Origin of the sequence: Rathayibacter sp. YIM 133350, assembly GCF_037404875.1 — a bacterium.
Lineage (GTDB): Bacteria > Actinomycetota > Actinomycetes > Actinomycetales > Microbacteriaceae > Orlajensenia.
This window is the reverse complement of record NZ_JBBELO010000034.1, coordinates 112618-169033: the sequence shown is the minus strand read 5'-3', so window position 1 is coordinate 169033 and position 56416 is coordinate 112618. Positions and strand designations below refer to the sequence as shown.

Below are 56416 nucleotides of genomic sequence, written 5' to 3'. Positions count from 1 at the left end.
CCGGATGCCGCGCGTGCTGACCGCCGCCGCAGTCGGAGCCGGCCTCGCCCTCTGCGGCGTGATCATGCAGGCGGTCACCCGCAACCCGCTCGCCGACCCGTACCTGCTCGGGCTCTCGTCGGGCGCATCCGTCGGCGCCGTGATCGTGGTGGTGCTCGGCTGGGCGATCGCGCTGCCCGTCGCCGCATTCGCCGGGGCGCTGCTCGCGCTCGTCGCGACGCTGGGGCTCGCCGGCTCGGGCGGACGCATCACCCCGACGCGCACCGTGCTCGCGGGACTCGCCGTCTCGAGCGTCTTCGGTGCCGTGACGAGCCTCATCATCTTCTGGAGCGCAACCGGCGACAGTTACCGCGAGATTCTCAACTGGCTGCTCGGGTCGCTCGCGGGCGCGCGCTGGTCGTCGGTGGCCGTCACCGTCGCCGCCCTCGTGGTCGTCGGCATCCCGCTGCTGGCGAGCGCTCGATCCCTCGACGCCTTCGCCTTCGGAGACACCACGGCGAGCGCTCTCGGCGTGCACGTGAACCGCACTCGCTGGCTGCTGCTCGGCGGAACGGCGGTGCTCACGGGTGTGCTCGTGTCGGTCTCGGGCGCGATCGGGTTCGTCGGGCTCATCCTTCCCCATGCCGTGCGGCTGCTGACGGGCCCGGGACACCGGGCGCTGCTGCCGCTCTCGGCGCTGGCCGGAGCGCTCTTCCTCGTGTGGGCAGACACGGCCGCTCGCACGCTCTTCGACCCTCGCGAGCTGCCCGTCGGCATCCTCACCGCCCTCGTCGGCGGCCCGGTCTTCTCGCTGCTGATGCTGCGCTCGCGGAGAATCTCGTGAGCCTGGACCTGCAGCGCGTTCGCTTCGGCCGCGACGGCCGGCTCATCATCGACAACATCGACTGCACGCTCCCGCGCGGCTCACTCGGGGCGCTCGTCGGGCCGAACGGCGCCGGCAAGTCCACGTTGCTGCACCTCATCGCCGCCGTCGAGGCTCCGGATGCCGGCTCGCTCGCCTTCGACGGACGCTCACTCACGGCGATGCGCCGTCGCGATCGCGCTCGGGTCGTCGCCCTCGCCGAGCAGCAGAGCGACACCGAACTCGACCTCTCGGTCTTCGATGTGGTGATGCTCGGCCGCACTCCGCACCTCGGTCGGTTCGCGAGCGCATCCGCCCACGACGAGGCCGTCGTAAGGCGCAGCCTCGAAGACGTGGGAGCGACCGCGCTGAGCGAGCGCCGTTTCCACACGCTCTCGGGCGGCGAGCGCCAGCGGGTGACGCTCGCCCGTGCACTCGCCCAGGAGCCGGCGCTGCTGCTGGCCGACGAGCCCACGAACCACCTCGACATCCGCGCGCAGCTCGCAGCGCTCGGCCTGCTCGCCGAGCTGGCCCGCGGCGGCATCACCGTGCTCACCGCACTCCACGACCTGACGCACGCCGCCGCGTACGCCGACCACGTGATCGTGCTCGCACAGGGTCGGGTCGTCGCCGCCGGGAATCCCGCCGAGGTGCTCACGCCGCAGCTCATCCGCGAGGTGTACGGCGTGGATGCCGCGGTGCTGCCGCATCCACTCACGGGGCGACCGCTGCTCGCCTTCGCCGAGGCGCGGCCCGCGGGATCGGACGCCGGTTCCTTGGCGGAGACGGCACTGAATCCCGCACCCCTGGACGCAACCTCGTGACGCCGCGCATCTCACCGTGGTATGCGCGCGCGCCTGGTGCACGGCACGGTCGCGCGCTGGCGACGCCGCTACGAACCCGATGAGGAGAACCACGCATGACGCAGAAGATCACGGTGCTCGCGGGCGGTGTGGGCGGGGCACGCTTCACGCGCGGCCTGCTGCGGGCGGTGCCAGAGGCATCCGTCACCGTCGTGGCGAACACGGGCGACGACATGTGGCTCACGGGCCTGCGGGTGTGTCCCGACCTCGACTCGCTCATGTACACGCTCGGCGGGGTGTCCGACGACGAGCGCGGCTGGGGACGCCGTGACGAGAGTGAGCGCGTGAGCGCGGAACTGACCGCGTACGGGGTCGGGTGGCCATGGTTCACCCTGGGCGACCTCGATCTCGGCACCCACATCGCGCGCACGTCGATGTTGCGCGACGGGCTGCCGTTGAGCACTGTGACCGAGCGGCTGAGCGCCCGTTACGACCTGGGGGTCACCCTGCTTCCCGCGACGGATGACGAGGTCGAGACGCGCGTTCGGCTCGCGGTGCAGGATGCTCAGCCGGGCGAGGGCCGCGAGGGTGCGGTCGCGCCTGTGCAGACCGAAGAGGTGCACTTCGAGGAATGGTGGGTGCGGTACCGCGCCGGCCGCGCTGCCCTCGGCTTCCGGCAGACGAACGTCGAAACGGCGCGTCCCGCGCCGGGCGTTCTCGAGGCGATCGCCCAGGCCGACGTCGTGCTGCTGGCTCCCTCGAACCCCGTCGTCTCCATCGGCACGATCCTCGGCATCCCGGGAATCGCCGACGCGGTGCGTGCGACCGCGGCACCGGTCGTGGGCGTCTCGCCGATCATCGGCGGCGCAGTCGTGCGCGGCATGGCGGATGCCTGCCTCAGCGCCATCGGAGTCGAGACCTCCGCCCTCGCGGTCGGACGCCACTACGGCGCACGCCGCAGCGGCGGCCTGATCGACGCCTGGCTGGTGGACTCCGTCGACGCGGAAGCCGCCGAGGCGCTCGCGGCCGACAGCATCCGCTCGCGGTCACGCCCGCTGTGGTTCACCTCGGTCGATGAGACCGCCGCGATCGCCCGTGACGCTCTGGCCCTCGCCGCCCCCTGACGCCCTCTCGACCCCCGACCGAAAAGCGAGGACATCCCGAAAAGCGAGGCGATCCTGCGCAACCCGCCGCCTGAGCGCGCCGTTTAAGCGGCGTGGCGCTCATAAAGACCTCGCTTTTCGGCTCGGGTCGCCCGCCCCCATGAGGAACCGGATGGCGCTCGACGCGACACGCGACGGCAACTCGTGCCCGCCGTCGAAGATGTCGACTGCGCAGAGCCCCGGCGCAAACGCCCCCACGACAGCTTCGACCCCGGCCAGCGGGAACAAGGGATCGTGTAGGCCCGCGGAAAGAAACATGGGCCGTTCGATGGCTCTCGCGAGAAGGGGCGTGTCGCCCGCGGCGGCGAGACCGGGCACGAACCACGCGGGGTTGTGGGCGATGTGGTGCTCCGCGAACGAGGCGAGGGTGCCCGCTCCGCAACTGACGACACCCGCCCTCAGCCGAGAGTCGGCAGCGAGGTTGAACAGGGCGACCTGCCCTCCGAGCGAGTGACCCATCACGCTGACACCGGCTGCGCCGGCAATCTCCGCCAGGAGCCACGTGGTCAGGGTCGCTATGTCGCGTGTGTGCTTGGACTGGAGGCTGTCCCCGGGCGCGACGCGGTGCAGCGCGTCGCGCTGTTCATCGTCAGTAGGCCGAGCCGACCACCGCCGCTGGCGCTCTTCGAAGCCCACCAGGTCGGGAATCAGTGCAACGACGCCATGCTGAGCAAGCCGAAGTCCGTACGCCATCGACGGGTCTCCGCGGATGCCTGCCACCTCGCTCTTACCCAAGGAGAAGTCGCCCGCGTGCTGATGGATCGCGATGACGCACGGGCCCGTGGCGTCGGAGGGAAGCAGGAGAAGACACGGAATCGTGTCGCCATCCCCTGACACGATCTCAACGCGATCCCAACCGATTCCACCCTGGCTCCGTAGCGGATCGCGTTGGACCCTTCTCGGCCGGTATGCCTCCAGGGCGCCAAGGGCGAGGAGTTCGTTGACGATGCGTCGGGACTCCGCGGGCGTGGTCACCTCGTGACGCTACCGCGGGTGGCCACTGAATACCCGGCGTCGAAGGCGACGGGCTGGCCGGGACAGCCCGTCTTCGATACGCGCGTTCCCGATCCCCGCACCGTGATACGGACTCAGGAGTCGTGCATCCGGGATCTGAGCACGTCGAATTCACAGCCGGGCGAGTCGGGATCGAAGCCGTGCTCGATGAGCCAGCGCGACGCCACCAGGCTCCGCAGCGACCACCATCCGCGGATCACGTCTCGATCCGCGTCGGGGCCGTAGCCGGCGTCTCCGACTCTAGGTCGTAGATTTGGCGAATGAGCGATAGTGCATCGACGAAGCTGGCTCTCGTCACCGGTGTCGGTCGGCGTCGTTCGATCGGGAGCGCTCTCGCGGTCGGGTTGGCACGGGATGGATGGAATCTCGCGCTCAACTACTGGCGCCCGTACGACGATCGCCTGGGATACGACCACGGCATCGCGGACCCCGAGGAGGTCGCCGAGGAGTGCCGCGCGTTGGGAGTCGCCGTTGAGCTGCTGCCCGCCGATCTGAGCGACCCGTCGGCGCCCGCACGACTGGTTCGCGCTGCCGCGGAACTCGGGCCAGTGACGGGCCTCGTCATGTCGCATTGCGAGTCGGTGGACAGTTCCATTCTCACGACCGATCTCGACAGCTGGGACCGCCACTTCGCAGTGAACGCACGAGCGGTGTGGCTTCTCATCAAAGCGTTCGCGGAGCAACTGCCGACCGACGTCGAACCCGGGGTTGTGGGAGGTCGCATCGTCGCGCTGACGAGTGACCACACCGCCCACAACCTTCCCTACGGCGCGAGCAAAGGTGCCCTCGACCGCATCGTCGTCGCGGCGGCCGCGGAGCTGGCGCCTCGCGGCGTCCGTGCGAACGTCGTGAACCCCGGTCCCATCGACACGGGCTGGATGACCGACGCTGTGCGCGACGCGGGCGTGGCCTCCACAGCCGCCGGCCGGTTGGGCACCGGCGAGGACGCCGCGAACCTGGTGCGATTCCTGTTCTCCGACTCAGGCGCCTGGCTGAACGGCCAGGTGCTGTACAGCAACGGCGGATTCCACCTCGGCTGAGGTTCGAACGGGGTATCGCCCGGCGAGCTCGAGCATCGGATGCTCAGTCCGCGCCGCCAGAACCACCTCGTGCCCCTGCTCCAGCACGTACGCAGCGAGGTCGCGGCCGAGCCCGCTGGAGGCACCCGTAATCAACCACGTGGGAGTGCTGCGCATGATCTTCTCCATCTTCGATTCAGCGAGCCGTACGACAGCCGACGCGACCCTCAGAGTCCGGCAGCGATCTTCGAGGCACCGGCCGCGAGCGGAGCTGCGACCATGACCGTGTAACTCGAGGCCTCGACCGTTCCGATGCTGGAGAAGTCGCGGCTACCGCGGGTGAGGGCGTGTGCGATCGCGCCGTACAGTGCTCCAGCCACGGCGCCGACGGCGAGTCCGGCGAGGATGGCGACGACCCAGACGAGCCCCGACGAGAAGAACGTCAGAAAAGCGCCGGCGAATGCACCGAACCATGCACCGCTGGCTGCGGCCTTTCCGGCCGCTTTCGCCACGGTCAGGCGCCCGGTGACCTGCTCGACGGAGTGGAGATCTTTGCCGACGATGCGCACTTGCGATACGTCGAACCGAGCGTCGGACAACCTGTCGACGAGCGTCTGCGCCGAGTTGTAGTCGGCGAATTGCGCCAGATCCGTGTACGCGAAAGCCTGATCCGTGTTTGACATTCTTGTCACCGAGTTTCTTCGAGGAGGAGTTCCGCCGGCGCCTGATGCCGCCGAAACGTTGCTCCACCCACCCTTCCCGGCACGGGCACTTACGAGCGCCAGTCACAGCCACTGGCCGTCCCCGGGGAATTGCACCGGCCACCGGCGTCATCGACGTGGACGTTCGTGGAGACGGCGCGCGTTCGCGCGTTCGCATCCGGCCCGTCGGAGCGTCAGGGGCGGACGCGAACCCTGTGTCCTTCGAAGGTGACGATGTCGCCGAGCTTCAGCTGGCGTCCTCGCCGACGATCGACCTCGCCATTCACGGCCACCTCGCCATTGACGATGGCCTCTTTCACCTCTCCACCGGAGTCGAGGAGCCCGGCGAACTTCAGGAACTGTCCCAGGCGAATCTCCCCGCCGCCGATCGAGACGTCGTCGATGGGATCCGGCTTGCTCATCCCCGAATGCTAGTCGAATGGTGCCAGCCCAGTGTCGGCCCCCCACGCGAGCGGCGAACGGACGCCTCTGGATGCCGAGGAGCGCGACCGAGCGGCCCGTACCGCCTCAGCACAGGTCCCGCGAACGCGGTCGACGACATCGGTGAGCGCGACGGGGTCATTCGCGACGGTCGCGAGGATCTGGTCGATCTCGCCGAGGCCCGCTCGCTCGAAGAGCCGCTTCTCGTTCGTTACCCAGACGCCTTCAGCCGCAAGCACGGCATGCGCCGAGCAGGTCGCAGCTCGCGCCAGGAGTCCGATGCACTGGGTCAACCGACCCGCGGTCGCGTGATAGCTGCGGGCATAGTGGAACTCCGCCTGCGCCTGCTCCCACCACACCTCGGGAGCGCGTTTGCGTAGGGCTGCCGGGTACACGACGTCGGGAAGCCGGCCGACCAGCACCCGGTTGGCTGCGAGTTCGGCCATCACCGCATACGACGGGAAGCCTGCCAGATGGAACCACAGCGGCTCCGTCGCGAAGCGGCCCTCACGTGCGGACGCGATCACGCGATCAACGACATCCAAGTCCCGATAATGCACGTCGCTCGCGCGACCCTCGATCTCCAGCCACGCCCCGCCGTTGAAGACCGTGTCTGGCACCGAGCTCCAGCTCCCGAGGTCGCCGACGGTCCCGGGCCAGCCGATGTCCCGCAGCGACTGAGGATCGAAGTGGCCCCGGTAGTAGATCGAGAAGTCCCAATCACTATCGGTCCGATGCGTGCCCTCGGCCCGGGACCCGCCGAGGGACACTGCCTCCACGCCCGGCAACGCTCCCAACCGGGCGCCGACATAGCGTACGAAGGCATCGTCATCCACAGCCCCACGCTAGTAGGAACCCGCCCGCGCTCCCCTTGCCATCCCAACCCGGCCCCGGTCTCCGTTGCGCCACTTCGCGGTCCCTTGCGCCAGATCATCTGACGCAAGGGGCAAGAAGGTGGCGCAACAGCGCAACAGGTGGCGACGGGAGTGAGCTACCTCTCCGCATCCGCGCCTGCCGAGGCGGGCACGGATGCCACGCCGAGTTCCGCGAGCCGGCGATCGACCGCAGGGGTGAAGGCGTCGGCCCAGATGCGGTAGCCGCGATCATTCGGATGGAAGAGGTCGCCCGCGAACTGCGTCGTCACTCCCCACAGCCCCTGCCGCTTGGTGCGTTCGTGCAGCGGCACCACTTCGAGGCCGAACTCGGCCGCAGCGGCGCGCAGGATGCGGTTGGCTTCAAGCACCTTCTTCTCGCCCGGCAGAAAGTAGAAGCTCGGCAGGTCGGCGACGATCGCGTGGCTCGGCACCGCGGCGAGGACTCGCCGGATCTCACGGCCGAAGCGGTCGGCATCCCAGGCCGCGATGTCGTTGGCACCGATGCAGACGGTGACGATGTCGGGGTTCAGTTTGGCCAGCCGCGGAAGCTCGGAGTCGATCGCGATGCGCACCGTGGCACCCGAGATGCCCAGGTTGGTCACGCGCAGCGGCTTCGAGATGCGCGAGCGGATGCGACGGGCGATGAACCCGACGTAGCTGTGCGCCGGACGGCTGGCCCCGATACCCTGAGCCGCCGAATCACCGATCGCCACGTAGAGCAGTTCACCGTGCTTCGCCGACTGGTCGCGCCAGTACTTCGAATTGACCGGGATGGACTCGGCGAGCGCCGCCTTCCAGTGGTGCTGACGGCGAGCCAGCCACCACGCCCAGCCGCCCACCCCTCCGGCAGCGGCGACAACGGATGCGCCCACGGCAGCGACAGTCTTGACCCCCATGGTCTTACTCGCCGCCGAACGCCGCCGCATCCTGAGGACGCAGCCGCAGGATGACGCGCTCGCGCTTCTCGGGCTTGCGGTTGAACAGGTTCTCCATGAAGAGCACGACCGGGAACTCGAGCCCGTACTTGCGGCGGAACAGCGGCACCGCATCCTCGTGGCTTCCCGGTGCTGCGCGCACGGTGGCGGCCATCGGAACCGGCTGGACGGCCTCGTTCACCTTGCCGAACCGGTTGCAGGGCCGCAGAGCGGCACGGCCGTTGTTGCGCACGCGCTTGACCTTGCCCGTTCCGGGGTCGGTGGTCACGAGCAGGTCGTCGCCCTCGCGGACGACCCACACCGGGGTCGCGACGCGGGTGCCGTCTTTGCGGTAGGTGGAGAGCTCCACGAAGCGGCTGTCGGCGAGTTCGGTGAAGGTAGGAGTCACGGTGGCGATCGTAGGCGAACCGAGAACGCAATCCCTGTGGGTGCGCGGGGGTTGACACCGTCCGAAACTGCGGGCTCGGCAATACGTACCCGACGCGAGGGCGGCGGAGGCGCTCAGCGCGCGAGCCCCGCCAGCGCCGCGGCGGTGCGCGGCCCCACGCCCAGGGCGACCGCCTCGTCGAGCGCCGCTGGAACGTCGACGTCGCGGCGCACGGATACTCCCGCTTCCAGCCGCCGATGCCCGAGCGCCTCGTGCGCCGCCGCAGACCCTTCGCCGAATCGGGGTTCGAGCGCCTCGCCGGCGACCGCCGTCAGGAGCGTCGTTCCCGTGCCCTCGGCATCCGGAACGAACGCCCGCTCGAGGCGCGCCGCCCCCGTGAGCGCCGTCCCCAACTCGTCGGGGCGCAGCGCGGGCAGGTCGCCGAGCAGAACGGCGACGCCGCTGTCGGATGCCGCGGCCTCGGCCTCGGCCGCGCGGATGCCGAGCCTGATCGCGGCGTTCAGCCCCCGCTTCTCCACCTCGGGCACCACCGTCACGCCCTCCGGCCAGTCACCGGATGCGGCGGTCACCACGAACACGCGATCCACGGCCGGGCACGCCAGGGCCGCGGCCACGGTGTCCTGCCCGAACGCGAGGCCGAGTTCTGCCCGCGCCGCGGACGAGAGCTCCGCACCCAGCCGACTCTTCGCCTGAAGAGTGCCCTTGACGGGAACGACGACGCTCCAGCCGCCGCTCACTTCTCGGGCAGCGCCCGCAGCCGCGGCGCCAGGTCGCGTTCGAACAGGCTCAGGAAGCGCCGCTGGTCCTCACCCGGTGCATGGAAGATGAGGTGGTTGAAGCCGGCGTCGACGTACTTCGCGATCTCGGCAACGGTCTCGTCGGGGTCGGTGCCGACGATCCAGCGCTGGGCGATCTGCTCGATCGGCAGCGCATCCGCCGCCTTCTCCATCTCGATGGGGTCGTGGATGCTGGACTTCTGCTCGGCGGACAGCGAGAGGGGCGACCAGAATCGGGTGTTCTCGAGCGCCGCCTCCTCCGTCTCCTCATAGGAGAGCTTGATCTCGATCATGCGATCGAGGTTCTCGTAGGAGCGACCGGCCGCCTCCACGCCCTCCTTCACGGCGGGAACCAGCTTCTCCGTGTAGAGGTCCCAGCCCTTGCCCGAGGTGCAGATGAAGCCGTCGCCGGCCCGACCGGCGTACTTGGCGACGGTGGGACCGCCGGCTGCGATGTAGACCGGCACGCCGCCCTCGGGCACGTCGTAGATGGAGGCGCGGTGCGTGGAGTAGTACTCGCCCTCGAAGTCGACACGGTCGCCCTTCCAGAGTTCGCGCATCAGCCGCACCGACTCGCGCAGCCGGGCGAAGCGCTCCTTGAAGTCGGGCCAGTCCTGCTCCCCTGCTCCGCGGAATCCCGTCGCGATTTCGTTGAGCGCCTCGCCTGTGCCGAAGCCGGCGATGACGCGCCCCGGGTACAGGCATCCGAGCGTGGCGAACGCCTGGGCGATCACGGCCGGGTTGTAGCGGAAGGTCGGGGTCATGACCGAGGTGCCCACGCGCAGTGTGGAGGTGCGCTCGCCGACGGCGGCCATCCAGGCGAGCGAGAAGGGGGCGTGGCCGCCCTCGTGACGCCACGGCTGGAAGTGATCGCTCGCGAACGCCGATTCGAACCCGTGCTTCTCGGCCTCGACGGCCAGTTCGACGAGCTCGCGAGGGCCGAACTGCTCGGCCGATGCCTTGTATCCGAGTGTGAGGGTCATCAGGCGCCTTTCGTGGGGATGGTCATGATCCGACGGCCTCCTGCTGGCCCTCGGCGAAGCCGTCGCGGTAGCCCTCGTCGTAGGCCTCGTCGCTGCCGGTGCGGAACATGTCCTGTTCCGCCGGTCGCACGATGCTCGCCGCCCCGGGCAGGTCGAGGTCGCCGACCAGCCGGCCGAGACCGCGCACGACGGCGACGGGGTTGCCGCTCGTCTTGCCCTTCACGAGGTCGCCCGCCGAGGCGAGCTCGTCGGCGACGCACGGCATCGTCACGGCGAGCGGCTTGCCGGCGTTGTCGAGGGTCCCCCGCAGGTCGTCGAACACGTGCACGCCGGCGGCGCCGATCGCGACATCCGTCTGGCCTTGCCGCCAGGCCCGGCCGAGCGTGTCGCTGATGATGACGCCGACGGACGCGCCGGTCAGCTCCCGCAGGCCCACGCACAGCGCGCGTGCAGAGCCGTCGGGGTCTATCGGCAACAGCAGCACGGTGCCGTCGGGAGTGTTCGAGGCATCCACCCCCGCTGCCGCCGCGATGATGCCCAGCCGGTTCTCGACGATTCGGGTCACGCCATTCGGGGTCACCCGGTGGGCGACGACGCGCACCGTCTCATCGGTGATGGCCTGCTCGCGGTCGGTCGCGGCGACGATGCGCCCCTCGGCCTTGGAGACGATCTTCGAGGTCACCACGAGGATGTCGCCGTCTTCGAGCTCGGCGCGCGACCCGATCAGGCCCACGAGGTCGTCACCGGCCGCGACCTCGGGAATGTCGTCGACAACACTCACAGAGAACATCGTCATCTCCTCACGGCTGGGAGCACATCGCGTCCGAAGACCTCGATCCACTCGCTCTGGTTGCGGCCCACGTTGTGCAGGTAGATGCGGTCGAAGCCGAGGTCCGCGTAGCGCTGGATGGCCGCGCGGTGCACGTCGGGATCGCTCGAGATCACCATGCGCCCCTCGAAGTCCTCCGCGCGCACGTGCCGGGCCATCTGCTCGAACTCGAAGGGGGAACGGATGTCGCCCTTCGGGAACTTCATGGCGCCGTTGGGCCAGAGGGTGAGCGCGTTGCGCATCGCCGCCTCATCCGTCGGCGCCCAGGAGAGATGCAGCTGCAGCACCTTGGGCATGCGCGAGGGATCTTTTCCGGCCTCGCGCGCGCCCAGGTCGAACTTGCCGAACAGGGCGTTGATCTTCTCGGCGGGCGCACCGACGGTGATGAGTCCGTCGGCGGTGCGGCCCGCGCGGCGGGCCGTGACCGGGCCACCGGCCGCGACGAGAATCTCGGGAGCCTGGGCCGGCATGGTCCACAGCCGGGTGGACTCGAGCTTGAAGTAGTGCCCGGCGTGCTTCACGTCGCGGCCGGCGAGCGAGGCCGAGAAGAGCTTCGAGATCAGCTCGATGGCCTCGAACATACGGTTGATGCGATCCGGCGCCTCGGGCCAGTAGCCGCCGACGACGTGCTCGTTCAGGGCCTCGCCCGATCCGATGCCGAGCCAATGCCGCCCCGGATACATCGCGGCGAGCGTCGCGGATGCCTGAGCCACCATCGCCGGATGCCACCGGAACGACGGCGCCGTCACCCCCGGTCCGATGTCGCCGCGTGTGCGCTCGGCAACGGCGGTGAGCACGTTCCAGACGAACGACGACTGGCCCTGCTGGGGAACCCACGGCTGGAACGTGTCGGTGGCCATGACGCCCGAGAAGCCGTGCTTCTCGGCGAGCGCCGCGGTCTCGACGGCCTCGGCGGGCGCGAACTGCTCGAGCATTGCCGCGTAGCCGAGCTGGAGGTCACCCACGCCTCCATCCTTGCACCGCCGGGCGCCTCGATCCCGCCGTCGTGCGCCGGCTCGCCTTCCAGGCTCTGCGTCTGGGCTCCCGTCAGAGCGCGCCGACCTCGAGCGGGAACATGAGCGGGGTGTGCAGCAGCACCGGATCTCGCTGCCCCGGCAGCGCACTCACGAACCGGTAGGTGAGCACCGTCTTCTCCCCCGGCCGCAGAGCCACCTGCAGGTTGTCGACGACGCCATCGCCGGCCGTCACCGACTGGTACGCCACGGCGGCACCGTCACGGTCCACTCCGCCGTCGAACGCTCCCAGCGGTGCATACAGTGCGAGGTTCGTGGCGATCTTGCCCGCGCGCACGCCGAAGATGCCGTTGCCCGTGACCGCAGCGGGAAGCGAGGCGGCCGCATCCGCCGGTGCAGTGTTGTGCAGCGTGACACGGATGCTGACGTCGGCCCGCCCGTCGACCCGCGTGATCGTGGCGCCAGCGGCGACGCCGATTTCGAGGTAGGGCGCCATCTTCCCGCCCGTCGCGTCGTTGAGGTAGAGCCCGTACGCCTGCGGGCCGGCGAGCCGTTGCGACGCGGCCAGGCCGCCGAGCGTTGTCGCGGCGATGCGCCGCTGTTCGGCATCATGCGCGCTCCAGAGCTGGATGCGGTTCTCCCCAGCGGCCTTCTCGAGCGAGGCGAGCAGGGCGGGCGGAGCAGCGCTTCCCGAGGTCACGGCGTCGAAGACGGCACGCGCCGCTTCGGCGAAGAACGCGTCCTGGTCGGCTCCGTCGGCGAAGCGCCGATAGCTCTGCACGAGGAGGGTGTCGACAGCGTTATCGGCGGTGAGGCTCGTGCCGTCCCCGACGGCGACGGGGCCGGTCGCCGCGAGAACGTACCCCAGCGCCACCGGGTCGAGCGCGATCACGCCGTCGAGCGTGCCGCCGAACCGCTGCTGCCAGAGACGCGCGGCCAGCGACGCGCTCTCGGCGAAGTCCGGCGTCATGGTGACGTCTTGGATGTAGTCGCCGGGCAGGCTGCCGTAGAGCGTCGTCTCCACCGCCGGAACCGCGAGGCCCGCCGGCGCGTCCAGCGGAAAGGCGCGCGAGTCCGCCTGCGCGAGAAGGCTCAGCACCCCGTCCTCGACGTGGATGAGCGCGAGCGCGCTCGGGATGCCGCCCCCACTGCGCACCTCCGCGTTGTTCTGGAACAGCAGCAGGTACGTGCGCGCGCCCTGGGCGCCGAGCATTCCTGGCGCGAGCGCGAGCGTTCCGTCGAGACCGTCGAGCACGCAGGCCGTCTTCGTGAGCGCGGTCTCGAACCGGTCGCATGCGCCCGAGATCGGGCCAACCAGCCCGGCGTGCGGCAAGATCCGTAGCCGATCGGATGCCCGCTCCACCGACTCGAGCGCTGCGTGCACGACCGGAGCGGCATCCGCGAGCGGCTGCAGGCGTATCCGCCCAGCCGCGGGAGTCAGCGCCGAGGGTCCGACCCGCCCGACGAGGTGGGCGAGCGGACCGATGGCGTCGCTCGCGACGGCGTGCAGCTGCTCGGCCAGCACGCGCACCGCGGCCAGGTTCGCCCCCACGGGCCCCAGCACCTCCGCCGCACGCCAGACGGGATCCGACGTCAGCGCGAGCGCCGCGGATGCGTGGCGCTGCAGTTGCGCGGCGGCCGCACTCGCGCCCGTCGCATCCGCCGAGGCGACGGCATGCTGCGCCTGCTGTCCCGCCACGACGGCCGCATCGAGTTCGCCCTTCGCCAGCCAGCCGCGCACTCCCAGCCACGCCGCAGCCGCGAGGACGACGATGCCGATGCCGACGAACGCGATCCCGACGACGGCACGCCGTCGTCGTCCCCGAGCAGGCACGCTACCGGGAGCGCGGACGGCGGCGCAGGGCGATGCCCACGCCGATGCCGATGCCGACGACGGCGACAGCCCCCGCCGGAAGCAGGAACGGATTGACCCCGGTCGATGAGAGGCCGCCTGCGGAGGGGATCGTGGTCGTCGACGAGGCCGCCACCATGGTCTTCGGCGGAGCCGACGCGCACGCGGGGGTCGCCGTGGGATAGCCGATCGGAACCGTCACCTCGGGGTTGACCGTGATGAGGGCGCTCGTCAGCGAGCGAGTCCAGCCGTAGTTCTCGTCGGTCTGCACCCAGCGCCCGCCCACCTGCTTCCATCCGGGCCAGCCGATCGCCGTGCCGTCGGCCGCGACGCTCGCGCCCGGCCAGATGATTCGTCCGGCGAGGTGCCCGTTCACGATCTCGCCGAGCAGCAGCTTGATGGACCGACCCCCCGCAGCCAGCGTGAGATAGGCGGTGTGGCTGGTCGCTTTGTCATCGGGGTCGACGAGCACCACGTCGTAGGTGATCCACGGCACGTCGCCATCGCACTCGCTCGCCACCACCGAACCGGCGAGCGACGGGTCGGCGGGTGGAGGACCCGGAACGTAGAGCTCGGCGTGGGCCGCGGCAGGGACGAGAACGAGGGCGCCTGCGAGCACGAGGGCAGCAGAAACGGCGCGGAGCAGCACAGTGGCCTCCGGGGTCGGATTCGGGTTCCGATGGGTCTCTTCGGGTGAAGACCGTCCGACGGTACCGAACCCGCGCCGACGTGGCCCACCCCAGAATGGGGGCAGCGGCGAACGCCGAGGGCCCGGTGAGCGAGGAAAACGGATGCCGCCCTACCGGCGGCCTTCGCCGTGACGGCTGCTGGTCGGCGCCCTGCTGATCGCACGACGCCGACGCAGCGTTCAGCCGCGCTAACGCATCACCGTCGCCAGTCCGCCCGCGGGCACCGTGATGCGGGTCGGGGCCGTGATGGATCGCGAGGAGAGCATCCGGCCGGCCGCGTCGTAGACCCGCACGGTGGAGGTCGCGCTCGTGCCCACCGTCACGGGCAGCGGCACCCGCTCGGCCGACTGGATGAGCTCGGTCGAACCGCCGGCGCCCCCCAGCTGCAGCCGGGAGATCACCGGGCGCACGAGCAGCGCATCCAATCGCACCGTCCCCGACAGCGCGTGCACCGTCAGGCGGCTCGATGAGCCCAGCAGCGGAAGCTGCAGGGTCGCGGGCAGCAGCACTCCCGATGCGGGGCTGATGCCCTGCGCCGGCCCCGTCGTCGAGAGCAGCCCGACCGGCAGCAGGCCCGCCGTCCAGAGCGACTGCACGCGCTGGCCCTCCGGCAGCCACTGAACAGGCTCGACCTCGCGGGCGATCGGCGAGGTGCCCATCGCGAAGGTGGCCTTCTCGCCGCGGTCGAGCACGAGCACATCGCCGCTGTAGAGAGACTCCTCCGTCCATGCCGACGCCGGCGTCTCGATCTTCCCCGTGGTCGACGCGGCCGACTCCGCCTCGATGACGGTGAGGCCGTTCCGCGACTGAACCGTGCTCACGCTCCGCGCGCGCTGCGCCAACTGGGGTCGGGCGTCGAGGGCGAGCATCGAGAGCAATCCGTGGATGGTGCTCTCGGCCCCCGAATTGCGGTTCACGGTGCCATCGGGAGCGAGCCCGTCGTACGTCACCCCTGTCGCGGGGTCGTACATCGTCGCGCCCGCCCGGTTGGCGCCGAAGTACCACGCGGCCTGGATGCCGGCGAGCTCGGTGAAGAGCGTCGATCCGGTCGCATCCGCCACGGCGAGCAGCGATTGCAGCCGGGCGTCGGCTCCGTAGGCGATCTGCGTGCGGTCGGCCGGAGTCGGGAACCAGCCGTTGTCGGGCCCATCCGCGATGAGCATCGTCGGGGTGAAGGCGGCGCCATCGCGCACGGCCGGCTTCAGGAGGCTCTCGTCGTCGAGCACTGCGGATGCGGTGGCCAGGGCGGCCGGCATCTGCGAGCCCCACGCATGCCACATCGACCGCGATGCGGCCCAGGGGAGGATCGCCCCGTACGGCCAGGAGCGCGTATCCGCGGTCCCCATGGCGGCGATTCCCTCCGCAAGGCGCTGCAGCGACTGCCGCGCCGCGGCATCCCCGGTTGCGTCGACGTAGGCGCTCAGCCCGAGAACGGCCTCCGCCGAGGCATCGGCGCCATCCACGATGAGCCAGGCCGGCACCCGGCGTCCGTCGGCGTTCTCGTACTCGCCATAGCGCGACAGCACCTGCCGGTCGACCGCCGCGCGCGAGAGGGCCAGACGGTCGGCCAGGAAGCCCGCGAACGCCGGATCCGTGCCGGCGAACGCGGCGTATCCCTCGCCGAACGCCCAGATCGTGCGGGCCAGCCAGTAGCTGGGCCCGGAATCGGAGGGGTCGGGGAGCTCGACAGGATCGGCGCTCGGGTTCAGGGTTCCGTCCGGCTGCATCCACAGCACGACGTTGCCCGCGTTCGGGCCGGAGGAGGTCTGCAGGTAGGCGAGCGAGCGCAGCAACTCGTAGGCGTGCTGGCGGCTGGATGCCGCGCCGGTCTGCGTCCAGTGCCGTAGGTAGACGACCGCCGCTCGCGCGACGTCGTCCGCGTTGAACGCGCCTTGGCCCCAGGTGTCGGTCGCGGTGTCGTGATCTCCGCCTCCGACGCGTTCGAACGTGCCGCCGTCTCGGGCGTCGGCATAGGTCCACGGCAGCAGCAGGTTCGGCTCAGCGGCGAGCCGGTAGGTGGTGTGGCCATCGACGGCCGGCGGAGAGGCGGTGTCGAGCAGCCAGTCGAGGTGGGCGAGATTGGCCAGCGGAGCGGGCTCCGCCTGCACGGCCGGCGCGGCGGGTGCCGCCTGGGCGGCCTGTGCCGGAGGGGCGATCTGCGCCCCCGTGATGCTGAAGACGGCGGCCGCGAGGAGCGCGAGCCCGCCACGGCCGACCTGGGTGAGAGTCATGATGTTCGGTCTTTCGTCGTACGAGGTGCGTGCGCACCGGAGATACAGCTGAGGAGGCCGCGCGGTCACGCAGCGGGGATGCGGTCGAGCCGCGCGACGCCGATCTGGGAGTCGGCCATGCCGTAGAAGACGTAGTGCACTCCGTCGATCTGCTCGATCGCCGTGGGGAAGACGACATTCGGCACGATTCCGGTTCTCTCCTCCGCGGTCTCCGCTTTCAGCAGCGGAGTGCTCGTGCGCGCCAGAACGCGGCTCGGGTCATCCGCGTCCAGCAGCATGGCGCCGGCGGCGTAGTTCACGTTCTGCTGCTGTTCGAAGGCGCTCTCGATCACGCCGGTGACGCCGTGATGCAGGAGGATCCAGCCCTCGGGCACACGGAGCGGAGGCGGTCCGCCGCCGATCTTGAGCTCCTCGAACGGGTACTCGGGGCCGGCCAGGAAACGATGATGACGCCAGAAGGTGAGCGCGCCGATGTCGGCGCGCACCGCATCCAGTGCCACGTAGCTGATCCAGATCGACTCGCGCGCGTCGGGCAGACCCGGCGGCACGCGCACCCCCTGTCCGGGCCGGGTCTCCTCCAGGTTCCACATCGGCCGGTGCAGCACGGCGAGGCTGGGCGCGCCGTCCGGTCCGGTGACCGGCTCGGGGAAGAAGGCCGCGTCTTTGTTGTGGAACAGGTTGAGGTCGGCGTCCAGGTCGTCGTCGTAGGCGAAGAGCACCGGCCCGAGCCGGCGCCAGGCGCGCAGGTCGTCAGAGACGGCGATCGCCGTGCGCGGACCCAAGGGACCGTAGGCGACGTAGGTCATGACGTGCACCCCGAGTTCGGCGATGAAGGTGACCCGGGCGTCTTCCACCCCCGCGTTCCCGATGCCGTACTCCCAACCGCGGTCGGGCTCCAGAACCACGCCCTCGCGCTGAACTCCCACCGGAACGCCGCCTTCGACGATCACGCGGGCCAGGCCGATCCTCGAGACGTTCCCCGCGGCCACGAGCCGCGGCAGCAGGTAGAGCTCGCCGTCGGCGCCCCGACCCGACCCGGGGTTGAGCACGCCCTCCGCCTCGAGGGGATCGTCGAGGTCGGGAACCATCACCACGCCGACGCGCGTGAGCCGGTAGGGGATCGCATCGCTCATCCCTTGACCCCCGATCCGATGTCGTTCGAGGTGAACTGGCGCTGGAAGATGAGCAACAGCACGATCACGGGTACCGCAAGCACGACCGCGCCGGCGAGCAGCGATCCGAACGGATTCGCCGTCGATGCGGCGATCGAGGAGATGTAGTTCGCGAGCGAGACCGCCAACGGCTGCATCGACGCCTGCTTGGTGATGAGGAAGGGCCAGAGGAACTCGTTCCACGGACCGATGAAGGTCAGCAGGATCACCGTCAGCAGTGCCGGACGCACCAGCGGCAGGGCGACGCTCCACAGGATGCGCAGCTCGCTCGCGCCGTCGATGCGCGCGGCGCTGAACAGGTCACGCGGCAACTGCAGGAAGTACTGCCGGAAGATGACGATCGCGGCCGAGCTGATGAAGAACGGCAGGATCATGCCGATGTAGTTGTCGGAGAGGCCGTAGTTGCGTGCGATGAGCACGTACAGCGGAATCATCAGCAACTGGAACGGCACCACCTGCACGAGCAGCACGAGCGCGAAGACGCCGCCCCGCCCCCGCCAATGCAGAATCGCGAGCGCATAGCCCGCGAGCAGGCCGAACACGATCGTGCCGAGCAGCACGCCGGCGGTGAAGATGCCGGAGTTGACCAGGCCCTGAACGAGGTTGATGCGGCTGTTGACGGCGGCGTAGTTGGCCAGTGTCAGGTTGCCGGGGTCGGGGAACGCTCCCGCCGGCGTCGGATCGGGATCGGTCTGCAATGATCCGACGATCATGTAATAGAACGGGAAGAGAAAGACGAGTGCTCCGAGGAACAGCAGCGCGTACCTCACGGCGAGGCGTGCGATTCTCATGACTCGTCACCGCCGACGAACCGCCGCTGGAGCAGCGCGATGATCAGCACGCCGATGATGAGGATGACGCCGATCGCCGATGCGACATCGGGATTGCCCTGTTCGATCCCCTTCTGGTACATCAGCAGCACCGGGCTTGCGGATGCCCCGTTCGGGCCGCCGCCGCCGGTCAGCAGGTACGGCTCGGTGAACAGGTTCGCTCCCGTGATGGTCGCGATGAGCACGACCAGCAGGGTCGCCGGTCGCACGCCGGGAACCGTGACGGAGAAGAAGCTGCGCGCGGCCCCCGCACCATCCGTCGACGCCGACTCGTAGAGCTCCTTCGGCACGTTCTGCAACGCCGCGAGGTAGAGCAGGATGTAGAAGCCCAACTGTTTCCAGGTGACGAACAGCGCGATCACCGGCATCGCCAGTACCGGGTTGATGAGCCAGGACGGATCGGGCGCCAGCGGGCCGAGGATCTGGTTGACGAGGCCGTTCCCGTTGAACAGGAACAGCCACACGCCCACCACGGCGACGGATGCGGTGACGTACGGCACGTAGTAGCTCACCCGCAGGAACGCCCGCGCGCGCACTGCGCGGTTCAGTGCGGTTGCGAGCGCGATCGACAGCACGACCGTCAAGGGAACATTGATGAGCAGGAAGACGCCGACGTTGGCGAAGGAGCGCCAGACGGCCGGATCCTGCAGAACGGTGACGTAGTTGTCGAACCCGACGAACGGCCGGTCCACCTCTGCCCCCGGGGCCGTGAAGAAGTAGTCCTGGAACGACATCCACACCGCGAAGATGACCGGATAGGCGAACACGACCACGACGAAGACGAGGTAGGGGGTCGTGAAGAGCAGGCCGAGGGGGTGCTCCCCGAGCAGCCGGTGGATGCCGCGCCTGCGGTGCGGCACCCCTTCCGACGGCTCATCCGACGCCTGCGCCTTGGGAGCGCGAGTGGGAGTAGACATGGCGGGCCGGCTACTTCGAACCCGCGAGCTTGTCGATGTCGGCAGCGGTGCTCTTCAGGAAGTCGGGGATGCTGCCCTCGCCGAAGATCACCGCCTTGGAGTAGTTGTTGCGGAATTTCTGCCAGATCTCCACGGAGTTCTGCACGTTCGGCACCTCGACCGTGCGCTCCGCCTGGGCGCCGAACTGCTGGTAGGCCGGGTTCGCCGTGAAGTAGTCGGGGTAGGCATCCGTGAGCCCCTGACGGATCGGCATCTGCCCCGTCATCTCGAGCAGCTTGCCGTCCTGGTCTTCACTCGTGGCGAACTTGAGCACATCCCACGCAGGCCTGGTTCTTGCAGGCCGAGTAGAGCCCGATGTTCTTCGCGTCGCTGAAGGTGTACGTGTCATCGGCCGAGATGCCATCCTTGGTCGGCACGGGCACGGCACCCCAGTTCACCTTGTCCTTGTAGACCGCGATGGCCCACGGGCCGACGATCGCCATGGCGGCCTCGCCGTCGGCGAAGGAGTCGCCCTGGTACTGCTCCTGGCCGGCGAGCTTCTGCTCGTACATCGACCGCCAGAACTCCGACACGTCCTTTCCCTCCTGGGAGTCGAAGGTGGCCTTGCCCTTCTCGACCAGCTGCGTACCGCCGGTCGCCGCCGCGTAGAGCGGGTAGAAGTCGAACCAGCTCTGGAAGAACTCGCTCGTCGGAGCCGGGTGGATGGCGTAGGTCGCCGCTCCCGAACTGACGATCGCCTTCGAGGCGGTGAGCATGTCGTCGTAGGTCGACAGCTGCGGGTTGTCGGGGTCGAGGCCGGCCTTGGCGAACATGTCCTTGTTGTAGAAGATCATGACCGGGTTGGACTTCCACGGCATCTGGTAGAAGTCGCCGTCGCTCGAGGCGTATTGCTTGGCGATGTCGCCACTGCGGCTCTCGATGTAGTCGGCGCCTCCCTTGAAGCTCGAGAGCGACACGAGGCCACCCTGCTTCTGGAAGCCGGGAACGGCGGCAGGCGACGTGTTGAAGATGAGGCAGGGCGCGTTGCCCGCCGTGATCGCGGCGCTGATCACCTCTTCGCTGCTGTCGCCCGCGGGGATCTCCTGGGCCTTGATCTTCTCGTCGGGGTGATCGTCGTTCCAGGCCTTGACCATCTGCTTGCCCCACGCGATCTCGGCCTCGTTGTTGGAGTACCAGATGGTGATCGGCCCCTTGCTCGAGGTGCCGCCACCGCCTCCGCCAGCGGAACAACCGCCCAGGGCGATGGCCGTCGCGGCCGCCGCGATGATGCTCAACGTCATGCTCCTGCGCATGATCTCTTCCTTTCCTCGGGGCGTCGTCGCCCACCTGTTGTGTCTGTGCGTTCAGTGCGAGGGTGGCGCCGTGGACTCGCGCACCACGAGACGGGTGGCGAGCGGCGCCGGTGATTCCGGCTCGCCGCCGGCGAGCGTCGCGAGCAGGGTGAGTGCCGCGACACGGCCCCACTCGACGACCTCGGTGGCGACCGAGGTGAGTGAGGGGAAGACGTGCTCGGCGAGGTCGGTGTTGTCGAACCCGGAGATCGAGAGCGCGCGCGGCACGCTGATGCCGGCGCGCTGGGCGACCGCCATTCCGGCGAGCGCCATCGGGTCGTTCGAGTACACGATCGCCGTCGGGCGCTCGGATGCCGGCCGCTCGAGCAGGTGCTGCGTCGCGGTCGCCCCCTGACGCGCCGAGAAGTCCGTCTCGACGACGTCGACGCGAAGCCCCGCGGCCGTCATCGCCTCTTCGAAGGCACGCCGCCGCCGACAGGCGTGCAGCAGAACCGACGGGCCCGCGACGTGCGCGATCCGACGATGCCCCTGGGCGAGCAGGTGCTCGAGAACGCTGGCGATGCCCGCCGCATCATCGCTCGAGACGTGCGGGAACGCATCCGGCACCGCAGGCTCACCGAGGGTGAGGGCGGGAAGGCCGAGTTCGCGCAGGAGCGGCAGCCGGGTGTCGTCGACCCGGAGGTCGGTGAGGAAGACGCCGTCGACGCGCTTGTCGAGGGCGAGTGCGCGATAGGTGTCGGCCTCGTGTCGTCCCGGCGTCGTCATGGCCAGCACGAGCGACTGGCCCTCTTCCGCCAGCACGGTCTCGACGCCCGCGATGAACGTGGGGAAGAACGGGTCGGCGGCCACGATCTCGGGATCGCGGGCGATGACGAGTCCGAGGGCGAAGGATCGGTCCACGCTGAGAGATCGGGCCCGCACGCTCGGCCGCCAGCCGAGCTGGGCCGCCGACGAGAGGATGCGGTCGCGGGTCTCGGACCCCACGCCGGGCCGGTCGTTGAGGGCGAACGAGACCAGGCCCTTGCTGACGCCCGCGTGGCGCGCCACGTCGGCGATCGTCACGGGGTGCTGGCCGCCCTGATCAGGCATGCGTCGCTCTCTTCATCGAGACCTGAGAAGTATTCACTAAACCGGTTTAGGGCGAGCATACTCCTCCCGCCGGATTTTGACCCTCGTTCGAGGCACGCGACCCATCCCGCTTGCTGTTGCGCCACTTCGCCGGCCGTTGCGCCAGTAGAACTGGCGCGAGCGCCGCGCAACTGGCGCAACGGAGGCCGGGCCGCCTTCGATAGCGTTGGGGCATGCGCATCGCCACGTGGAACGTCAACTCCATCCGCACCCGCGCGCAGCGGGTCATCGACTGGATGGTGCGCGAAGACGTCGACGTGCTGGCCATGCAGGAGATCAAGTGCCGCCCCGACCAGTTCCCCTCCGACGTCTTCGAGGAGGCCGGCTACGAGCTGGCCATCCACGGCCTGAACCAGTGGAACGGCGTGGCCATCGCGAGTCGGTCGCCCATCGAAGACGCCCAGACGGAGTTCCCCGGCATGCCCGGGTTCCTGAAGGGCGAGGAGGGTCCCGACCTGCCGAAGGAGGCACGGGCACTCGGCGCCCTCATCGACGGCATCCGTGTGTGGAGCCTCTACGCCCCCAACGGCCGTTCGCTCGAGGACCCCCACTACGACTACAAGCTCGACTGGTTCGCCAACCTCGCGGGCTACGTTCGCGAGAGCCTGTCCGCCGAGCCCGACCTGCCGCTCGCCCTCATGGGCGACTTCAACATCGCACCGCTCGATGAGGACAACGGCGATCCCGCCGTGCAGCCCGGCTTCTCGACGCACATCTCGGCGCCGGAGCGGGCGGCATTCGCCGAGCTCACCGCGGCCGGCCTGAGCGACGTCGTGCGCCCGATCGTTCCCGCGGGGTTCACCTACTGGGACTACAAGCAGCTGCGCTTTCCCCGCAACGAGGGCATGCGCATCGACTTCATCCTGGGATCGCAGGCCTTCGCCGACCTCGTGACGGATGCCTCGATCCACCGCAACGAGCGCAAGGGCACCACGCCCTCCGACCACGTACCGGTGCTCGTCGACCTGGCTCTCGACGGCGGCGACGACGACGACCGCCCCATGATCTTCTAGCGGGTCGCAGCCGGCAACTGCGCTCGTCGCTCAGCGAGGAAGGCCCGCTCGCCCGGCTCCGTCGAGAGCGCGATGGCGCGCGCGTACGCGGCGGCAGCGGCATCCGTTCGCCCGAGGTCCGCGAGCAGATGGGCGCGCGTCGCCCACGCAGGCTGGAAGCGGTCGACTCCGTCATCGTCGATGCGGTCCAGCGCCTCCAGCCCGATCGCCGAACCCTCGAGCTCCGCAACCGCAGAGGCCATGGCGACGCGGGCGCCGAGCGTCGGCGCCACGAGAACGAGTTTTCCGTAGAGGCGAACCACGGCATCCCAATCGGTTCTCCCCGTGACCGCCCCGGCGCAGTGGGCCGACTGGATCGCCGCCTCGAGCTGGAACCGTCCCGGCGGTCGACCGCTGCTCGCCGCTCGGGCGAGATGCCGCTCACCTCGACGCAGCAGCGCCCGGTTCCACTGCCGCACGTCTTGCTCGTGCACCGGAATGTAGCGGCCGGCATCGCCGATGCGCGCCTCCGCGCGCGATATCGAGAGGCAGATCAGCGCGGCGAGCCCGTGGGCCTCGGGCTCCTCTGCCAGCAGGTCGGCGAGGGTGACCGCGAGGTAGAGGGCCTCACCGGCGAGGCCATCGCGCAGGCGCAGACCCGAGACCCCGCGCCAGTCGATGGCATAGGCACCGTAGATCGCCTCGAGGACGGCCGGGAGGCGCCGCGGCATGTCGGCTCGTGTCGGCACGACGAAGGGGATGCGCGCAGAACGGATGCGGCGCTTGGCCCGCACGAGGCGCTGGGCCATGGCCGATGGAGGCACGGTGAATGCGGCCGCGATCTGGGCGGCGTCGAAGCCCAGCACGGCCTGGAGCATGAGCGGCGTGCGCACCGACGGGTCGATAGCCGGATGGGCGCACGTGAAGAGCAACTCCAGGCGCTTGTCGCCGATGGCATCCGGGTCGATCTGCTCGACGAGCGCCGCCTGCTCGTCGAGTTGCCCCGTCGTTCGGTGTGCCGCCGAACGGAAGGCGTCCCGTTGCCGGTTGCGTGCGACGGTGAGCAGCCAGCCCTCCGGGTTGTCGGGGATGCCGCTGCTCGGCCAGCCGGCGAGCGCCCGCTCGAAGGCGTCGGCGAGGCAGTCCTCCGCGAGCGCGATGTCGCCGGTCGGGACGGCGAGCACCGCGAGCAGCCGACCGTAGGAGGCGCGGGCGGCCTACTCGGCCCGCGCCGCCGCGGCCGCCTCTGCGCTCAGCCCTGGTACCACCCGCGCTCCGAGCTCCAGGTGAGAGCGGTCGGCCGAATCTCGATGCTTCCCCACTGGGCGGCCGGGCAGCGCTCCGCCCAGGCGATCGCCGCATCCAGGTCGGGCACGTCGATGACGAAGACCCCGCCGATGCGCTCCTTCGTGTCGATGAACGGCCCGTCCTGCACCTGCAGCGAGCCGCTGCGCAGCGTGAGGGTCGTCGACATGGCCACCGGCTGCAGAATCTGCACGCCGACCATCGCGCCAGCCTCGCCGAGCGCCGCCGCGTACTCGTCGAAGGCCCCCATCGCCTCGCGCATCGCCTCTTCGCTGATGTCGGCGTCCTGCGCCTCGAGGTAGTTGAGAAAAAGTGCGTACTGCATGATTCATCCTTTCACCGGGGGTCGCGGTGAGCGACCCTTCTGCAGAGATGACGGATGAGAGCGCGTCCGATCGACAGGCACGGCAGAATTGGCGCATGAAGCCGCCGGTGAAGGTGTGGGACCTGGTGAGCACCATCGTGCTGCTCGTGCTGCTGGTGCTCGTGGCCGGCGCGGCGTGCGTGCTCTCGTTCTTCCTCGCCTTCGCGTCGGATCCCTGCGGAGGCAGCGTGGTGTGCGATTACGACCGCATGGCTGCTGGATTCTGGATCGCGCTCATCGGACCGGTCGCGGCGGCAGTGCTCGCGCTCGCCGCCGCCATCGTGCTGCTCGTGCTGCGACGCATCGCCTTCTGGGTACCCCTCGGAGGCATCGTGCTCGTCGTCGCCGTGTTCAGCCTCGGCGCCTGGCTCGTGCTCTCGGGCGTTCCGCGCGCGACCTCCTGACGCGCCCGCCGTCGTTCAGCGACCGGTGAAGTGCTCCATCGACCGGTGCACGCCGAAGAACCGGCCGACGACCGCGTCGAATGCCCGCTGGGGAAGCACGCCGCGCATCACCCTCGACAGCGTGACCGAGCGCGGGAGCACGAGCATCGGCCGGCCGGCCAGCATCGCGCTCCACACGCGGTCCACGACGTATTCCGGCGTGAGCACAGGCGTGAGCAACGGGCCGCGGGCGCCCTCGAACATGCCCGTCGAGATGTAGCTGGGGCATACGGTGGTGACCTTCACGTTGGTGTGGTCCTGCTGTTCGAGCTCGAGCCGCAGCGAGTCGCTCCACCCGATCACGGCTGCCTTCGAGGCCGCATAGACACTCATCCGCGGGTTCGCGAGCATTCCCGCAGCCGAGGCGATGTTCACGATGCGCGAGGGACGATACGCGCGCGCGATCATGCCGGGCAGGAACTCCCGGGTGATGTACATCGGGGCGAGGGTGTTCACCTGGATGGTGCGACGGGTGTCATCCCCGTTGTTGGTCTCCCAGAAGAACTGGTTTCCCCGCACGATGCCGGCGTTGTTGATGAGCACGTCGGGATTGCCGATCTCCTTGCGCACCCGCTGCGCGGTCTTCGCGATCGCCCCGAGGTCGGAGATGTCGACGACGTAGGAGTAGATGCGCGTTCGCCCACGCGAGAGCTCGCCGAGGTGATCCACCGTCGAGGCGAGGCCCGCGGCATCCCGGTCCCAGAGCACGACGTGCTTGGCGCCCTCGGCGACAGCGCGCTCGGCGTAGAGCCGGCCCATGCCCATCGCCGCACCGGTGATGAGCACGGATGCGCCCCGCACGGATCTCTTCATCCCCCCATTCTGCCCCGTGGCAGGATGGCGTCATGGCACCCGTACAGGACCACGAACTCACGCTGCGACCCAAGTCGCAGGAGGAGATCGACGCCTGGCTCCCCGTCGCGATGCGGGAGTACGAGGAGTCCCGCATGGAGGCCGGCGACTCCGCCGAGCAGGCCGATGCGGCGAGCGCGCTCAGCCAGGCGCAGTTCTTCCCAGGCGGGCGGCTGGTCGAGGGGCACCTGCTCTTCACCATCGTCGTGAACGGAGAAGACGCCGGCTGGCTCTGGCTCGGCCCGTATCAGGACTCCTCCGCAGAGAACTGGTGGATCTGGGACATCCGCGTCTTCGACGAGTTCCAGCGCCGCGGCATCGCGCGGCTGGTACTCACCCGGGCCGACGGCATCGCCCGCGAGCACGGTGCCCGCTCCCTCGGCTTGAACGTGTTCGCGTACAACCTGCCGGCGATCACCCTCTACGAGAGCCTGGGGTACCTCACCACCTCGCTGCACATGGCGAAGGAGCTCTGAGCGGCCAGCCGACTGACGGCTACCGCCCCGGCCCGGGCACTCGGAGTGTTACGCCGTGGGTCGGTGACGTGTGTCGTCGCGGGGTGTCGTGATTAGCGTCGAGTACGTCCATCGACGCCTCACGAAAGTCCGCCATGCCCGCCGCATCAGCCGCACCTGCCGCGCCCGCTGCCGCACCCGTGCGGTTCGCCGGCGTCGCTCGGTCGTTCCCCGTGGCCAGGGAACGGGGCCGGACAGCTGAGGTGCGGCCCGTTCTCGCCGGCATCGATCTGGAGGTGGCCAGCGGCGAGATCGTCGCGATCATCGGGGCGAGCGGATGCGGCAAGTCCACGCTGCTGCGCATCGCCGGCGGTCTCGACGCGGCGAGCGCCGGAACGGTGAGCATCGACGGAACCGCCGTCACATCCTTCGACCCCAGAGCCGCCGTCGGGTTCCAGGAACCGCGCCTGCTGCCGTGGCGCAGCATCGCGGGCAACGTGGCCCTCGGCATCCCGCGCTCCACTCGGAAGCCAGCGGCGACCGAGGCCGTCAACCGGTTGCTGCAGCTGGTGGGACTCGAGAGCGCCGCCGGCCAGCGCCCCCGCGAGGTGTCGGGCGGCATGGCGCAACGCGCCTCGCTGGCACGCGCACTGGCCCGACGTCCGCAGGTGCTGCTTCTGGACGAACCGTTCGGCGCCCTCGACGCCCTCACCCGGCTGCGCATGCAGGACCTGCTTCTCGACGTGCACTCCGCCCAGCCGACGACCGTGCTGCTCGTCACGCACGACGTCGATGAGGCGCTGCAACTCGCCGACCGGGTCGTGCTCCTCGGCCGCACGAGCGACTCCGAGCCGGCCACGGTGCAGCGGATCGTCACCGTTCCGGGATCCCGCCCTCGGGACCGCGGATCCGCAGAGCTGGCCCAACTGCGAGCGGAGCTGCTCGAGGGGCTCGGCATCGATCCGCACGGCCGCGACCGGAGCGAACGCGAGAGCCGGAGCGGCATCCCCGTCTTCCCCTACTGAGGCCCCCACCCCACCGGTCGGTCTTTTCTCGGGCCGTCCATCCAGAGCACCGCTTCGAGCACCGCCCACAGCACCACTCCCCCACAGCACAGGAGAGAACATGAACCGCACGACAACCGCCGCCACCCTCGCGGCCGCGGCCGCATCCGTCGCACTGCTCCTCACCGGCTGCGTGGCCGGCGAGAGCTCGGCCGCGCCCGCGGCTCCCGCAACCAGCGCCGCCAAGGGCGTCGTGACCGAGGGCGGCACCCTCAACATCGACTTCGCCACCTACAACCCGCTCAGCCTCGTGATCAAAGACCAGGGCTGGCTCGAGGATGCGCTGAAAGACCAGGGCATCACGGTCAACTGGATTCAGTCGGCCGGCTCGAACAAGGCCAACGAGGCCCTGCGCGCCGGTGCCATCGACGTCGGCTCGACGGCGGGTTCGGCTGCGCTGCTCGCCCGGTCGAACGGCTCGCCCATTCAGGTGATCGACATCTTCTCGCAGCCGGAATGGTCGGCGATCGTGGTCGGCAAGGACTCGCCCATCACCTCCGTCAAGCAGCTGAAGGGCAAGCAGGTCGCGGCCACCAAGGGCACCGACCCGTACTTCTTCCTGCTGCAGGCACTCGAGGCCAACGGGCTCTCGGCCGACGACGTCACGGTGCAGAATCTGCAGCACGCCGATGGCTGGGCGGCCCTGCAGAACGGGGCCGTCGACGCGTGGTCGGGGCTCGACCCGATCATGGCCGGCGCAGAGCAGTCGGGTGCCAAGCTCATCTACCGCAACGTGGACTTCAACAGCTACGGCTTCTTGAACGCGACCGAGACGTTCCTGAAGACCAAGCCCGACGTCGCCCAGACCGTGGTGAACGCCTACGAGCACGCCCGGGCCTGGGCACTGAAGAACCCGGAGAAGACGGCTGACATCCTGGCAGGGGTCGCGAGCCTCGACCCCGCCGTCGCCTCGACCGTCATCAGCGAGCGCACCAACCTCGACGTCGACAACGTTCCCGGTTCCGCGCAGGTGAAGGTGCTGAAGAAGATCGGCCCCGTGTTCGTCGCGAACGGCGACGTCGCGAGCCAGCAGCAGGTGGATGACGCGCTCAAGACCATCGTCAACGACGAGTTCGCGAAGAAGGCCGACCCCAAGGCGATCGGCTGAGCGACTCGAGAGCACTGAGACTTCGAAGCACGGAGAGGAGAAGCACATGGTCTACCAGACGCAGGAGACGAACGCCGTCGCGAGCGCGGGCGGATTCTCGGTCGACCCCGATTCCCGCCGTGCCCGACCGCCGGTCGTCCCCGCTTCCGACCACCGCGTACCGCTGACGCGCCGACGCTGGTTCATTCTCGTCGGCGGCCTGCTGCTTCCGATTCTCGTGCTGGCGACCTGGCAGCTCGTGACGACGCTCGGGCTTGTGCCCGTATCGCAGCTGCCCTCGCCTGCCATGGTCTGGACGGCGTTCATCGATCTCATCCAGCGCGGCCAGCTCGGCCTCTACGTCGCCATCTCGACGCAGCGGGTGCTGCTGGGGTTCGCCATCGGCGGCGGAATCGGGCTGCTGGTCGGCGCCCTCGTCGGCCTGTCACGACTCGGCGACATCCTGCTGGCTCCGACGCTCGGCGCACTGCGTGCGGTGCCCTCGCTGGCCTGGCTTCCACTGCTGGTTCTCTGGCTGAAACTCGGCGAGGAGTCGAAGGTGACCCTCATCGCCATCGGCGCCTTCTTCCCGGTCTACACGACGGTCTCCCTCGCGCTCAGGCACGTGGACCGCCAGCTCGTCGAGGCCGGACGAACCTTCGGGCTGGGCGGAGTGCGCCTCTTCGGAGCGGTGCAGCTGCCGGCCGTCGTGCCCTCGGTCATCTCGGGGCTGCGGCTCGCGCTCGCTCAGGCCTGGCTCTTCCTCGTGGCCGCCGAGCTTCTAGGCTCCTCGATGGGCCTCGGGTTCCTGCTCGTGGACTCCACCAACAGCGGCCGCCTCGACCGCACCTTCCTCGCGATCATCCTGCTGGCTGTGCTCGGCAAGCTCACGGACTCGCTCGTCGGGCTCTTCGAGCGGTGGGCGGTGCGGCGGTGGGCCTGACAACGGAAGGCCTGACAACGGGGGGCCTGGCAACGGAAGGCGCCGCATCCGGTGGCTCGGCCTCCAGCGCGGAGCGGTCGGGCCCGACGATCCGAGCCCTGCTCGATGAGCAGCGGCGCTTTGCGGCACCCGCGGGGTTCGCGGCGACGGCCAACGTGGGCGCCGACGAGTACGCGCGCGCCGCCCTCGACCCGGTGGCATTCTGGGCCGAGCAGGCGCGCCGCCTCGCCTGGGCGCAGCCGTGGCACACGACGCACACGTGGGAACCTGCGACGCGCGATGCGCAGGGCGAACTGAGTATTCCGCGAGCGGAATGGTTCGCCGGGGGCCGTCTCAACGTCGCCGTCAACTGCGTGGACCGCCACGTCGCCGCGGGCGCGGGCGACAAGGTCGCCTTCCACTTCGAGGGCGAGCGTGGCGACCGCCGGTCGCTCACGTACGCGGAGCTTCAGAGTGAGGTGGCGAAAGCGGCCAACGCGCTCACCGCGCTCGGCATCGGCAAAGGCGACCGGGTCGTCGTCTACCTTCCGGTGCTGCTCGAGACGGTCATCATCACGCTCGCCATCGCCCGCATCGGCGCCGTGCACTCCCTCGTCTTCGGCGGCTTCTCGGCCGAGGCGCTGCGCTTCAGGGTGGAGGATACGGGGGCGAAGCTTCTCGTGACCTCCGACGGCCAATTCCGGCGGGGTGTCGCCGTGCCCGTGAAGGCCGCGGCCGATGCGGCCGTCGAGGGCGTCGCATCCGTGGAGCACGTGCTCGTCGTGCGTCGCACCGGCGACGAGGTGCCATGGACCGAGGGCCGCGACGTGTGGTGGCACGATGTCGTCGACGGCGCCTCCCCGGCGCATGAGCCCGAGTTCTTCGACGCCGAGACGCCCCTGTTCATCATCTACACCTCGGGCACTACCGGGCGTCCGAAGGGGCTCGTGCACACGAGCGGCGGCTACCTCACGCACACGTCGTGGACGCACCACGCCGTGTTCGACGCCAAGCCCGACGACGTCTACTGGTGCACGGCCGACCTCGCCTGGGTGACCGCGCACTCCTATGTGCTCTATGGGCCGCTCTCGAACGGCGTGACGAGCGTCATCTACGAGGGCACGCCCAACACCCCGCATGCCGGACGTCACTTCGAGATCATCGAGCGCTACGGGGTCAAGACGTACTACACGGCACCCACGCTCGTGCGTTCGCTCATGACGTGGTTCCCCGACGGCGTTCCGCGCTCGACGGATGCGGGCGAGCCCGGCTACGACCTCTCGAGCATCCGCCTGCTCGGCTCCGTGGGCGAGGCGATCAATCCCGAGGCCTGGGTGTGGTTCCGGGAGCAGATCGGCGCGGGCAGCGCACCGATCGTCGACACCTGGTGGCAGAGCGAGACGGGTGCGGCCGTGATGGCGCCGTTGCCCGGCGTCTCGACGCTGAAGCCCGGCTCCTCCCTTCGCGCCCTGCCCGGGCTGCGCACGCGGGTCGTCGACGACAGCGGAGCGGATGTTCCGCGCGGCTCGGGCGGCTATCTCGTCATCGACGGCACCTGGCCCGGCATGGCCCGCACGGTGTGGGGCGACCCGGAGCGCTACCGTGACTCCTACTGGGCCCGCTTCGCCGAGCGCGGCTACTTCTTCTCCGGCGACGGCGCGAAATACGACGATGACGGCGACATCTGGCTGCTCGGCCGGGTGGACGACGTGATCAACGTCTCGGGCCACCGGCTCTCCACCATCGAGGTCGAGTCCGCCCTCGTCGCGCACCCGGCCGTGGGCGAGGCCGGGGTCGTCGGAACGACGGATGCGACGACGGGTGAGGCGATCGCCGCGTTCGTGGTCGCATCCCGTGCCGTGCTCGACGCCCCGGCCCTGGCCGCCGAACTGCGCGCCCACGTCGCAACGGCCATCGGTCCGATCGCCAAGCCGCGGGACCTGCACTTCGTCCCCGAGCTGCCCAAGACCCGCTCCGGCAAGATCATGCGGCGCCTGCTCGTCGACATCGCGGAGGGCCGCCCGCTCGGCGACGTGACCTCGCTGCAGGACGAGTCGGTTCCCGAGCGCATCGCCACGATCGTGAACGCGCCGGCTGCGTAACCGGGGTCGCGCACGCACGGCGGGCGCGGCGCGGCCGCGGTGGCGGTTCGGCCCTCAGTGGATGAGGGCGAGCAGCAGTCCCACCGCGACGAACAGAACCCCGAAGACGCGGTTCATCACGCGCTGTCCGCGCTCGTTGCGGGTGAACCGGCGGAACGAGCCGGCGGTCGCAGCGAAGAAGAACCACATGACGAGCACGTCGATGACGACGACCGTCGCGGTGATCACGAGGTACTGCGGCACGAGCGGCTCGCCGGCCCGGATGAACTGGGGCAGGAACGCGAGAAAGAAGACGACGGCCTTCGGATTCAGCAGGTTGACCCAGAGCCCGCGACGGAACAGCGATGCGGCGGACTCGTCGCTGAGGGCGCTCTGCGCATCCGCGTCCACGGTCGGCTTCGCCAGGAACTGCCGAACGCCGAGGTAGACGAGATAGATGGCACCGGCGTACCGGATGATGTTGAAGGCGAGCGGCGAACTCGCCACGAGCACGCCGACGCCGAGCGCCACGATCACGATGTGGATGACGAGGGCGGCCTGCTGCCCGAGGATGCCCCAGAACGAGCGGCGGAAGCCGACGGTGAGCGAGTTCCCCATCGTATTGATGGCGCCCGCCCCGGGGGTGAAGCTGATCAGGGTGCTCGCTCCCAGGAGGGGAAGCCAGAGCGCCAACTGCATCGCTCCAGAGTAGGCGAAGCGTGCCGCCGGTCGTACCGGCTCAGGTGCCCGCGGCATCCTGAGCCGGTACGGTGCGGCGGTGGGGGGCGTCGCCTCTCGGCAGGCAGGCTAACGCCAGAACTCGTCCAACCGTTCGGCGAGTGCGGCGCCCTGGTCGTGGCCTGCGCGCGCGGCGGCGGGACGCAGCGACGCATCCATCGCGTTGGCACCGAACAGGTGCTCACTCTCGGCGTCGGGCACGACAGTCTCGACCCTGCTGCCGCCGGCGCGCAGTTCGTCGACCTGCACCGCGAGCCCCATGTTCCACTCCTGCGGGTACAGCGACTTTCCGCCCAACGGCGAGAGCACGAGCACCCGCCCGTACCCGGCTGCGAGATCGGCGTTCTCACTTGAGCGCCGATAGCCGCCGTCGATGTACCGGCCATCGCCGATGCGGTAGGCCGAACCGCCGCCCGACGTGCTGGCGGCAACGGCGTCGACGAGGTCGACCCCACTCTCACCGTCGAACTCGACGGGTTCACCGGTACGGGCGTCGACCGCGGTGAGAAGCATCCTCCGCGTCGGCCACTGCTGGCCGGGAAGGCGGGCCGCCACGGTGGCGCGCCAATGATCCTGGCTGCCGGGTTCGCATGCCGCATCCCGTTCGAGCGCCGCAGCACCCATCGTTCGACGCATGTGCGCCGCATCCTGAGACGAGGCGATGACCTGGCGGAACCGCGCCAGGTGGTCAGCGGTCGGCCTCAGCGCGCTGGCTCGCGCCTGTCCGGAACGGCCGTCGGCGGGCCGCTGGGGAACGGGCGCGGAGAGGGTGGCGGCATACAGGTCGCTGATCGCCGCGTTCGCGATCTGGGCGGCCGCGGTCGCACCGGCCGAGGTACCGATGGTCAGGTCGGCCGCGGTCACGTCGAGCCCGGCGTCGAACAGGCCGGCCAAGACGGCGATGAGCCAGGCGTTGCCGGTGGATCCGCCGCCGCCGAGAACGAGCGCTCGTTCGCCGGAGGAGGGGAGCGGGGAGGAAGGTGAGGTGTTCATGGGAGTCGCCTTTCGCGAGATGCCTGATCAGGCGCTCCCGATGGCGACTAAGGGAGTCGCACGATCGTGGACTGCAGGGGGGCGCCCACTGTGGATACTGCGTACATGGGTCTCACCTCCTGCCGTCGGAACACGATCGCGGGAACTCTAACACGCGCAGGGGATGCCGAGCAGGCAACCGACAGGGCGGGGCAGTCGGCCGCCGCTCATGGGGTGCGGGGCATCGCCCGGTAGACGGCGCGCTGCTCCGGCGGCAGGTGCTCGGTTGCATACGACAGTGCCGTGCGCGACATGCGGCCGGCGTATTCATCGAGGAAGGCGAGCAAGTCCTCACGAGAGATGCGCTTGCCGACCTCGCGCAGCATCCATCCGACCGCCTTGCGGATGAGGTCTTCGGGGTCGGCGACGAGGGCCGGCGCGAGTTCGAGGGTCGTGCTGGCGTCTCCGCGGTTGATGAATCCTTGCGTCGCGATGATGCCCACCCGGCCTTCCCACAGCACCGGACTCGCGACCAGTTCGCCGAGCGCGTCTCGAGGGCGATCGAACAGCCAGCCGCCCAGGATGACGCCGGCCGAGCTGTCGACGATGTCCCAGTTGTCGACGCGACCGCGGCGCACCGCAGCGAGGTACCAGTCGGCGAGTGCCTCACGCAGTCGGTCGTCGCGCGAGCGGGGGCGGGATGCCCGCTCGAAACGGTCGCAGGCGATCAGCACCCCGGTGAGGCGGTGTTCGTGCACCGGCGAGTCGAGCAGCAAGTCCAGCTCGCCGAGGGGAAGCGCCGAGAAGCGTTTGGCGACCGCGCGCTGCTGGGGAACGCTCACGCCGACGAACAGGTCTCCTTCCCCGTACTCGCCGGGGCCGGTCTTGAAGAACCAGGCGCTGCTCTCGGCGCGCTCGCGGCTGCCGAGTGCGGCCAGCGCGGCCTGAACCTCGGCGGCCGTCTGGGGCGGCGCATCCGTCATGCGTCGGACTCTATCGCCGGATTGCGCCCCTCGGTGGGGCCGCCGATGCGGCCGCGCTCATCCGCAGCCCGTCACGAGAGCGTGCAGGTCGGCTGACACCTTCGGCACCGACTCGCTCCTCGGCACAGCGGTGCCACCGGTCACGGCGCCGGAATTCCACGCGCCGATGCCGAAGATCGCCGAGGGCTTGCCGGCCGGTCCGGTCTGCGCTTTGATGCGGTTCGCCGAGAACACGACCGGATGGGCCAACTGCACGGTCTGGTTCACGCCCAGCCGGCCCGCGGCGTCCTCGGTCGCGATGCCGTCGGAGACGACCAGCACGAGGTCGTAGGGACCGTCGGCGGCGACGCGGCGGTACAAACCGTCGACGTTCGTGCGATCCTGACCCGACTCGGCCGCCAGCGACTTGACCAGCCCGATCGCGGCGACGCGCCCCGCGATATTGGAGAGAGGGAATGGCACGGGCGTGAGCTTCTTGGCGGTGTGGGCGAAGCTGTAGATGGTGACGCGGGTGTCCCTTCCCCCGAGTCCGGCCGGGCCGAGCGCCGCTGCCGCGGCATCCTTCGCCACCTGCAGTTTCGCGGCGGTCATCGACGACGACGTGTCGAACGCGAGTGCGATCTTCAGCGGTCCCGTGCACCGGTGGGGAAGGGCGCTGGTGCGTGCGAGCGGGAAGGGTCCGTTCACCGGTGTTCCCGAAGGATAGGTGAGGCCCGCGCGTGATACGTCGACACGCTGGCCCGCCGTTCCGGGCGGCACGTTGACGTAGTTCGCGTAGGTGTAGGTGCTGTGGCCGCCGTCACCCGTCTGCAGGAATTCCGGAATCAGGCTCCATCCGGCCGGAGCCGGGTTCAGGGCGGTCACCCAGTAGCTGAAGTTCAGTGCCTGATCGGCGGCGGAGATGACTCCAACCTCGATGTCGCACGAGCCCGCGGCATCCGTCGTGCAGGTCCCCGTGATCGTGACTGGCAGCTCGTCGGGGCGGAAGCGCACCGGCCGGTAGTAGGCGTGTGCCCGAAATGTGACGCCGGCCACGCCGGCCACGGCGCCGGATGCCAGGCGGTCACCGCCCGCGGTCACGTGCAGCACGACCTTCGCGACGAGCACCACCGAGCAGGTCGCGGCGTCGTCCTCATCGAGGACGATCGTGGCGGGCCCGTCGATCCAGTTCTCGGGAATGAACTCGCCGCCGTCGCACGACCACTCCGGCGTGTACCGGGAAGGGCCTTGGAAGCCGAGCACGTACCGGTCGCTGCGCACGGCCGCATCCGTCACCGCGGGTGAGCCGGTCACGCCGTGCACTTCGCCGAAGTCGCCCGTGGCGGTCAACACGAACTCGCCGACGGCGGCCGGTCGGTCGGAGGCGCCGTTGTCGACCGTGGCCGCGAGGGTGAGGTGCGCGCCCGCGCCCGCGGCCGCCGTCGTCGCGACGGATGCCGTCGGCGCACCGGATGCCGTCGGCGCCGGGGTCGGGGGCGGGGTCGACTCCGCGAAAGCGGCTCCCCCTCCGGCGAACGACGAGGCGAGCACCCCGGCGATCACGAGTGCAGCGAATGACACGCGGCGAATCTTCGGCATGTGGCCCCCTTCACACAGGTCGTCGTGGTGAGGATATCTCAGCTTTCTCGAGAGCACTAGGTTCCGCCGACCGCAGTCGCAAGAGTCGTGCGCCGGTTCACAAGGAATCGCCGCGAGGCCGCCGATAGCCTGAGTGAAGCGACGCATCCGCTCGCCCTTCCACACGCGCATCCCGTGATCACGGCCGCGCGCCGATCCTTCAGAACGGAGGTTCCCAATGTCCATCGCTCCCCTTGCGACCAAGGCCATCATCGGAGAGCCCGAGGTTCTGGAAGACACCGCCCGCCTGATTGCCCTCGCCGATGGCGTGGAGAACACCCCCGCCTGGCACCGGCTCAAGAGCGCAGCGACCGAGTTGCAGCAGCTGCAGGTGAAGGACGGCTCGGTGCCGGATGCCGCGGAGCACGCCCGGGCGACCGCCCACGTCGACGCGATCGTCGGCGCGATCGACGAACTCGCCCCCCTGTTCCCGCTCGACGCGGCGTACCTGAGCACGGCGGTCGCCGACTTCGAGAAGTGGGTCGCGGGCGGCTTCGGCGTGCCCGACTTCTACGACTCGCTTCTGCAGTTTCAGCCGCAGCGGCACCGAGCCGACGGCATCCGTCACCTCGTGGTCTTTCCGATGTACACGCAGAACGGCTCGACGAGCCGCCTCGTCGAGGCGCTCATCGTCGAGGTGATCTGGCCGGACTTCATCGGCGCGCTCGAGGCGGGCGACTACGGCAACAAGCTCTTCCTGTCGCTGCGGCTCGTGGACTTCACGCCCGGGTACGAGACGAACTCGGCCGTGCTGTTCCCCGAGACGGTGGCCATGCGCGAGATCCCCACGTTCACGTGGGGCGCCATCTTCCAGGATCGGGAGGCGGCGCGCTATCGCCGCGTCGTGCGCGCGGCCGCGGAGATCACCAAGCTCGAGCTGCCCGACGAGGCGGCTCGCATGCTCGATGACCAGCACCTGACCGAGCGCACGTTCGTGATGTGGGACATCATCCACGACCGCACCCACATGCGCGGCGACCTGCCGTTCGATCCGTTCATGATCAAGCAGCGCATGCCGTTCTTCCTGTACTCGCTCGAGGAGCTGCGCTGCGACCTCACCGCCTTCCGGGAATCGGTGAAGATCGAACGCGCTCTGCTGGCTCGGCCCGACGGGTTGAGCGCGGTCGAGGCCGAGACGCTCGAGACGGCGAAGCTCGTGCAGTACGCCGTGATCTTCGACCGCATCTTCCGGTTCGCCATCACGGGAAGCCGCGTGCGCAACTACGACGGCCTCGGCGGCCAGTTGCTGTTCGCCTGGCTGCACCAGCACCGCGTGCTGCACTGGACCGACACCCAGCTCACCTTCGACTGGGATGCCGTTCCGGATGCGGTCGTCGCCCTCGGCGACACGATCGACGAGCTGTACTGGGCATCGATCGACCGGCCGAAGACGGCGCACTGGCTCGCCGCCTACGCGCTCGTGGCATCCGTGCTCACGCCGAATCCGGCATCCGTGTGGGCGCGCGGTCTGCCCGACGACGTGCTCGCCGGCGCGCCGAAGGGGTACACCGACCTCGTGATGGACGACGAGTTCCCGCTGTCGATGTTCTACGAGGCGCTCGAGAAGAAGATGCGCCCGGTGATCGAGTCGACGGTGGGCATCACAGGGGTCGAGCGCGCGTGACCCGTTGCGCCACGTGCCCGGCCCCTGCGCCCGTTGTTCTGGCGCAACGGGCGGGTACGTGGCGCAATGCCGCGCGAGGAGGAGAGCCGTCATGACCGTCGCAGGACGCACCGTGCTCATCGCGGGCGCCACGAGTGTCGCCGGGCGTGCCGTCGCCGCTGCGCTGGTGGATGCCGGCGCCCGCGTCGTGAGCGTCGGCACCAACTCGGAACGCCTCGCCGCCGTGCGCTCCAGCCGGCCCGAGATCGTGACCGAGCTGACGGACCTGACCGACGAGGGCGCCGTGCGCGAGCTCGCGACCCGCGTGCACGAGAACGTCGGCCCCGTCGACGGCCTCATCCATCTGGTCGGCGGCTGGCGCGGGGGCGGCGGCCTCGCCGGCCAGAGCGACGAGGACTACCGCGCCCTCGAGCGCAGCTTCACCGCACTGCGCTTCGGCAGCCGCGCCTTCTACGACGACCTCGTCGGCTCGGATGCCGGGCGGCTCGCCATCGTGTCGGCCGCGGCGGTGCTGCATCCGACTCCCGGCGGCGCCAACTACGTGGCGGTGAAGGCGGCGAGTGAGGCGTGGACGCACGCCGTCGCGGCCGGCTTCCGCAAGGCCTCCCCCGGCTCGGCGGCCGTGATCTACCGCGTGAAGGCGCTGGCCGGCCTCGAGGGCGACCTCGCGGCATCCGTCGTCGGCCTCTGGAACGCGGACGCGGCGACGCTCAACGACTCGGAGATCGCGCTCGGGGAGTAACGCGCGCCCACATCCGCCGAGAACGCAGGAACTGCGGGTGCGCTGGCCCGCACACCCACCGTTTCTGCGGGCTCGGTGAGGTCGGCTCGCGATTCTGCGGTATCGCGAGACAGAGGCTCAGCCTGCTTCGAGCGGGCCGACCGCGAGTGTCGCCGTGGTGTCGCCGCACACCGGGAGCTGCTGCTGCACCACGATTCCCGGTCCGGCGCCGTCTGAGGTGATGAACGCGCGCAGCATGGCGGATGTGGTCTCCGGGCAGCCGTAGGCACCGGGCTGGGTACCGTGCAGCCGCGCGACGGCGGTGCCTCCCTTCGCAGCCAGAACCACCGGCTGCGAGGCGGAGCCCTCGGCCGATGCCGGCCAGCCGAGGCGGCCGCCATCCGCGTTCTCGGCGATCAGCCCCGGCCAGCCGTCGAAGGAGCAGTCCGTCGCAGAGTTGTTCGTGAACACTAGGTCGCCGTAGAAGCTGCCCGCGCCAGAATCCTCCGGCCGCGCCTGATAGCCCAGGCTCAACTGCTCGTCCTGGCAGTGCGCCGCAGCTCCGGCCGAATCCGGCGCCTCCGAGGGCGGCGCGCTCACCCCGCCGGCCGCACCTCCCGGCGAGCCGGGCTTCGGCGACGACGAGGGGATCGGCCTCGCCGCGGGTGTGAGGGATGCCGAGGGCATCGACGTGCTCCCCGGGCTCCCGTTCCCACCCGCTCCCGCGCAGGCCGACAGGGCGAAGCAGCACGCGATGGCGGCGAGCGCGGCCAGTGATCGCTTCCGCAGTCCCATCGTGCCCCCGTCCTTCGGCCCCCGACGACGGGCTCAGCGTAGCGGTGCACGCATCCGGGGTCGAGAGTCGGCGAGCGAGAGTGCCCGAAAGGGCCGGAATGTTCCCTGTGCCGCTACCGTTGCAGCCTGAGTCCGTGGTGTTCCCCGAGGAGGAAAAAGTGACCGTGATCCCCGATGACCTCATCGACCTGCTGGAGCGGCCGCTGTTCGGCGCCCTCGGCACCGTCAGGCCCGACGACACCGTGCAGGTGCAGCCGATGTGGTTCGAGTACGACCGCGAGGCCAACGTCATCCGGTTCACGCACACCACGAAGCGGCAGAAGTTCCGCAACCTGCAGCACAACCCGTCCATGACGCTGCTCGTCATCGACCCCGACGACTCCTACCGCTTTCTCGAGGTGCGCGGCCGCCTCACCGAGGTGACGCCGGAGACCAGCGGCGCCTTCTATCAGCGGCTCGGCGCCCGCTACGGCGACGACAGCACGCCGGTGCCGCCCGACTCCGCCGACCGCGTGATCCTCACGATGTCGATCACGCACTTCACCCGCAAGTAACGCGGCCCCGGGCACTCACGTCGTAGCGTCCGCCTCGGGCGGCGCCTCGGGCGCGGCATCCGGCACCTCATCGCCCGTCGCCGTGTCTGCCGCATCGCCCCGCGCGCGGCTCGCGAGCAGGAACGGGACGCCGACGGCCTCGATCACGCCTCCGATGAGCAGCGACGTGCCGTAGCCCCAGAGGTCGGCGGCGCGTCCGAGCGCGGGCTGGATGACGACCCCTCCCGCGCTGCCGAGCAACGAGTCGAACGAGAGCACCGTCGCACGCTGCTTGGAGGGGATCATGTCGTTCAGGTAGGCCTGCCGCACCGGCCCGCCCGCCGCGAAGACGAATCCCCACACCACCAGCAGCACGATCGCCAGCCAGAAGATGCTGTTGACGCCGAGCAGGATCAGCACCGCGATGCTGATGAGCGACATGAGGATGATCGTCGACGTGCGCTTGTGGAACAGGTGACGGATGCGGGGGGCGAGCACCCCTCCGAGCACCTGGGCCAGCGCGAGGATGGCGGCCGCCAGGCCTGCGATCCCGTAGGCGGTCTCGTCGCCGTACAGCTCCAGCAAATACGGCTGCAGCGCGTAGAACGCGTAGATGCCGACCCCCGACGCGAACGGCGAGGCGAGCATCATGTAGCGCACCGACGGCCGCCCCAACCCGTAGCGCACCGAGTCGCGCAGCACCGTGCGGGTGGCCGCGAGCGGCCCCTCGCTGCGGTCAGGCGTGAAGCCGAGGTCTTTCATGAGCACCGCTGCCGTGATGAACATGACCACGAGCACCCCGGCGCGCAGCAGGAACGGCACCCCGAGGTTGGTCGCCTGCGCGATCACGCCGCCGAGCACAGAGCCGCTGAACATGGCGATGCCCGTCACGACGAGTCCGCGACCGAAGACCGCCTCCATGCCGCCGCGATAGCCGACGGATGCGAGGGCATCGACGAGCCAGGCATCGACCGCTCCCGAGAAGAACGTGAAGCCGAGACCCAGCAGAACCGACACGATCGCCCACCAGACGAAGGGCGCGTGCCAGAGCCACAGCATCCAGTACAGGGCGGTCGTGACGGCGAGGGTCACGGTGCCCCAGAGGTACGACGCCTTGCGCCCCACCGTGTCGGCGACCACGCCGGTCGGCACCTCGAAGATCACCATGCCCGCGGTGAAGAAGGCGTTCGCCGCGAAGGCCTCGAAGTTCGAGAGCCCGGCATCGAGCAGGAACAGCGTGTTGATGCCCCAGATGAACGACGCCGCGAGCGTGTTGCCGAGCATCAGCACGAGGTAGACGGTCTGGATGCGGCGCGCCGGCGCGCTCATGGCCGCCGTGCCGTGCGGTGCGCCCCTGCGGGCCACCGGCTCAGCGCCGGCCGGTCGGCACGACGAGCTTCGCCGGATGCTCCGGGGCCACGAAGGTTCGCGCTCCCGATGGGGGAGCCGGTGGCTTCGTGTCCGAGAACAGCCAGTCGTCGAAGAAGTCGCCGAGGTCCTGCCCCGAGACCTGTTCCGCGAGCGCGATGAACCCCGCCGTCGTCCCATGGCCGCCCGAGTGCTCGGCCGCCCAGCGACGCAGGATGGTGAAGAACGCATCGTCGCCGACCGTGAGCCGGAGGGCGTGCAACGTCATGCCGCCACGGTCGTAGACGGCGCCGTCGAAGATGTCATCCGGACCGGGGTCGCCGATGGGCAACGTCCACAGGTCGTCGTCGGCGGGCGTGGCGTAGTACGCGTCGAAGTAGGCCTGCGGGTCGGCGTAGCCCTCGTGCTCCGCCCACAACCACTCGGCGTAGGTGGCGAAGCCCTCGTTCAGCCAGATGTCGCTCCACCGCTTCAGGGCGACGTCGTCGCCGTACCACTGGTGGGCCAGCTCGTGCACGACCACCCCGTCGGCCTGCTCCTTCGAGCCGCCGAAGAACTCCTTCGCGTAGATGGGACGCGTCTGGTTCTCGAGTGCGAATCCGAGGCCCGAGAAGTCGTCGACGATGCCACCCGCCTGCCGGAACGGATATGGCCCGAAGATTCCCGAGAGGAACGAGATGACCTCGGGCTCGCGCGCCAGGCTCGCCTTCGCCTGAACGCCGATGGGAGCCGGGCCATCACTCGTCGCGATCCAGTCGTTCGCATTGCCGGGGCTGCCGGCGGGCGCGCCGGTGACGCTCCAGCCGTCGAGCGGGTCGGCATCCGGTTCGAACGAGGTGCTTCCCACCCCACCGGGCGCGCGCACGTCGTCGATGGCGACGCCGTCGAGTTGCACCGCGTAGTCGGAGACGTAGGTGATGGCGACGTCGACGGGCTCGCCCGCGTACGCGGAGAGGTCGATGCGCCACTGCTCCCAGCCCTCGCCCTCTCCGGTTGCGGCGTTCCAGTCGCCGGTCGTGCCACTCGGGTCGCACGGACCCGCGTGCGGCGGCTCCTGCAGGTAGTGCGCGAGGAACGGATGCTGGTCGAGCAGGTCACTGCACATCGCATTGCCGGCATCCTGCCCGGTGTGCCCGTTCTCGTCGGCGAGCGTCGTCCAGTCATCGGTTCCTGCGGGTGCCGCCTCGACGAAGGCGAAGTCCCAGCCGGGCTCGACAGAGCGATCCATCCAGAACGTCAGCGCGCTCGACCCCGCCGTGGGGGTGAGGCGCCGCTCGAGGCGCTTGTAGGAATCGTTCGCCTGCTGCGAGTACGCGAAGTCGGTTCCCGTGCGCGCCGTCAGCGTGGGGTCGAAGAGGTCGGGATCGAGCGCATCCAGATACGAGATCCCGTCCCGGCTGTACCTCGTCAGGTCGAACTGGCCGATCGTGGCGGTCGCGAGGTAGGAGGCCATCGGCTTGTCGACGTTCCACACCCAGTTCGCCTTGCCGCCGACGTCGCCGTGCCAGAGCAGGGAGCCGTTCGAGATCGCCTCGAGCCCCTTCGGCACCGTGATGCGGATGGTGTACAGGGCCTTGTCGGCGGGATGGTCGTTCGAGGGGAACCAGCTCGCTGCCACCCACGGCTGGCCGGCCACGAGTGTGCCGTCATCGGTGTGGAAGAAGCCCGCGGTGCCCAGGGCGGCATCCTCGTACAGCTCCGGGACCCCCGAGTACGAGACGATCGTGACGAAGGGCAGGCCTTTGCGCAGCGGAGTGCGAGGAGTGACGACGAGCTCGTCCTTGCTGCGCGACCAGGTGGCGGCGCGCCCGTTCACCGAGATGTTGCGAACACTCAGGCCGTGCAGGTCGAGGTTGAACGTGCTCAGGTTCTGGGTGGCCGTCGCGGTGATCACCGCATGCCCGGTCAGCACATCGGTGTCGGGCACGTAGTCGATGTCGAGCCCGTAGTGCAGCACGTTGTAGCCGCCGTTACCCGAGAGCGGGTAGTACGGGTCGCCGATGCCTGGGGCTCCAGGCGATGCCGACGGAGCGGCGGAGGCACCGATCGCCGGCGTGATGGCGAGCGCCAGGCCGGCGATGCCGGCGAGCGCGGCCCGCCAACGCAGCCGTCGCCGCTGTGCCCTCGTACTCGGAACGAACTCGCCCATGGGAATCTCCTCGCACGCCGCTGAACTCGGGACTCGGGTTGGAACCCATGCTGCTCTCGTGAGGATTGCTCGTCAATATACCGTCGTCGGAGGCGAGTGATCGCTATCGGCAGCGACCCCGCTCCTAATAGCGTTGTCATGTGCTCGAACTCCACCACGTCACCAAGCGCTACGGCGAACGTCTCGCCCTCGACGACGTGAGTTTCACCGTCGGCGAGGGCCGCATGACGGGGTTCGTCGGGGCCAATGGCGCCGGCAAGACCACGGCGATGCGCATCATCCTGGGCGTGCTCGCCGCCGATGGGGGAACGGTGAGCCTCAACGGCGCCGACGTGACCGCAGTGAACCGGCGGCGCTTCGGATACATGCCGGAGGAGCGCGGCCTGTACCCGAAGATGCGCGTGCTCGAGCAGATCGTGTACTTCGCCCGGCTGCACGGCTGGTCGACGGCTGCTGCAACGCGCAACGCGACAGAGCTGCTGCAGCGACTCGGCCTCGGCGAGCGCCTGAACGACACGGTCGAGAGCCTGTCGCTCGGCAACCAGCAACGCGCGCAGATCGCCGCAGCCCTCGTGCACCGGCCTGAAGTGCTCGTGCTCGACGAGCCCTTCTCGGGCCTCGACCCGATGGCGGTCGAGACGGTGCAGGGGGTGCTCTCCGACTACGCCGGCAGGGGCGCGCCGGTACTGTTCAGCTCGCACCAACTCGACATCGTCGAGCGACTGTGCGACGACCTCGTCATCATCTCCGAAGGCCGCATCCGTGCCGCGGGCGACCGCGAGCACCTGCGCGACACCCACGCTCCGGTGAGCTACGAACTCCGGCTCGCGGGCGACGTGCAGTGGCTGCGCAGCGTGCCCGGCGTCCAGGTGCTGTCGATGGAAGGCGGCTGGGCGCTCTTCGACGCCGATACGGATGCCGTGCGCCAGCAGGTGCTGCGCGAGGCCATCGAGCACGGTGCCGTGCAGAGCTTCGCCCGCCGGCATGTGAGCCTCGCCCAGATCTTCAAGGAGGTCGTGCAGTGAGCACCGCCGACGTCGTCACCCCCACCCTGCGCTCGAGCGTCGCCCTCGTGACCGGTCGCGAGGTCACGATGCGGTTGCGCAGCAAGGCCTTCCTCATCTCGACGGGGCTGCTGCTGCTCGCGGTGCTGGCCTCCATCGTCATCGGCACGCTCGCGAGCGCCGCGCCGTCGTCGACACCGAAGGTCGCCGCCCTCGGCATCGCGGCCGACGGCATCCAGGGCACCGGCCTGAAGATGGTCGACGTGTCGGGGCGCGAGCAGGCCGAGAGGATGCTGCGGGCCGGCGACATCGACGCGATCATCGTCGCCTCCGACGCCACCGCGGCGAACCCGCTCGGACTCACGGTGCTCGGCTACGACACGGTTCCCAACGGCGTCGTCAACGCGATCAGCCAGTCCCCCCACGTGGAACTGCTCGACCCGAACGCCCCCAACCCGTTGCTGCGGTATTTCGTCGCCCTGGGCTTCGGACTGGTCTTCTTCATGTCGGCCATCACCTTCGGCTCGATGATCGCCCAGAGCGTCGTCGAAGAGAAGCAGACCCGCATCGTGGAACTGCTGCTCTCGGCCATCCCGGTGCGCGCACTGCTGGCCGGCAAGGTGCTCGGCAACAGCCTGCTCGCCTTCCTGCAGATCGTCGCCATCGCGGTCGTCGCACTCACGGCGCTGCTGGTGACCGGCCAGAAGATCGTGGTGGCGGGACTCGGTCCCTCCGTGGTGTGGTTCGTCGTCTTCTTCGTGTTCGGCTTCGTGATGCTCGCCGCACTGTTCGCCGCGGCCGCCTCGCTCGTCTCCCGGGCCGAGGATGTGGGCTCGGTCACCTCGCCCATCACACTGCTCGTCATGATCCCCTACCTGGCGGTCATCATCTGGGGCGACAACCCCGTGGTGCTCGCCGTCATGAGCTATGTGCCGTTCTCGGCCACGGTCGGCATGCCGATGCGCGTCTTCCTCGGCCAGGCGCAGTGGTGGGAACCGCTGCTCTCGCTCGGCATCCTGCTCGCGACGACCGCCGTCGTGCTCTGGATCGGCGAGCGCATCTACGCTGGGTCGCTGCTGAAGATGGGGCGCCGGGTGAAGATCTCGGAGGCGCTCGCCGGCTGAGGGGCGGCGGCGCATGAGGCGCGCGCCGCATCCGCTCAGGTGAGTTTCGGCAGCACGGAGGCGAGCAGTCGCGTGAGCTCGTCGTCCGATGGCGGCGGCGCACCGGCCTCCATGGCCCGGGCCAGGTTCTGCCCGACGAAGCGCAGCAGGCCGCCGAGCAGTTGAGTCGTGACCTCGGCCTCGGCATCGAGGTCGGCATCACGGGAGCCGGGCTCGTCGCCTCGGCCGGCATCCGTCACCTCGCGCTCCAGACGGCGACGGATGATGACGCGCAACTCGGTCTCGATCGCGGCGAAGCGCTCCATCTGGCGAGCGAGCAGTTCGGGATGCGACGCGATCGCCCGGATGCGGTCGCCGAATAACGGCTCGGTCATGGCGATCATCGCGGGATCGATGCGCACGAGGCCGACCGCCTCGGCGAGGATCGGCCCGGTCGAGAGCACGAACCGCTCAGCGCGCTCCTCGTCGACCGACGGCGCGGCCGACCCGAGCAGGGCGGCATCCTTCGTCTTGAAATAGTTGAAGAACGTGCGCTGCGAGACGCTGGCGGCCTCGCAGATCATGTCGACGGTGACGTTCTCGTAGCCCTGTGCGAGCACGAGGTCGACGGCGGCGCGCTCGATGGCGAGGGCCGTCTCGGGTCGTCCGCGGCGGCGGGATGCGGCATCCGTCGGCATGTGCTCACCCTACCCATGCCGCGGTGTGCGGTTGGTGGGACGCTCACCGCTGAGGCCGGGCTGGGCGTCTCGCCGTCGGTGGCAGGATGGTTCGGTGACCCAGATGCTTCATGACCCCGAAATCCGCGGCTTCGCCTCCGACAACTACTCCGGAGTGCACTCCGAGATCATCGAGGCACTGGCGGCGGCGAACGGCGGGCACCAGATCTCGTACGGCGAAGACGCGTACACGGCGCGGCTGCAGCAGGTCTTCGCCGAGCACTTCGGCGACGGCGTGCACGCCTTCCCGGTCTTCAACGGCACGGGAGCCAACGTGACCGCGCTGCAGTCGATGCTGCCGCGGTGGGGCGGCGTCGTGACGGCGAGCACCGCGCACATCAACACCGATGAGAACGGCGCACCCGAGCGCATCGGCGGCATCAAGCTGCTCACGGTCGACACCCCCGACGGCAAGCTCACGCCCGAGCTCATCGCCACGCAGGCCTGGGGTTGGGGCGACGAGCACCGGGCGCAGCCGCTCGCCGTCTCGATCACGCAGTCCACCGAACTCGGCACGCTCTACACGCCCGACGAGATCGGCGCGATCGCCGAGTTCGCCCACGGCAATGGCATGAAGCTGCACGTCGACGGCGCCCGCCTCTCGAACGCCGCAGCCGCGCTCGGCGTGGACTTCCGCGCATTCACGAGCGACGTCGGCGTCGACGTGGTGAGCTTCGGCGGCACCAAGAACGGCCTCATGTTCGGCGAGGCCATCGTGGTGCTGCAGCCGACGGCCGCCGAGGGCCTGCTCTACCTGCGCAAGATGAACATGCAGCTGGCCTCGAAGATGCGCTTCATCTCGGCCCAGCTGATCGCGTTGCTCGAGGGCGACCTGTGGCTGCGCAACGCCCGCAATGCCAACGCCATGGCCGCGCGGCTGCGGTCCTCGATCGAGTCGGGCCTGGCCGACGGCTCCATCCACGGCGTCTCGTTCTCGCATCCCACCCAGGCCAACGGCGTGTTCGCGGTGCTTCCCGACGGCGTGGCCGACCGCCTGCGCGAGCAGTTCCGGTTCTACGACTGGGATGCAGCGAAGAACGAGGTGCGCTGGATGTGCGGCTTCGACACCACCGAGGCCGACATCGACACGTTCGTGACGGCCATCGCGCGGCAGACCGCCGGGGCACGCTGACCGCCCGCCCTCCCTCCCCCTTCCGCCCTGCGCCCAGCGCCCTCCCGAAAAGCGAGGACATTCCGAAAAGCGAGGCGTTTCGACGGGACGCGCCGTCCGGACGGGCGCCGAGGCGGCGCGTCGGCGAAGATCGCCTCGCTTCTCGGTTTCTGAGAAGCCGCGGCATCCGGGAATACTATGCAGACGCATGCGTTGAACCGGGTGGGCCGATGGGGTCCCGGCATCTTGTTCCATCTCGAAAGAAGCTGACATGACCCTCGTGACAGACATCACCTCGCGCAACGCCGACACCGACGCCGCTCTCATCACCCCGCTCGTCGAGCGCTGGAGCCCCCGCGCCTACGACCCCTCCGCCGTCGTCGACACCGCCGTTCTGCGCACCATCCTCGAGGCCGCTCGCTGGGCGCCCTCGGCCAACAACGTGCAGCCCTGGCGCTTCGCCGTCGCCCGCCGCGGCACACCCGAGTTCACGCGCATCCACGACAACCTCATGGGCTTCAACCAGGCGTGGGCCGACTCGGCCGCCGTTCTCATCGTCAACATCGCCGAGACGGCGGATGCCGAGGGAACCCCCCGCCCCTGGGCGCGCTACGACCTCGGCCAGGCCGTCGCCCACATGACCGTGCAGGCGCAGCACGAGGGCCTGCACACCCACCAGATGGGCGGGTTCGACGCTGCCGCACTGCACTCGGTGTTCGGCCTGGAGGACCGCTTCGAGGTCGTCTCGGTGACCGCCCTCGGCGTGCTCGGCGACGTCGACACGCTGCCCGAGGTGCTGCGCGAGCGCGAGGTCGCCCCGCGCACCCGCCTGCCCCTCGCCGACCTGGTCGTCTCGGCCGCCTGAGCCCTCCCGCTCGCAGCATCCCGCGGCCGTCTGCGCAGTTCCCGCCGATCAGCCTGCCGGCTTCACCACGAGCCCGGTGCCACCGCCACGGCGCACCGGCTCAGCCGCCGCCGTCAAGAGGCCACCGGGACCCACCTCGATCGTCGCCGCCGCCCCGATCTCGGCGGCGGAGGTGAGCAGGTCGCCCGAGGGCACGAGCACCTGCCCGTACGGCGCGAGGGCGTCCTGGTACGCGTCGATGAACGCGGGCTCTGCGGGAGTCGTGGCCGCGTTGCGCTGCGAGGCACGCGGAGCAGCGACGGCTTCGGGCAGCGTCATGCCCAGGTCGATGCGATTGATGAGAATCTGCAGCACCGTCGTGATGATCGTCGCGCCTCCCGGCGAGCCGACGACGAACTTCACCGCGCCGTCATCGAGCACGATGGTCGGCGACATCGAGGAGCGCGGCCGCTTTCCCGGCTCGATGCGGTTGGGGTCCGTCGGCGCGTACACCGCGCTGAAGTCGGTCAGCTCGTTGTTCAACAGGAATCCCCGGCCCGGCACGGTCATGCCCGAGCCGCCGGTCTGCTCGATGGTGAGGGTGTAGGCCGCCGCGTTGCCCCACTTGTCGACGACCGACAGGTGGGTCGTCGAGACGTTCTCCGTGTCGGCGCGCTCGTCGACGCCGACGGATGCGCATCCGCTGCCGTCGAGCGCACCGGCGGGCACCGGCCGCGTGGAAGCCGCGGTCGGGTCGATGGTGCAGTCGCGGCTGTCGGCGAAGGGCTGGCTGAGCAGCGTCTGGGTCGGTACGTCGACGAAGGCGGGATCGCCCACGTAGGCGTTGCGATCGGCGAAGGCCCGCGCCGTGGACTCGAGGTAGAGGTGCAGGCTCTGCGCGACATCCGCGGATGAGAGGTCGTGGTTCTCGAGGATGTTGAGCGCCTCACCGACGGTGGTTCCGCCCGATGAGGAGGGCGCCATGCCGTAGACGTCGAGGCCGCGGTAGTCCACGTGCGTCGGAGCCTGGTTGCGCACCGTGTACCCGGCGATGTCGGCCGCCGTCATCGAGCCTGCCGGGGCCGGCAGCGTCGAGGCCGGATCCTTGCGGGGATGCTGCACCACATCAGCGATCTCGCCGGCGAGGGGTCCCGAGTAGAAGGCCTTCGGCCCGCGCAGCGCGATGAGGGCGAGCGTCTTGGCGAGGTCGACGTTGCGGAACGTGGAGCCGACCTTGGGTGCGTCGCCGCCAGGAAGGAACAGCTTCGCGGTGTCGGGGAACGCGGAGAAGCGCTCCTTGTTGTCGAGGGTCTGGTTGCGGAAGGTCTGGTCGACCGGGAAACCCTTCAGCGCCACGAGGATCGAGGGCAGCAGCACGAGCGACAACGGCTTGGTGCCGAAACGACGCAGGGCCATGTCCCAGGTCGCGAGCGTTCCCGGCACGCCGACCGAGACGCCCGACGAGACGAGCTGGGGCGTGAACGGGTACGGCTGGCCGGTGGCCGGGTCGATGAACGCGTTGCTCTGGATGCCGGCCGGCGCGACCTCGCGCCCGTCGATGGTGCTCACCGTTCCCGTCTTCGCCTGGTAGTAGACGAAGTAGCCGCCCCCGCCGACGCCTGCGCTGTAGGGCTCGGTCACGCCGAGCGTCGAGGCCATGGCGACCGCGGCATCGGCCGCGTTGCCGCCGAGCCGCAGCACATCGCGGCCGACCTGGCTGGCAGTGGCATCCACGGACGCGACCGCACCGCCGTACCCCGTCGAGGTGGAGTGGGTGGGGCCGGCAGCGGCATCCGTCGCGGCGCCCACCGTGTGCGCGGATGCGGGGGCGGTGGCACCGAGAACACCCAGCGCCAGGACGGCCGTCGTGACGAGGGCGCCGCGGCGAAGCGCGGAGCGGGGGCGGTTGTCGACGTTGAACATGGTTCCCCCTCGAACTGGGTACGTGATGTGGTCACCGTAGACCCGCCCCTGCCTTCGCGGCAATGGGTCGTGTACCCCGTTCGCCCCGCCGAGGCGCCTCAGCCCTTATCGGCGATGAAGGCCCGCAGGTGCTCGACCACGAACGCGTGGTCCTCGCGCTGCGGCAGGCCCGAGACGCCGACCGCACCGATGACCACGCCGCCCGCGAGTCGCACCGGAACGACACCGCCGTGCGCGGCGTAGGTGGACGGATCGAGCCGTGCCGCCTCCTCGAAGGTCTTGCCGCCGACGCGGAACGACTCGCCGACGGCCATGGACGCGCGCCCGAAGCGCAGGGCCACCCGCGTCTTGCGCTCGAGCCAGTCGTCGTTGTCGGCGCTGGATCCGGGCAGCGCGGAGTGGAAGACGCGCTGCTGCCCGAGCACGATGCCGATCGCGACCGGCATCCCCGCGTCGAGGGCGGCGGCGCGCATGCGCGAACCGAGCGCCCAGGCATCCTCGAGGGTGAAGTCGGTGACGACGAGCTCCGCCTCTTCGGCGAGCAGTTGCTCGTAGTACGTCGTGTCGGTCATGGTCTACCTCTTCCGTCTCAAGTTCGCGGGTGAACCATTTCGTCGCCGTTGATCCGTTACACGTGGGTCAACGGCGAGCAAATGGTTCAGGCGCGGGTGGTGGGCTGGCGTGGGGTGGGGCGGGTTTCGGATGCCGGGGGTGCCGCATCAGGGGCGCAGCAGCACCTTGGTCGCGCGGCGCTCGTCCATGGCCGCGTACGCCTCGGCGGCATCCGCCAGCGGCAGCTCGAGGTCGAACACCCGGCCCGGGTCGATCGCGCCCGAGAGAATGTCGGGCAGCAGCTCTGCCATGTAGCCGCGCACCGGGGCGACGCCGCCGTTGACGCCGACGTTGCGGTTGAACATGGGCCGCACGGGCAACTCGGGGCCGCCATTGGGAGCGCCAACGTAGCCCACCATGCCGCCGGGCCGGGTGGAGCGCAGTGCCTGGTCCATCGACTCCTTCGTGCCGACGCACTCCAGAACGAAGTCCGCTCCGACGCCGCCTTCGCTCAGGGCGCGTACCGCGGCGACGCCCTCGTCGCCGCGCTCCTCGACGATGTCGGTCGCGCCGAACTCTCGGGCCAGCGCCTGCCGGTCGGCGTGCCGCGACATCGCGATGATGCGTGCCGCACCGAGGCGCTTGGATGCGATGATCGCGCACAGCCCGACCGCGCCATCACCCACGACCGCGACGGTCGAACCGGGCGTCACCCCCGCCGACACGGCCGCGTGGTGCCCGGTGCCCATGACATCCGAGAGCGTGAGCAACGACGGGATGAGAGCCTCGTCGGGCTGATCGTCGAGCGGGAAGAGCGTGCCGTCGGCGAGCGGAACGCGCACGCGCTCGCCCTGGCCACCGTCGGCGAAGGCACCGCGCTTGTCGTCCTCGCCCCACCAGCCGCCGTTGAGGCACGAGGTCGAGACGCCGTTTCGGCAGTTCACGCAGATGCCGCAGCACACGTAGAAGGGCGCGATCACGAAGTCGCCGGGGCGCACCTTGTCGACCTCGTCACCGACCTGCTCGACGACGCCGATGAACTCGTGGCCGATGCGGTGCGGATGACGGGTGGGAACGACCCCGCGATAGGGCCACAGGTCCGACCCGCAGACGCAGGCCGCGACCACCCGCACGATCGCATCGAGGCCGGTCGAGAGCTTTGGATCGGCGACCTCTTCGACCCGGATGTCACGTTCGTTGTAGATCAGAGTGGCGAGCATGGGATCGAGCCTAGGCGCTGACCCTGCGCCACCGCCGGTTCAGCTCAGCAGCTTGGCCTTGGCCGCGGTGAACTCGTCATCGCTGAGGATGCCCTGCTGATGCAGTGCGCCGAGCTTCGTCAACTCGGCCACGACATCCGTGCCTCCGGATGCGGCCGGAGCCGGCTGGGTGGCAGCCTGCTGCGCCGCCGCCGCCTGCTGCGCGTACTGCTGCGCCGCGAGCTCCTGCTGTTGCTGCTGGTAGGCCTGCGCCTGGGCGTCTTCCTCGGCGCGGTTCTGCTGCCGGCGCATCATGCCGCCGCTCACAGCGGTGGCCGTTCCGGCCACGACGGCCGTGCGCGCCGCGAGCCCGAGCAATCCGGGGCGTCCGATCCTCCTGATGAATGGCATGTCAGCTCTCCTCGCCGATCTCCTCAAGCAGTGCGTTCACGGCGGGTGCCGGGATGCGTTCCGTCGCCAACACGACGCCGCCCGAGGCCGCGAGGCGCGAGGCGAGGTCTTTGGCCCAGAGCAGCTCGACGGCGACGACGGCGGCCGAACCTCCGAGGGGCACGGCATCCGCGAGTTCCTCGAGGTCGTCCTGGCCGACCAGGCCACTCGCCGGAACGGAGAAGGCCTCGACGTCGAATTCGCCGCCGAGGTCTTCGAGTTCGACCACGGTCAGGCCGCCGTCTTCTTCGTGTGTCAGGATCACCAGGTCGAGCAGGCGCACCGTTTCGTCATCGATCAGGCGGGCCAGTTCTGCGAAGGTCGCGTCATCGGGCCGCGAACCCTCGAATCCGACGACGTACAACTCGACGGGACCGTACTCGAACTGCGCCATGAGCCCTCCTCGGCTTGCCTCTTCGCACGCTAACACACCGATGTGAGCATCCGTCAGCGAGTTCCGTCCGGCGTCGCTGCCGAAACGGTCAGCGCGCTTTGCGCCACGAAGACGCCCTCTGCGCCAGTTGTTCTGGCGCAGAGGGCGTCGAAGTGGCGCAACGGATGCGAAGGCGATGCGCGGTCACGGAGGCGTCAGCGCGCGGCCTCCGTGAGCGCCTCGGCTCGAGCGACGGTCAGCGCGTCACCCTCGGGATCCAGGCCGACGATGACCGTGTCGCCGTCGCGGATGTCGCCACTCAGCAGGGCGCGGGCGAGCCGGTCGTCGATCTGCGTCTGCATGAGCCGCCGAAGCGGCCGGGCTCCGTAGATCGGGTCGTAGCCGCGCTCCGCGAGCCAGGCCCGCGCATCCGGGGTCACGCCCACCTCCAGCCGGCGCTCGTGCAAGCGCCGCGACAGCCGGTCGATGTAGAGGTTCACGATCTCGGCCAGCTCTTCACTGGTCAGGGCCGAGAACACCACGATGTCATCGAGACGGTTGACGAACTCGGGCTTGAACGCCTGGCGCACCATCTGCTGCACCGCGTTCTCCTTCTCCTCCCACGAGAGGGTCGGGTCGATGAGCACCTGCGAGCCGAGGTTCGACGTGAGGATGAGGATGGTGTTGCGGAAGTCGACCGTTCGACCCTGTCCGTCGGTGAGGCGGCCGTCGTCGAGCACCTGCAGCAGGATGTCGAAGACCTCGGGGTGCGCCTTCTCGACCTCGTCGAACAGGATCACCGAGTACGGGCGACGGCGCACCGCCTCGGTCAGCTGCCCGCCCTGCTCGTAGCCGATGTAGCCGGGAGGGGCACCGACCAGTCGCGACACGGAGTGCTTCTCGCCGTATTCCGACATGTCGATGCGCACCATGGCGTGCTCGTCGTCGAAGAGGAACTCGGCGAGCGCCTTCGCGAGCTCGGTCTTGCCGACACCCGTCGGCCCCAGGAAGAGGAAGGATCCCGTGGGTCGGTTGGCATCGGAGATGCCCGCCCGTGCGCGGCGCACGGCATCGGAGACGGCGCGCACGGCGGGGCGCTGACCGATGATGCGGCGACCGAGCTCGCTCTCGAGGTGCAGCAGCTTCTCGGTCTCGCCCTGCAGCAGGCGCCCGACGGGAATGCCGGTCCAGGCCGCGATGACGGCGGCGATGTCTTCTTCGGTGACCTGCTCGTTCACCATGCGCGGCTCCTGCGGAGCGGACTCGGCCTTCTCGGCCTCGGCGAGGTCGCGCTGCAGTTGCGCGATGGTCTCGTACTCCAGCTTCGACGCCTTGGCGTAGTTCGCCTCGCGCATGGCGCGATCGCGCTCGGTGACCGCCTCGTCGAGCTTCTTCTTCAGCTCGCCGACGCGGTTGAGGCCCATGCGCTCGCGCTCCCACCGGGCCTCGAGCTCGGCGAGTTCGCGCTCGTGCTCGACTAGGTCCTCACGCAGCTTGGCGAGCCGCTCCTTGGAGGCGTCGTCCTTCTCCTTCTTCAGGGCGAGCTCCTCCAGCCGCATGCGGTCGACCTGGCGCTTGAGCTGGTCGATTTCGACGGGCGAGGAGTCGATCTCCATCTTCAGCCGGCTCATCGCCTCGTCGATCAGGTCGATGGCCTTGTCGGGCAGCTGGCGGGCCGAGATGTAGCGGTTCGAGAGCATGGCGGCGGCCACGAGCGCGGCATCCGAGATCGTGACGCCGTGATGCGCCTCGTAGCGGCCCTTGAGTCCGCGCAGGATGGCGACGGTGTCTTCGACCGACGGCTCACCCACGTACACCTGCTGGAAGCGGCGCTCGAGCGCGGCATCCTTCTCGATGTACTCGCGATACTCGTCGAGGGTCGTGGCGCCGATGAGGCGCAGCTCGCCGCGGGCGAGCATGGGCTTCAGCATGTTGGATGCCGCGACCGAGCCCTCGCCGCCGCCGGCGCCCATCAGCAGATGCAGCTCGTCGACGAAGGTGATGATCTGGCCCTCGGCCTCGTTGATCTCCTTCAGAACGCTCTTGAGGCGTTCCTCGAACTGACCGCGGTACATCGCTCCGGCGACGAGGGCTGAGATGTCGAGCGAGACGAGCTTCTTGTTCTTGAGCGACTCGGCCACGTCTCCCGCGACGATGCGCTGGGCGAGGCCCTCGACGACCGCCGTCTTGCCGACGCCGGGCTCGCCGATGAGCACGGGGTTGTTCTTGGTGCGGCGGGTCAGCACCTGGCTGACGCGCCGGATCTCGGCGTCGCGGCCGATCACGGGATCGAGCTTGCCGGCCTTGGCCAGCTCGGTGAGGTCGAGTCCGTACTGTTCGAGCGCCGACTTCTGCTCCTCCTGCGAGCTGGGCGCTCCCTGCATGTTCGCCACAAGCAGTCCTTCCTAAGTTGAGTCTGCTTAACTCAACTTTAGCGAACGCACCGCTATTCCGCCATGGGCGGAATCGGACTCCGCCCCGAAGGCAGACGGATGCGGGCTAGAAGCTGCCGATGCCCTTGCCGATCATGACGACGCCGATCACGAGCAGCAGAACGGCCATCACGGTGGCGTTGTTCGCCACGAGCCAGGCGCGCAGGCTCTCGAGCGGGGCCGCCATGCGCGAGGAGGCGGCCAGGTAGGCGATCACGGGGGCGGCGACGGAGATCGCGGCGATGACGACGAAGATGATCGTCACGACCACCACCGCGCCGATGTCGAGGCCCGCGGTTCCGATGGCGACGCCGGCGCCCACGGCCATGATCAGGTTCTTGGGGTTCGCCGCCGAGAGGATGATGCCGAGCACGAAGGCGCGCACGGCCGTCATGGAGTCGATCGCGCTCATCCACTTCGGCAGTGCCGCCGCCTCGCCGGCCTTCGGGCGTCCCGTCCACTGCCGCCAAGCGAGGAAGAGCAGGCCGAGACCCAGCAGAATCTTGATGACACCCGACACCGGCTTGGAGGCATCCGGGTCGCTGGCGGGAATGATCGAGGCGAGCAGCTCGAACACGACGACGGCCACGATGATGCCGAGCACCCATCCGAGAAGAAAGCCGACGCTGGTTCCCCTGGCCTTCGGCGAGAGCAGCATGAGGATGGCCGCGATGATCGGAATCGGGCTGATCGCGATTCCCAGCGCGAGCGGAAGAACCTCGCCGATGACACTGCCCATGCTCTCGTTCTCCTCGATGGATGAAGCGACGAATGCCACGGATGCGACGCCATGCGTCGTTCCGGCCCTTGTTGGCCGAGACTAGCTGGTGCCAGAGTGAAAGGCGAGAGGTGCTCGGCCGTCGTGCCGGCACCGGAAGGGAGCGTTCCCGGTGCCTGAGAGATCCCTCAGCGAGATCGCCGCAGAGGCGTACATCTACTACTACCCGCTCGTGACGAACCTCGGCCAGGTCCGCCGGTTCGTGCGGGAGGGCGTCGGCCATGTGCCGGCAACGGCATACAACGTGTTCGCTCACGCCCGCCACCTCGCAACCGACCGTGACACCTTCGTCGCCGTCAACAACGACACCCTCTACTCGGTGGCGCAGTGCGACCTCTCGACGGGACCGATCGTGCTGAGCGTGCCCGCCGTCCCGGAGCGGTACTACGTGCTGCAGTTCGTCGATGCGTGGACGGATGACTTCGCCTACGTCGGCGCGCGCGCCACGGGCCCCGATGCCGGTACCTACCTCATCGTTCCCTCGGGCTACGAAGGCGAGGTGCCCGACGGCATGACGCGGATCACGGCGCCCACCGACGTCTTCACGATCGTCGGCCGGTTCGCCTGCGACGGCCCGCATGATCTCGGGGCGGTCCACACCCTGCAGGATTCCCTCGAGCTGTCCACGCTCTGGGAGGCCGTCGCCCCGGCCGAAGGCGTGGCGGACGTCGCCGACGTACCGGAGGAGCTGCTGTTCTGGGAGCAGGCTCGAGCGTACTCACTGGCCTACCCGCCGTCCGAGGCAGACCAGCACGGGCAGGACAGCTTCGCAGCGCTCGGCGTCACCTCCGTCCTCTCGCCCTACCTCGAGGCATCCGCAGACCTGCGCGAGACGCTCGAGCAGGGCGAGCGCTCGGGCGAGGAGAAGCTCGACTACTTCAGTCACCACAGCGATGCGCCGGCGAGCAACGGCTGGACGGCCGACGTGCACGGATTCGACTTCAATGTCTCCTACTTCGAGATCGGAACGATCAACAGCCCGCAGTGGCAGA

General features: G+C 69.5%; 57 protein-coding genes (2 of these 57 running past the window's edge). 19 read left to right on the top strand and 38 right to left on the bottom strand.

All coding sequences use genetic code 11. From position 1 onward, the window contains the following. From WDJ51_RS13855 to cofD, 3 genes are all read left to right on the top strand, one after another. Positions 1-823, top strand: the 3' portion of a protein-coding gene (locus WDJ51_RS13855; RefSeq protein ID WP_337853049.1) for a putative F420-0 ABC transporter permease subunit. The gene continues 308 nt to the left of window position 1, outside the view; 823 of the gene's 1131 nt are visible here — the last part of the coding sequence; its start codon lies beyond the left edge, outside the window; the stop codon is at positions 821-823. Continuing rightward, complete coding sequence (locus WDJ51_RS13850; protein ID WP_337853048.1) at positions 820-1665, top strand: ABC transporter ATP-binding protein; 846 nt, start codon at positions 820-822, stop codon at positions 1663-1665. The genes WDJ51_RS13855 and WDJ51_RS13850 overlap by 4 nt, the downstream gene beginning before the upstream one ends. A gap of 95 nt (positions 1666-1760) precedes the next feature. Further along, positions 1761-2768: a 2-phospho-L-lactate transferase gene (cofD, locus tag WDJ51_RS13845; protein WP_337853047.1), complete on the top strand. Its 1008-nt coding sequence runs from the start codon at positions 1761-1763 to the stop codon at positions 2766-2768. A 99-nt stretch (positions 2769-2867) separates the two neighbouring features. Here cofD and WDJ51_RS13840 read toward each other — a convergent pair whose 3' ends face one another. Next, positions 2868-3782, bottom strand: a complete 915-nt coding sequence (locus tag WDJ51_RS13840; RefSeq protein WP_337853046.1) for a dienelactone hydrolase family protein — start codon at positions 3780-3782, stop codon at positions 2868-2870. Positions 3783-4081: 299 nt separating this feature from the next. On the opposite strand from WDJ51_RS13840, the gene WDJ51_RS13835 reads away from it, so the two are divergent. Beyond that, the gene (locus WDJ51_RS13835; RefSeq protein ID WP_337853045.1) at positions 4082-4861 is read left to right on the top strand and encodes an SDR family oxidoreductase; all 780 of its coding nucleotides are present in this window, start codon (positions 4082-4084) and stop codon (positions 4859-4861) included. Here the strand turns inward: WDJ51_RS13835 and WDJ51_RS13830 are convergent. The 19 genes from WDJ51_RS13830 to WDJ51_RS13740 form a co-directional block, all read right to left on the bottom strand. Further along, positions 4802-5017, bottom strand: a complete 216-nt coding sequence (locus WDJ51_RS13830) for an SDR family NAD(P)-dependent oxidoreductase (RefSeq protein ID WP_337853076.1) — start codon at positions 5015-5017, stop codon at positions 4802-4804. The two genes, WDJ51_RS13835 and WDJ51_RS13830, sit on opposite strands and share 60 nt — an antisense overlap. A gap of 50 nt (positions 5018-5067) precedes the next feature. Next, positions 5068-5523 carry a general stress protein gene (locus WDJ51_RS13825; protein WP_337853044.1) on the bottom strand — a complete coding sequence of 152 codons (456 nt, stop codon included), beginning with the start codon at positions 5521-5523 and terminating at the stop codon, positions 5068-5070. A 212-nt stretch (positions 5524-5735) separates the two neighbouring features. Beyond that, complete coding sequence (locus tag WDJ51_RS13820) at positions 5736-5963, bottom strand: RNA-binding S4 domain-containing protein (protein WP_337853043.1); 228 nt, start codon at positions 5961-5963, stop codon at positions 5736-5738. 9 nt (positions 5964-5972) lie between these two features. Beyond that, positions 5973-6818 (bottom strand): nucleotidyltransferase domain-containing protein, encoded by an 846-nt coding sequence (locus tag WDJ51_RS13815; RefSeq protein WP_337853042.1) that lies wholly within the window; start codon positions 6816-6818, stop codon positions 5973-5975. Positions 6819-6973: 155 nt separating this feature from the next. Beyond that, positions 6974-7753, bottom strand: a complete 780-nt coding sequence (locus WDJ51_RS13810) for an SGNH/GDSL hydrolase family protein (protein ID WP_337853041.1) — start codon at positions 7751-7753, stop codon at positions 6974-6976. A 4-nt stretch (positions 7754-7757) separates the two neighbouring features. Continuing rightward, positions 7758-8180 (bottom strand): PPOX class F420-dependent oxidoreductase, encoded by a 423-nt coding sequence (locus WDJ51_RS13805; protein WP_337853040.1) that lies wholly within the window; start codon positions 8178-8180, stop codon positions 7758-7760. 113 nt (positions 8181-8293) lie between these two features. Next, positions 8294-8917: a 2-phospho-L-lactate guanylyltransferase gene (gene cofC, locus WDJ51_RS13800; RefSeq protein WP_337853039.1), complete on the bottom strand. Its 624-nt coding sequence runs from the start codon at positions 8915-8917 to the stop codon at positions 8294-8296. Then, a complete protein-coding gene (gene fgd / locus WDJ51_RS13795) occupies positions 8914-9939 on the bottom strand; it encodes a glucose-6-phosphate dehydrogenase (coenzyme-F420) (protein ID WP_337853038.1) in 1026 nt (341 codons plus the stop codon). The genes cofC and fgd overlap by 4 nt, the downstream gene beginning before the upstream one ends. 22 nt (positions 9940-9961) lie before the next feature. Continuing rightward, positions 9962-10735 (bottom strand): coenzyme F420-0:L-glutamate ligase, encoded by a 774-nt coding sequence (gene cofE / locus WDJ51_RS13790; RefSeq protein WP_337853037.1) that lies wholly within the window; start codon positions 10733-10735, stop codon positions 9962-9964. After that, positions 10732-11703, bottom strand: coding sequence for a TIGR03557 family F420-dependent LLM class oxidoreductase (locus tag WDJ51_RS13785; protein ID WP_337853075.1), 972 nt, complete (start codon positions 11701-11703; stop codon positions 10732-10734). The genes cofE and WDJ51_RS13785 overlap by 4 nt, the downstream gene beginning before the upstream one ends. A 112-nt stretch (positions 11704-11815) precedes the next feature. Next, positions 11816-13576 carry a DUF4012 domain-containing protein gene (locus WDJ51_RS13780; protein WP_337853036.1) on the bottom strand — a complete coding sequence of 587 codons (1761 nt, stop codon included), beginning with the start codon at positions 13574-13576 and terminating at the stop codon, positions 11816-11818. Position 13577: 1 nt separating this feature from the next. Continuing rightward, on the bottom strand, positions 13578-14243 hold the full coding sequence (locus WDJ51_RS13775; protein ID WP_337853035.1) for a cell wall protein: 666 nt from the start codon (positions 14241-14243) through the stop codon (positions 13578-13580). A 228-nt stretch (positions 14244-14471) separates the two neighbouring features. Further along, positions 14472-16514 carry a hypothetical protein gene (locus WDJ51_RS13770; protein ID WP_337853034.1) on the bottom strand — a complete coding sequence of 681 codons (2043 nt, stop codon included), beginning with the start codon at positions 16512-16514 and terminating at the stop codon, positions 14472-14474. A 65-nt stretch (positions 16515-16579) separates the two neighbouring features. Continuing rightward, a complete protein-coding gene (locus WDJ51_RS13765) occupies positions 16580-17647 on the bottom strand; it encodes a glycoside hydrolase family 130 protein (RefSeq protein ID WP_337853033.1) in 1068 nt (355 codons plus the stop codon). Further along, entirely contained in the window at positions 17644-18477 is an 834-nt protein-coding gene (locus WDJ51_RS13760) for a carbohydrate ABC transporter permease (protein ID WP_337853032.1), read from the bottom strand. The genes WDJ51_RS13765 and WDJ51_RS13760 overlap by 4 nt, the downstream gene beginning before the upstream one ends. Then, positions 18474-19433 (bottom strand): carbohydrate ABC transporter permease, encoded by a 960-nt coding sequence (locus WDJ51_RS13755; RefSeq protein WP_337853031.1) that lies wholly within the window; start codon positions 19431-19433, stop codon positions 18474-18476. Before WDJ51_RS13755 ends, WDJ51_RS13760 begins: the two co-directional genes overlap by 4 nt. Before the next feature lie 10 nt (positions 19434-19443). Further along, complete coding sequence (locus WDJ51_RS13750) at positions 19444-19746, bottom strand: hypothetical protein (protein ID WP_337853030.1); 303 nt, start codon at positions 19744-19746, stop codon at positions 19444-19446. Next, entirely contained in the window at positions 19724-20725 is a 1002-nt protein-coding gene (locus tag WDJ51_RS13745) for an extracellular solute-binding protein (RefSeq protein ID WP_337853029.1), read from the bottom strand. Before WDJ51_RS13745 ends, WDJ51_RS13750 begins: the two co-directional genes overlap by 23 nt. Positions 20726-20776: 51 nt before the next feature. Then, entirely contained in the window at positions 20777-21814 is a 1038-nt protein-coding gene (locus WDJ51_RS13740) for a LacI family DNA-binding transcriptional regulator (RefSeq protein ID WP_337853028.1), read from the bottom strand. A gap of 212 nt (positions 21815-22026) precedes the next feature. On the opposite strand from WDJ51_RS13740, the gene WDJ51_RS13735 reads away from it, so the two are divergent. Continuing rightward, positions 22027-22866: an exodeoxyribonuclease III gene (locus WDJ51_RS13735; protein ID WP_337853027.1), complete on the top strand. Its 840-nt coding sequence runs from the start codon at positions 22027-22029 to the stop codon at positions 22864-22866. Here the strand turns inward: WDJ51_RS13735 and WDJ51_RS13730 are convergent. Beyond that, complete coding sequence (locus WDJ51_RS13730) at positions 22863-24029, bottom strand: RNA polymerase sigma factor (RefSeq protein ID WP_337853026.1); 1167 nt, start codon at positions 24027-24029, stop codon at positions 22863-22865. The genes WDJ51_RS13735 and WDJ51_RS13730 overlap by 4 nt on opposite strands. A 68-nt stretch (positions 24030-24097) precedes the next feature. Further along, the gene (locus WDJ51_RS13725; protein WP_337853025.1) at positions 24098-24475 is read right to left on the bottom strand and encodes a YciI family protein; all 378 of its coding nucleotides are present in this window, start codon (positions 24473-24475) and stop codon (positions 24098-24100) included. A 95-nt stretch (positions 24476-24570) separates the two neighbouring features. On the opposite strand from WDJ51_RS13725, the gene WDJ51_RS13720 reads away from it, so the two are divergent. After that, the gene (locus WDJ51_RS13720) at positions 24571-24918 is read left to right on the top strand and encodes a hypothetical protein (RefSeq protein WP_443218500.1); all 348 of its coding nucleotides are present in this window, start codon (positions 24571-24573) and stop codon (positions 24916-24918) included. A 15-nt stretch (positions 24919-24933) separates the two neighbouring features. Here the strand turns inward: WDJ51_RS13720 and WDJ51_RS13715 are convergent, their stop codons facing one another. Further along, positions 24934-25770 (bottom strand): SDR family oxidoreductase, encoded by an 837-nt coding sequence (locus WDJ51_RS13715; RefSeq protein WP_337853023.1) that lies wholly within the window; start codon positions 25768-25770, stop codon positions 24934-24936. A gap of 32 nt (positions 25771-25802) precedes the next feature. Here WDJ51_RS13715 and WDJ51_RS13710 point away from each other — a divergent pair, with 32 nt between their 5' ends. The 5 genes from WDJ51_RS13710 (at position 25803) to acs (ending at position 31439) form a co-directional block, all read left to right on the top strand. Further along, the gene (locus WDJ51_RS13710) at positions 25803-26285 is read left to right on the top strand and encodes a GNAT family N-acetyltransferase (RefSeq protein WP_337853022.1); all 483 of its coding nucleotides are present in this window, start codon (positions 25803-25805) and stop codon (positions 26283-26285) included. 134 nt (positions 26286-26419) lie between these two features. Beyond that, positions 26420-27289: an ABC transporter ATP-binding protein gene (locus WDJ51_RS13705; protein ID WP_337853021.1), complete on the top strand. Its 870-nt coding sequence runs from the start codon at positions 26420-26422 to the stop codon at positions 27287-27289. A 100-nt stretch (positions 27290-27389) separates the two neighbouring features. Beyond that, complete coding sequence (locus WDJ51_RS13700; RefSeq protein WP_337853020.1) at positions 27390-28436, top strand: aliphatic sulfonate ABC transporter substrate-binding protein; 1047 nt, start codon at positions 27390-27392, stop codon at positions 28434-28436. Positions 28437-28482: 46 nt separating this feature from the next. Beyond that, positions 28483-29358 (top strand): ABC transporter permease, encoded by an 876-nt coding sequence (locus WDJ51_RS13695; protein WP_337853019.1) that lies wholly within the window; start codon positions 28483-28485, stop codon positions 29356-29358. 89 nt (positions 29359-29447) lie between these two features. Further along, entirely contained in the window at positions 29448-31439 is a 1992-nt protein-coding gene (gene acs / locus WDJ51_RS13690) for an acetate--CoA ligase (protein ID WP_443218502.1), read from the top strand. Positions 31440-31493: 54 nt separating this feature from the next. Here acs and WDJ51_RS13685 read toward each other — a convergent pair whose 3' ends face one another. From WDJ51_RS13685 to WDJ51_RS13670, 4 genes are all read right to left on the bottom strand, one after another. Beyond that, positions 31494-32117, bottom strand: coding sequence for a LysE family transporter (locus tag WDJ51_RS13685; protein ID WP_337853018.1), 624 nt, complete (start codon positions 32115-32117; stop codon positions 31494-31496). 108 nt (positions 32118-32225) lie between these two features. After that, a complete protein-coding gene (locus WDJ51_RS13680) occupies positions 32226-33149 on the bottom strand; it encodes a patatin-like phospholipase family protein (protein ID WP_337853017.1) in 924 nt (307 codons plus the stop codon). Between the two features lie 206 nt (positions 33150-33355). Then, a complete protein-coding gene (locus WDJ51_RS13675) occupies positions 33356-34111 on the bottom strand; it encodes a DNA alkylation repair protein (RefSeq protein ID WP_337853016.1) in 756 nt (251 codons plus the stop codon). 57 nt (positions 34112-34168) lie between these two features. Continuing rightward, positions 34169-35671 carry a hypothetical protein gene (locus WDJ51_RS13670; RefSeq protein WP_337853015.1) on the bottom strand — a complete coding sequence of 501 codons (1503 nt, stop codon included), beginning with the start codon at positions 35669-35671 and terminating at the stop codon, positions 34169-34171. A 235-nt stretch (positions 35672-35906) separates the two neighbouring features. Between WDJ51_RS13670 and WDJ51_RS13665 the strand changes: the two genes are divergently transcribed. Continuing rightward, complete coding sequence (locus WDJ51_RS13665) at positions 35907-37352, top strand: DUF6421 family protein (RefSeq protein WP_337853014.1); 1446 nt, start codon at positions 35907-35909, stop codon at positions 37350-37352. Between the two features lie 91 nt (positions 37353-37443). Beyond that, a complete protein-coding gene (locus WDJ51_RS13660; RefSeq protein ID WP_337853013.1) occupies positions 37444-38094 on the top strand; it encodes an SDR family oxidoreductase in 651 nt (216 codons plus the stop codon). Between the two features lie 117 nt (positions 38095-38211). Here the strand turns inward: WDJ51_RS13660 and WDJ51_RS13655 are convergent, their stop codons facing one another. Continuing rightward, on the bottom strand, positions 38212-38760 hold the full coding sequence (locus tag WDJ51_RS13655) for a DUF4232 domain-containing protein (protein ID WP_337853012.1): 549 nt from the start codon (positions 38758-38760) through the stop codon (positions 38212-38214). 266 nt (positions 38761-39026) lie between these two features. Here WDJ51_RS13655 and WDJ51_RS13650 point away from each other — a divergent pair, with 266 nt between their 5' ends. Beyond that, the gene (locus WDJ51_RS13650) at positions 39027-39422 is read left to right on the top strand and encodes a pyridoxamine 5'-phosphate oxidase family protein (RefSeq protein ID WP_337853011.1); all 396 of its coding nucleotides are present in this window, start codon (positions 39027-39029) and stop codon (positions 39420-39422) included. A 15-nt stretch (positions 39423-39437) separates the two neighbouring features. Here the strand turns inward: WDJ51_RS13650 and WDJ51_RS13645 are convergent, their stop codons facing one another. Both WDJ51_RS13645 and WDJ51_RS13640 read right to left on the bottom strand, forming a co-directional pair. Next, entirely contained in the window at positions 39438-40730 is a 1293-nt protein-coding gene (locus WDJ51_RS13645; protein WP_337853010.1) for an MFS transporter, read from the bottom strand. A 40-nt stretch (positions 40731-40770) separates the two neighbouring features. Beyond that, positions 40771-42918 carry a M1 family aminopeptidase gene (locus WDJ51_RS13640; RefSeq protein WP_337853009.1) on the bottom strand — a complete coding sequence of 716 codons (2148 nt, stop codon included), beginning with the start codon at positions 42916-42918 and terminating at the stop codon, positions 40771-40773. Between the two features lie 140 nt (positions 42919-43058). Here WDJ51_RS13640 and WDJ51_RS13635 point away from each other — a divergent pair, with 140 nt between their 5' ends. Together WDJ51_RS13635 and WDJ51_RS13630 are read left to right on the top strand one after the other, a co-directional pair. Further along, entirely contained in the window at positions 43059-43943 is an 885-nt protein-coding gene (locus WDJ51_RS13635) for an ABC transporter ATP-binding protein (RefSeq protein WP_337853008.1), read from the top strand. Beyond that, a complete protein-coding gene (locus tag WDJ51_RS13630) occupies positions 43940-45046 on the top strand; it encodes an ABC transporter permease (RefSeq protein ID WP_337853007.1) in 1107 nt (368 codons plus the stop codon). The genes WDJ51_RS13635 and WDJ51_RS13630 overlap by 4 nt, the downstream gene beginning before the upstream one ends. A gap of 35 nt (positions 45047-45081) precedes the next feature. Here WDJ51_RS13630 and WDJ51_RS13625 read toward each other — a convergent pair whose 3' ends face one another. Further along, positions 45082-45723: a TetR/AcrR family transcriptional regulator gene (locus tag WDJ51_RS13625; RefSeq protein ID WP_337853006.1), complete on the bottom strand. Its 642-nt coding sequence runs from the start codon at positions 45721-45723 to the stop codon at positions 45082-45084. 103 nt (positions 45724-45826) lie between these two features. Here WDJ51_RS13625 and WDJ51_RS13620 point away from each other — a divergent pair, with 103 nt between their 5' ends. After that, a complete protein-coding gene (locus tag WDJ51_RS13620) occupies positions 45827-46894 on the top strand; it encodes a threonine aldolase family protein (RefSeq protein ID WP_337853073.1) in 1068 nt (355 codons plus the stop codon). Positions 46895-47144: 250 nt separating this feature from the next. Next, complete coding sequence (locus WDJ51_RS13615) at positions 47145-47738, top strand: nitroreductase family protein (protein ID WP_337853005.1); 594 nt, start codon at positions 47145-47147, stop codon at positions 47736-47738. 48 nt (positions 47739-47786) lie between these two features. On the opposite strand, the gene ggt is transcribed toward WDJ51_RS13615, so the two are convergent. From ggt to WDJ51_RS13580, 7 genes are all read right to left on the bottom strand, one after another. Continuing rightward, the gene (gene ggt / locus WDJ51_RS13610; protein ID WP_337853004.1) at positions 47787-49640 is read right to left on the bottom strand and encodes a gamma-glutamyltransferase; all 1854 of its coding nucleotides are present in this window, start codon (positions 49638-49640) and stop codon (positions 47787-47789) included. A 98-nt stretch (positions 49641-49738) separates the two neighbouring features. After that, positions 49739-50212 carry a heme-degrading domain-containing protein gene (locus WDJ51_RS13605; RefSeq protein WP_337853003.1) on the bottom strand — a complete coding sequence of 158 codons (474 nt, stop codon included), beginning with the start codon at positions 50210-50212 and terminating at the stop codon, positions 49739-49741. A gap of 147 nt (positions 50213-50359) precedes the next feature. Next, the gene (locus WDJ51_RS13600) at positions 50360-51412 is read right to left on the bottom strand and encodes a zinc-dependent alcohol dehydrogenase family protein (protein WP_337853002.1); all 1053 of its coding nucleotides are present in this window, start codon (positions 51410-51412) and stop codon (positions 50360-50362) included. Between the two features lie 39 nt (positions 51413-51451). Then, positions 51452-51802 carry an SHOCT domain-containing protein gene (locus WDJ51_RS13595; RefSeq protein ID WP_337853001.1) on the bottom strand — a complete coding sequence of 117 codons (351 nt, stop codon included), beginning with the start codon at positions 51800-51802 and terminating at the stop codon, positions 51452-51454. Position 51803: 1 nt separating this feature from the next. Continuing rightward, positions 51804-52235 (bottom strand): DUF6325 family protein, encoded by a 432-nt coding sequence (locus WDJ51_RS13590; protein ID WP_337853000.1) that lies wholly within the window; start codon positions 52233-52235, stop codon positions 51804-51806. Positions 52236-52429: 194 nt separating this feature from the next. Then, on the bottom strand, positions 52430-54607 hold the full coding sequence (locus WDJ51_RS13585) for an ATP-dependent Clp protease ATP-binding subunit (RefSeq protein WP_337852999.1): 2178 nt from the start codon (positions 54605-54607) through the stop codon (positions 52430-52432). A 106-nt stretch (positions 54608-54713) separates the two neighbouring features. Then, positions 54714-55424 (bottom strand): GAP family protein, encoded by a 711-nt coding sequence (locus tag WDJ51_RS13580; RefSeq protein ID WP_337852998.1) that lies wholly within the window; start codon positions 55422-55424, stop codon positions 54714-54716. A 112-nt stretch (positions 55425-55536) separates the two neighbouring features. On the opposite strand from WDJ51_RS13580, the gene WDJ51_RS13575 reads away from it, so the two are divergent. Then, on the top strand, positions 55537-56416 hold the 5' portion of the coding sequence (locus WDJ51_RS13575) for a DUF1254 domain-containing protein (protein WP_337852997.1). The gene runs 488 nt beyond the window's last position; the window shows 880 of its 1368 coding nt (coding positions 1-880); it begins with the start codon at positions 55537-55539; its stop codon lies off the right edge, out of view.

Coding starts and splice junctions, on each gene's coding strand:
- cofD (WP_337853047.1), top strand. CDS start 1,761: ATGACGCAGAAGATCACGGTGCTCGCGGGCGGTGTGGGCGGGGCACGC.
- WDJ51_RS13835 (WP_337853045.1), top strand. CDS start 4,082: ATGAGCGATAGTGCATCGACGAAGCTGGCTCTCGTCACCGGTGTCGGT.
- WDJ51_RS13830 (WP_337853076.1), bottom strand. CDS start 5,017: ATGCGCAGCACTCCCACGTGGTTGATTACGGGTGCCTCCAGCGGGCTC.
- WDJ51_RS13825 (WP_337853044.1), bottom strand. CDS start 5,523: ATGTCAAACACGGATCAGGCTTTCGCGTACACGGATCTGGCGCAATTC.
- WDJ51_RS13820 (WP_337853043.1), bottom strand. CDS start 5,963: ATGAGCAAGCCGGATCCCATCGACGACGTCTCGATCGGCGGCGGGGAG.
- WDJ51_RS13810 (WP_337853041.1), bottom strand. CDS start 7,753: ATGGGGGTCAAGACTGTCGCTGCCGTGGGCGCATCCGTTGTCGCCGCT.
- fgd (WP_337853038.1), bottom strand. CDS start 9,939: ATGACCCTCACACTCGGATACAAGGCATCGGCCGAGCAGTTCGGCCCT.
- cofE (WP_337853037.1), bottom strand. CDS start 10,735: ATGACGATGTTCTCTGTGAGTGTTGTCGACGACATTCCCGAGGTCGCG.
- WDJ51_RS13785 (WP_337853075.1), bottom strand. CDS start 11,703: ATGCTCGAGCAGTTCGCGCCCGCCGAGGCCGTCGAGACCGCGGCGCTC.
- WDJ51_RS13770 (WP_337853034.1), bottom strand. CDS start 16,514: ATGACTCTCACCCAGGTCGGCCGTGGCGGGCTCGCGCTCCTCGCGGCC.
- WDJ51_RS13765 (WP_337853033.1), bottom strand. CDS start 17,647: ATGAGCGATGCGATCCCCTACCGGCTCACGCGCGTCGGCGTGGTGATG.
- WDJ51_RS13760 (WP_337853032.1), bottom strand. CDS start 18,477: ATGAGAATCGCACGCCTCGCCGTGAGGTACGCGCTGCTGTTCCTCGGA.
- WDJ51_RS13755 (WP_337853031.1), bottom strand. CDS start 19,433: ATGTCTACTCCCACTCGCGCTCCCAAGGCGCAGGCGTCGGATGAGCCG.
- WDJ51_RS13745 (WP_337853029.1), bottom strand. CDS start 20,725: ATGCGCAGGAGCATGACGTTGAGCATCATCGCGGCGGCCGCGACGGCC.
- WDJ51_RS13740 (WP_337853028.1), bottom strand. CDS start 21,814: ATGCCTGATCAGGGCGGCCAGCACCCCGTGACGATCGCCGACGTGGCG.
- WDJ51_RS13735 (WP_337853027.1), top strand. CDS start 22,027: ATGCGCATCGCCACGTGGAACGTCAACTCCATCCGCACCCGCGCGCAG.
- WDJ51_RS13725 (WP_337853025.1), bottom strand. CDS start 24,475: ATGCAGTACGCACTTTTTCTCAACTACCTCGAGGCGCAGGACGCCGAC.
- WDJ51_RS13720 (WP_443218500.1), top strand. CDS start 24,571: ATGAAGCCGCCGGTGAAGGTGTGGGACCTGGTGAGCACCATCGTGCTG.
- WDJ51_RS13715 (WP_337853023.1), bottom strand. CDS start 25,770: ATGAAGAGATCCGTGCGGGGCGCATCCGTGCTCATCACCGGTGCGGCG.
- WDJ51_RS13710 (WP_337853022.1), top strand. CDS start 25,803: ATGGCACCCGTACAGGACCACGAACTCACGCTGCGACCCAAGTCGCAG.
- WDJ51_RS13705 (WP_337853021.1), top strand. CDS start 26,420: ATGCCCGCCGCATCAGCCGCACCTGCCGCGCCCGCTGCCGCACCCGTG.
- WDJ51_RS13700 (WP_337853020.1), top strand. CDS start 27,390: ATGAACCGCACGACAACCGCCGCCACCCTCGCGGCCGCGGCCGCATCC.
- WDJ51_RS13695 (WP_337853019.1), top strand. CDS start 28,483: ATGGTCTACCAGACGCAGGAGACGAACGCCGTCGCGAGCGCGGGCGGA.
- WDJ51_RS13685 (WP_337853018.1), bottom strand. CDS start 32,117: ATGCAGTTGGCGCTCTGGCTTCCCCTCCTGGGAGCGAGCACCCTGATC.
- WDJ51_RS13680 (WP_337853017.1), bottom strand. CDS start 33,149: ATGAACACCTCACCTTCCTCCCCGCTCCCCTCCTCCGGCGAACGAGCG.
- WDJ51_RS13675 (WP_337853016.1), bottom strand. CDS start 34,111: ATGACGGATGCGCCGCCCCAGACGGCCGCCGAGGTTCAGGCCGCGCTG.
- WDJ51_RS13665 (WP_337853014.1), top strand. CDS start 35,907: ATGTCCATCGCTCCCCTTGCGACCAAGGCCATCATCGGAGAGCCCGAG.
- WDJ51_RS13660 (WP_337853013.1), top strand. CDS start 37,444: ATGACCGTCGCAGGACGCACCGTGCTCATCGCGGGCGCCACGAGTGTC.
- WDJ51_RS13655 (WP_337853012.1), bottom strand. CDS start 38,760: ATGCCCTCGGCATCCCTCACACCCGCGGCGAGGCCGATCCCCTCGTCG.
- WDJ51_RS13645 (WP_337853010.1), bottom strand. CDS start 40,730: ATGAGCGCGCCGGCGCGCCGCATCCAGACCGTCTACCTCGTGCTGATG.
- WDJ51_RS13640 (WP_337853009.1), bottom strand. CDS start 42,918: ATGGGCGAGTTCGTTCCGAGTACGAGGGCACAGCGGCGACGGCTGCGT.
- WDJ51_RS13625 (WP_337853006.1), bottom strand. CDS start 45,723: ATGCCGACGGATGCCGCATCCCGCCGCCGCGGACGACCCGAGACGGCC.
- WDJ51_RS13620 (WP_337853073.1), top strand. CDS start 45,827: ATGCTTCATGACCCCGAAATCCGCGGCTTCGCCTCCGACAACTACTCC.
- WDJ51_RS13615 (WP_337853005.1), top strand. CDS start 47,145: ATGACCCTCGTGACAGACATCACCTCGCGCAACGCCGACACCGACGCC.
- ggt (WP_337853004.1), bottom strand. CDS start 49,640: ATGTTCAACGTCGACAACCGCCCCCGCTCCGCGCTTCGCCGCGGCGCC.
- WDJ51_RS13605 (WP_337853003.1), bottom strand. CDS start 50,212: ATGACCGACACGACGTACTACGAGCAACTGCTCGCCGAAGAGGCGGAG.
- WDJ51_RS13600 (WP_337853002.1), bottom strand. CDS start 51,412: ATGCTCGCCACTCTGATCTACAACGAACGTGACATCCGGGTCGAAGAG.
- WDJ51_RS13595 (WP_337853001.1), bottom strand. CDS start 51,802: ATGCCATTCATCAGGAGGATCGGACGCCCCGGATTGCTCGGGCTCGCG.
- WDJ51_RS13590 (WP_337853000.1), bottom strand. CDS start 52,235: ATGGCGCAGTTCGAGTACGGTCCCGTCGAGTTGTACGTCGTCGGATTC.